Raw genomic sequence first — 57,671 nt, forward strand, 5'->3', positions numbered from 1 at the left:
TATTTGATCAAATGATCACCCATAACTTCCCATTAATGCGCCAAGTTTGGAATGATATCCACGAAGCAGAAAAACAAGAAAATAAAACCCCAGAACGGATTTCTGCGATCAGTAAAGCTCGAAAAATAGCAAGTTCGGTGCTTATTAGCGAAAAAGAGGCTAATTCACCAACATTACAAGCATTATTTATGAAAGAAGCTGATCAGCGAGAGTATTCTGATCAAGCGTTGGCTGTGTTGTATCAATGGCGTACATTAGAAGCTGAAAAGCTTGAACAAGCATTGGTTCTATTGAAAGAGACTAAATCACCCTAACCGCCTTGTGGTTCAAATATACAGCAGGAAGCGCTGTTTTTATGAAAGGTATTACGGATGAAATTATTAGTGCCTAAACAATTTGGCAAACTAGGTAGACGCCTGTATATGGCGTTTATCTTTAGTTCTTTACTCACCTTATTGATTGGTGTGGTTATCTTTTTTATGTGGGGAAAACTGGCGACACAAATTAATGCGTCAGTGGGCGAATCTCTACCGATGTTAACCACCAGCTATAATATGGAGCGTTATAGCACCAATTTACAAATGCTATTAAAAGAGCGAGAGCAGACACAGAGAAAATCAGTTTCAGAGCAACAACAGCAGGAAATTTATCGGTTATTAGATAATCTGCGCGAGTTTCCTATAGAGCAAAAACCACAACGTGATTTTTATACTCAACTTGTTGATGAGTTATCAGAGCTTATTAATCAGCAAGATGTGTTATTAGATAAACGACGCGAATTAGAAAATCGTCTTGCACAATTATTGGGGCAATTGGCGTGGATGCATGACGCTGTTGGCGAAGATATTAAGCCACTGCTTAATGAAATTGAGTGGCATGTCAGCCAAATGATTAATGAGAAAAATGTACAGGAAAACAGCTTACAACTTTTACTTGAATCTACATTATTACAAGAATTATTCACCACAGAAAATGAGCTGATTAGTTTGGTAGAAGAAATTGCACATCAGCGTTATAGCCGTGATATTGATGTCGCTTTCCACTATATCAGCGTTAAAATTGACGAAATTATCGCGTTAAATCAGAAATTAAAAAGTTATCCATCAACTATTGCTCATCGCCAAGTATTACAAGAAATTATTGCCATTACTCGCTATGACGGTGATATTTATCAAACATTAATTGATGATGTTGAAAATGAGAAAAAACTAAAAGCGTTAACCCCCGACTTAAATCAAAAATTATCTCAGTTTGATAATGCAGTCAGTGGGAATGTTTTGGCCACGAGTGAAGCACTAAACAAGCTTAATGATAATACTCGCAAGCTAATGGCGACGGGAAAAATTGTGATTGTGGTGATTATTATTGCATCACTATTGCTGAGTATTATTGTGATGAAAATATTGATTGATAGAAGACTTATCGCAAGATTGAATAAACTCAGTGATGACTTAGCGCATGTTGCCAAAGGTAATTTAACGGAGCCTGTACTGATTGAAGGGCAAGATGAAATTGGTTTATTAAGTCGACGGCTTCGCCGATTTTGGCGTCAAATGAAAGAAGTTGAAACCAGTAATGCGTTAAATCTTATCAATAATACTGATGCGAGTTTAATTACCTGTCACCACGATGGCAGAATGGAAACTGTCAATCCAAGTGCAGCAACGTTATTAGGAACAGGAAAAGAGCAAAGTAATAAACCACTTTGGTTATTGTTTAGTGGTGAGGCGAGCACAATGCTTAAAGCACAATTTAGCTCAAGCAGTCAGCTTTATCGCTTAGGGCAAAGTGAATGTACTATTCGTATGGTAAAAGCAGGTGAGCCTCATTTCTTGCAATTTAATATTCGTGAATATCCTCATAAAGATGAGCATAAATATATTGTAACTATCACAGATATTACGCGCCAAGAGTTAAGTCGCTTAGAACTTCAACGGCTTGTAGCATTAAAAACACAAGATTTGCAGGACAAAAATCAGCAATTAAATGAAGAGATGTTGCGCCGTGAACAGGCACAAAAACACTTAATTCAAACACAAGAAGAGTTAGTACAAGCGGCTAAAATGGCGGTTGTTGGGCAGGCGATGACCAGTCTTGCGCATGAACTTAATCAGCCACTTTCTGCGATTAACACCTATTTGTATAGTGCAAAGCTGACTATACAGATGCAAAAGTATGATCAATTACCTGATTCTATCGAACGTATTGAAAAACTGTGCGCACGAATGAATCGAATTATTACGGCATTACGTAATTTCTCACGTAAATCTTCGTCTGAAATTAGCTTTGTTTCGGCGCCATTAAAAGAGTTAGTAGATAGTGCGATGGTGCTGGTGGAGTCTCGTTCTAAACGAGAGCAATGTATCATTACGAATAATATTCCTGATGAGTTAACCATTTGTGCAGACCCGACACAAATTGAGCAAGTCTTGGTTAATTTGTTTGTTAATGCGATGGATGCGATTGCCGGTGTTGGTGAAAGTCAGATCACGATTGATCTTTTATCTGTTGATCCTAAACGAAAATTAGTGGGGATCGCCGACAGTGGAAAAGGGTTTAATTCAGCCGTTTTACCAAAACTATTTACCCCATTTACAACCACAAAAGATGTGGGGCTTGGGTTAGGGTTATCCATTTGCCGTTCAATTATGCAACGGTTTGGTTATGAAATTTACTTGGCCTCTACATTAAATGGTGGCGCCATGGTTGTTTTGGAGTTTACAGATGACACAATCACACATGCCTGATATCGACGTTTTATTAATTGATGACGATGAAGATATTCTTGAATCTTATCGTCATTTACTCAATCTTGCGGGGATGGTTGCCAGAGTAACCAACTCGCCAGAAAAAGCATTAAGTCTTTTAACACCAGCATGGCAGGGTGCCGTTGTTCTTGATATCTATATGCCAGCAATGAATGGCATGGAGGTTTTAGAGCGCATTAAACAAATTGACGCTCGCATTCCAGTTATCATGATCACAGGACATGGAGATATACCGTTAGCAGTAGAAGCAGTAAAAAAAGGCGCTTATGATTTTATTGAAAAACCGATTAATCCGCCTGTTTTCTTAGAGTTAGTGGCAAAAGCGCATAAAGAGCGTCAATCTATTCTTTCTCTTAGAAATGCTGTGATAAGCACGACACAAGAGCGATTAGTCGGAGACAGCGCACAAATCACCGCGATCAGAGAGCAAGTGCAACAAATTGCCGATATCGATAAAGATTTAATGATAGAAGGCGAGATGGGAACAGGGCGTCATCTTCTTGCTCAACTATTACATGAATTAAGCCCGCATAGCGATAAATCGATCCAAACTGTGGATTGTCAGAATTTATCTGATATTAAACAGGTTATTGCTCAAATTGAAGCCGATGAAGTAGGAACGCTGATTTTGCGTTCTCCTTATGATTTATCCTCAGAAGCACAACGCTGGTTGAGTTCTTACTTGTTAGATATGGAACGCCAAGGAAAGCGTCATTTTAGAACGATTGCAATTTTAGAAAATAATACACAGCAATTGGTAACAGAAGGGCGATTAATTCCTGAATTCTATTACTATTTTTCACAAATCACTTTTTCATTGCCTCCGTTAAGTGCAAGACGCCCTGATATTATTCCGTTATTTAGAGCTTTTTTACGGCAAAGCGCACAGCGACTTGGTATTGCAGTACCAAAAATTGATCGTAATTATCTTGATATTTTAAAGCGTTACGATTGGCCGGGTAATATTCGTGAGCTACGAAATGTTGCTGAATTATATGCGGTAGGCATTGTGAAAATGGTTGATAGTGAACAACATAGAGCCATTATTCCACCAGAAGGTCCTTTGGATAACTTAGTTGATGAATATGAGCGTCGGTTAATTGAAGACGCATTATATTTATTTGCAGGCAGGGTTAGTGATGTGGCGGATTACTTGGGTATTCCACGTAAGAAGCTGTATTTACGAATGAAAAAACATGATCTCGATAAAGATAGCTATAAACCGAAGGTTTGATTTACACGCTATTAAATAACAAAGAAGCGCCATACTGGCGCTCTTTCACGGTTTTTTTTAAGTCATAGCATTTGAACTATCTTGCTGCTAAAGTCACAAAGTCACCTGACCATTTACTGGTAAATTCAATACGTAATACACCTTCCCATAAACCTTCAGGTAAGGATGTTGTTGGTTGTGTGCCATTTATCACATTAAAGAGAAATGCGCTTTGAAGGCTTTTTAGCTCACTTTTTTCTGCTGCTTTATTTTCAACCACCAGCCCTTTGTTTATTCCTTTTTGATTATCAAGAATAACGGTTTCTTGATGGTTTGATAGTGTTTTACCGTTCCAGTCTGTTTTGACCGTTAACACTGAATTATCAGCAGAATTTCTAAGCTCATTACTGATTACTTTTGACGTTAATTTAAAGTCTGTCGCGCCTTCAATATCTTTAACAGTGATATCGAATGTACCGTTTTGATCATTAAAACGGTTATTTTCTGTTACTTCAAAATGTAGGGCATTTAAAGGGGTTACACCTAATTCACTTTGTGGTTTTTTTACTGCGGTTGCTTGCCAACTTGCGACTGTTTGTATTGATGAGGTATTAGCAAAGGCTGCTGTTGCTGTAAAAGCTGTCATTAATAAGCTAAGTAAGACGTGATATTTTTTCATTATGTATTCCTATAGGGTCAATCGATGTTAAGAGTAATATCGGCTAGAAAGTCTTTTTCATGAGTCTATAAGTAAAATTTCGACCATCTAAAAACGACCACTCATTAGATAAATTATAGAATAAGTTGAAAAAGTATTTTATTTAAAACATCGAAAAAAAATAGGAATAAAATGTAATAAAAATAGTTTTATCGTTAAAAATGTAAAATCATTTATTATCAGTTTATTATGTGTGTATTGATATCTTTTTATGATTAATATTCAAAAATTTAAAATGATAAATATGACAGAATATAAATTAATTTAATTAATTATGTATTTATAAAAATTATATATTTAACTAAGTTACATTTTCTTTCAAATGAGAGGAAATAACAGGAAAGGTTATAAGTTAAGTGGAATTACTTATTTTGTAATAAAAAGGTAGCTGATTAGGCTACCTTTTTATTTTTAATTAGTATTTAGATTACTTTTTCGCGCAGTTATTCTCTAATCCAATATAACGGTCAAAAGCAACAATAAATTGTTTATGCTCTTTCTTTAGCCAAGGATGTTGATAACTTTCACCGGGTAAGAGTTGTAATATTTTGGCATTTTCTTCGTCAGAATCGCACTGATCATTTAACAGTAATCGGAAGTAGGTATTGCCAGTGTTTTTGATGGTGCCTGCAATATTATTGTGATCATAAGTGAATTTCATTTCGCGAGGGCGGATCACCATGACAGTATTTAATCCAACGGTAGGAACAACCAAAGGTTGTTTGCTGTCCTCCTGATAAGGTACTAAGTTAACTGGAGTTTCTTCAATAATAATACGGTAATAGCGCTCTTTATCGTCTTTAGCACCTTTATAAAATAATTTAAAAAACTCATGCTCATTTGGTAATAACACTTTTTGCAAAGGCGTATAAAGTATTTCGCCGTCATCTATGGGAAGCTGTTTTTCATCTTTTTCTTTTCCTCCCGGTTTTTCGATTTTATAGACATGAATTTTATAAAGATTGGTTCTGTCTGTATTATTAAGATAAGTGCGAGAGAAAAAGGTTTTATCAGATTCAAGGGTAAAAACTTCAGAACCGACATAAAGAGCATGAGCTGAAAATGTCAGTGTTGAAAGTGCTAATGTACTGATGAATTTTAATATTCTTTTCATTATATCTCTTTAATTAGCTTGTTTTAATAAATGATAATAATGAAGTCTATAATATCATCAATATAAAAAGCATCATGTGTTATGAATAATAAAACGGGTATAAACACTCAAATTATATCCGTTGCTTACTTCGTCCTATTTTTAGTGAACATCTGTTCCAGACCATTCAGCAAATACATTGACATAACCGCTGGCTTCAACGACACCAATCCAGTCTTCACCTTCCATCGAGAAAAGGGAAGTGCCTTCATTCATTGGGAATGTGAGTTGTAAATAGGTACGATAGAAGTAACCCTCTAATTGATAAGGGTAAGGCCATGTGGTTTGCATCCATAAGGCTTCTTTTAATGGAAATAGGCACATTATCGCAAGCAGTACGGGTTTTTACTTTTGAGCTACTTTCGTTGGTATAAGTTAAATAGGTTGAAAAGGGCACATTAATTTTTTTATCTCTAGAACTCAATAAACAGTAAGGCTGACCTCTTAATGTAATTTGAGATCCTTCAACCGCAGCAGTAATTTTATTGGCTTGGCGAAATATCTCGGTTGTTATGAGTTTGTTTTTTTATTTATGATAAAAGTCATTTTATTCCATAATTGATTATATTATAAAGAGTGCTCATTTAAAGAGTCTCATATTTTATCTTTATTTATAATTTATTTTTAGTTCTTATTAAGAATAAATTATCGATATTTAAATATACTGTCAAAATTGGATTGTCTAATTTTTAAATAAATTAGAGAATATAATATAACTCCTCAATTGAGATGAATCCTAGGTGTTTTTGTGTATATATTGGGTTTATCGTTTTAGCAATGTATAATAATCCATATATAACTAAAAATTTATTATAAAAAACCAATTAATATGTATTATCTGGTTTTTATGTTTGATTTACTCATTAATAGTGTTAATTATAGTGATCACCTTCTTTGCTAGGTAATAATATCTAATTAATATTAAATTTTAGATTTAAATACTTAACTTGATCTTTTAAAGATTTGTTTCATTTGATAACTATCTTTGTATTTTACTAACATTATCATTTTTCGACTTTTGACTTAATTTACGCCTTTTGCGAGTATTTAATTGCAAAATAAGTAAAAGAACATAATTTAAATTTGTTTTTTTGCTTTAAATTTTTACTCTTACTTTCTTATTAAAGTTTATTACTTATTTATATGTCTAATTAAGATGTTTTTATTAATTAAGGAATTTAATTTCTAAAGTATTTAAAACTGACGTTTAAAAAAGTGAATAAGATTAATTTATTCCATAAATTAATTTGAATATGAATGCAAAAAGGATGCATTTGTAGGATATCCCCTATCTTGGTTTTATAAATAGATATCAATGGAGCTGTAAAATTTAAATTATAGAAAGGCGGTTAGGTTTTATTACCTATCGCTTGTTTAGTTCGAAGCCAAGAAATATCAATATCTTTATTTTGTATAAAGGAAATTTTATGAAATTTACTAAATTAGCTTTAGGTGTTGCGTTGTCTTTAGTTGTTGCTGCTCCTACTTTAGCTGCAGATCCAGCGGAAAGCCGTGAAGGTAAAGTGCGTTTTACTGGCTTTATCAATGATGTTCCATGTTCAATCGATGATAAAAGTTTAGATCAAACTGTTAAGTTTGGTGAAATCGCATTGCATGAACTGACCAGCAATAAATTCCGTTCAGATAGTGAAAACTTCGATATTATCCTGAAAAATTGCTCAACTGAAACTTACAAAACTGCAAAAGTATCATTTACTGGTGCAACTGTAAGTGGTTTTGATGGTTATACCGGCGAATTACTGGGCTTAGGTGGCAAAGTACAAAACGCAGGTATCGTTATCACTGACCGCGGTAATAACCCAATTACTTTTGGTCAAGGCTTTCCAGTAGCAGGCCACGCTTTAAATAATGGCGACGGCTCTACCACGACATTGCAATTCTCGGCTTACGTGAAAGGTAACGAAGCAGACGATAAGAAAGCAACAACAGGTTCTTTTGACACAGTAGCTAACTTCAAGGTTATCTACGAATAATTGTTGTTTTTTTAATAGGATGTGTGGCGCTTAAGCGCCATGCATCTCATCAATATTGTCTTCTGTTAATAATGCTGAGGATGGCATAGCAAAATGAAAAGCATGAAAATAAATAAGATCACAAAAGTAATGCTTTTATTCTTTGTTCCTTTTTCGTTGCCTATTTTTGCAGAAGAAGCAGTCGATTTTAATACCGACTTTTTAACAGATAAAGGTATTGAAAATACCGATTTTACCAAATTTTCTTACGCAAACTATATTCAGCCGGGTACTCATTTACTGGCGACCGACGTTAATAAACAAAGAGTAAGAAACGAAGAGCCTACTTTATTTTTTGCCCCAGATTACAACGCAGAATTATCCATTCCTTGTATCACTCCAGAGGTTTATCCCATTTTAGGTTTAAAGTCTGAATGGAAAAAAAAAGTCACTTGGCTAACCACTAATAATATCCAGTGCCTTGATTTTCGTTCTGTTCCTAATATGAATGCAGTGGGTGATCTCTATACCAGTATTTTAAATATCAGTATTCCTCAAGCCTTTATGGAATATCAAGATCCTAGTTGGGATCCACCTTCACGTTGGGATGATGGTATTGCAGGGTTCTTTCTTGATTACAATATGAGTAATCGCCTTATTCGATATGAAAATAATGGAAAAGGCACTGAAACGGGTACCAATATTAGTGGTGTGATGGGCATTAATATGGGTGCTTGGCGTTTTCGCTCCGATTGGCAAGCTTCTGGCGGTAATTTAAATAATAACGATAAATCATGGCGTTGGAATCAGCTTTATATCTTCCGTGCTATTCGTTCTTTGGGGGCTAAATTAACTTTAGGTGAGCAATATCTCTCGTCAGAGCTTTTTGATAGCTTCCGTTATTTAGGGGCTTCATTAGAGAGCGATAATGCGATGATCCCACCTCGCTTACAAGGTTATGCGCCTGAAATTGCCGGGGTTGCAAGAACTAACGCCACAGTTATTGTGCGTCAAGATGGTCGTATTATTTATCAAAATGAAGTAAGTCCAGGGCCATTTAGAATTCAAGACGTCAATACATTCGGTGGTGGTACCTTAGATGTTTCTATTGAAGAACAAGATGGTTCTGTTCAAACATTTAAAGTGGAAACATCGCGTTTAGGCACACTAACAAGACCGGGACAGTTTTTATATAAGTTGGTAATGGGTAAACCCACTAAAAATGAACACGATACTGAAGGCCCGGCATTTTCCTTAGGATCTTTCTCGTGGGGGGCTGCGAATAACACCACAATTTATGGTGGGTTATTAGCTTCAACTGAATATCAAAATATTGCTTTAGGTTTAGGGCAAGATTTAGCGCCATTCGGGGTTCTCTCCTTTAATATTTCAGCTTCACGGGCTGAGATGGGAAGTAACTTTGATGATAAAACCCTATCAGGAACTTCTTATAACGTTACTTATTCAAAACAATTTGATGAAATAAATAGTCAGATTACGTTCGCGGGTTATCGCTTCTCTCAACGTGACTATTTAAGTATGACCCAGTTTTTAGATGGTCGTTATCGTGGACTTCATATTGACAGTGGTAAAGAGCTTTATACCGCAATATTTGGTACGGCTTTTCCTGAATATAATATCAATACTTACTTAAACTATTCTCGCCAAACATATTGGAATCGACCTTCAACGGATAATTATAGCTTTACGGTTTCTAGTTATTTTGATTGGGCTAACTTTAAAAATTTATCTGTTAATTTATCCGCTTATAAAGTGGAATCGAGCCATAATAATGACGAAGGAGTTTATGTGTCATTAGGTGTACCACTTGAGCGTAATGACGCTAATATTAGTTATTCTGGATCGTTTAATCGCCATAATACCAGTAACAGTGTTAGCTATTATGAACGACTTAATGATCGTAGCACGTATAATTTATCGGCAGGAACGTGGGATAGCGATAAAGTTAATCTTTCAGGTTTCTATAATTATGACGGTAATTTAGCAAAACTGACTGCAAGTGGTACTTATACCCAAAATAATCAAAGCGCATTATCAATGCAATTAATGGGTGGAATAACCGTCACTCCAGAAGGGGGAGCATTCCACCGAGTCACTTCAATAGGAAATTCACGTATATTGGTTGATACCAATAATGTTCAAGATATTCCGATTAAAACAGGTTTAACGCCAATTGAAACTAACCGACATGGTAAAGCGGTTTTAATGGGTGTGCAAAACTACTCTCGTAGCAATATCACCATCGATATTAATAACCTTCCTGAAAAAGCCGATGCCGTTCAATCGTCACAATATGCCACCTTAACCGAAGGGGCGATTGGTTATCGTAAATTTAATGTGATTGAAGGTGAGAAAGTCTTAGCCGTGATCACCATGGCTGATAAGAAATATCCTCCTTTTGGAGCTAGTGTTTATAACAAAGATAAATTAGAAGTCGGCATTATTTCAGACGAAGGCTTTGTTTATTTATCAGGTGTAAAAGCAGGTGAAACTTTAGATCTTGCTTGGAGTGGTGAAACTTGCCAATTCCAATTGCCTCAAGTACTAGAAAATAATTTAAGCAACATGTTGTTGCTTCCTTGTAAGTAATTAAATTTAAGTCAACGGTGAATGAAATGAAATATATCAACACACAAACATTAGGCGCTATCGTTACACTTTGCCTCTTTTCTCAATCCGCTTATTCCGCTATCGCATTAGATAGAACACGCGTTTTATATAATGAAGGTGAGCGCTCAGTCAGTATGGTTTTAGAAAATGAAAATGAATCTAAACCTTATTTAGCACAGTCTTGGCTTGAGAATAGTAAAGATGAAAAAATTAATTCTCCTTTTGTGGTAACACCTCCAGTTCAACGTATTGAAGCTGGTAACAAGAGCCAAATTAAAATACAGGCATTACCTGCAACTAATATGTTACCCACAGACAGAGAAAGTATTTATTACCTTAATGTTCGTGAAATTCCTCCTCGTAGTGATTCTCCCAATGTTTTGCAAATTGCATTACAGACAAAAATTAAAGTGTTTTATCGACCAAAAAGCATTGTGGCACCTAGCCGCTTAGAAGCTAATCCAATGGAAAAAGACATTTTGATTGAAAAACAAGGTGCTAATTACAATGTAAAAAACCCTTCACCTTATTATTTAACTATTACCAAAGTCAGAAAGAACAATGTCGAAGTAAAAGACTTTGAAGCGGTGATGATTGAGCCTTTTGGCCAACGTTCATTAGGGGCAAAAGTGGTTGATTTAGGTGTAACGCCAGCCATTGAATATCTTAATGATTTCGGTGGATTAGTTGAATTAACATTCCAGTGTCGTGGAGATATTTGTTCAGCAAATATCAAAGATAAGAAGGCGTAATATTATGCTTATATTCCGAGGTGTAATACTTTTTCTTTGTATGAGTTTTCTCACTCCTTCTGTATGGGCTGCTTCTGGCTTTTTAAGAGTCACAGTGAGCGGGAGTGTGGAATCGCGTCCTTGCAAAATTAACGATGGTAAACCTATCGAAGTGAATTTTAATGATGTGATGACCACAAGAATAGAAAACGAAAATTATAAACAAAAAATGGATTACACCTTGGATTGTAAAACAACAGGTGATCCGAGTATGTCCCTGAAATTTACCGGTGATGGTGCAGGGTTTGATACACGTTATTTAAAAACAAGTGTGACAGATTTAGGGGTGTTATTTAAAACCGCTGATACCAATATTTATATGACAACACCGTTTAAGTTTAGCTATAAAACGAGACCTGAGCTTTATGCTGTACTTGTGAAAAAAAGTGGTGCCACATTACCAACGGGCGCTTTTACTGCAACTGCAACTATGCAGGTTTATTACAACTAACGGAGGAATAAACAATATGCATTATTATCCATTCCTCATTATGTTATTTTTATTTTCTGCATTTTCTTTACCCAGTTTGGCAAAAGATAATGAAACACAGATACTGATTAAAGGTAACTTATTAACTCCACCTCCTTGTAAAGTGAATGATGGTAATATGATTGAGGTGAATTTTGGCCCCGTGGCAATAAAAACGATTAAAGGCTATGACCAAAAACGCGAGATTAATTACCAAATTACTTGTGAAGAAAATTTAAATAACTGGAATATGTATTTATCGATAGATGGGAAAAAAAGCAGTTTCGATCCCAATGGATTGAGAACCAATATTAATGAATTAGCCGTAAAATTTATGATGGGTAATTCTATTATTGATTTAAATAAAAAGTATTCAGTTAATTTAAATAACCCTGAAAAGATTTGGGCTGTCTTGGTTAAAAAAGAAAATAGTGAACTGACTCCCGGTAATTTTACCTCAGGTGGCACTTTATTTGTGGAGTACCAATAATGAATAGATTAAGTGTGTTTCGCTCTATTATTGGTAGTTGTTTATTATTTTCCTCTTCTGTTTTTGCAGCTGAAAATCTTAATATTTTTGGTTCATTAATTATCGCACCTTGCAAAGTCTTGCCTGAACACTCTCAGGTTGATGTGACATTTGATGAAATTCGCTTGGATGATATTTATAAAAGTTATTTTGAATTTGAGAAAAAGGATTTCAAAATTACTTTATCAGAGTGCGATATCTCTATTGCCAAGCAAGTGAAAATTAAGTTTGAAGGAGCAACGCATAATGAACTTTTCGGATTATTGGCATTAGACGACAGTGCAAATAACCCTGATTTAGGAATAAAAATTACCACTAAAGAAGGTGTACCCGTAATATTAGGGGATTACACCAGTTTATATAATATTCCTAATAATGGCATTTTTGAGCTTAATTTTATAGCTTATCTGCAAGCAACAGCGGCTGCCATTGCAAATAAATCAATTAAACCGGGGCATTTTTCTGCTACTGCCGTGTTTTCTTTGAAATATGAGTAAAAGATAATGAAAAAAATACAGCAAATTTTAAAGTTATTAATTGTACTATGCAGTTTTTCACTATTTAGCGTACAAGCAGGTTATTTTACTTATATTACTAAATCAGGCGTTTCACCTGAGAAGGAGAGTGATATACGTTATAACTTTGTCATGGAATATTGGACAGAGATGGGATTTACGCCAAACCCTTGTAAAAGTTTAGGTTTTAGTGGGCGATGTTTTATTCAAATAAATCACTTCCACAGCCTACCTAATAAAGGGGGAACGGGAACAGAACGTCGAGTTCCATGGCGTTGTAATGTTGATTTACAAAAATTGGCTAGTATGTCCGAGATACGTGATGTCGCAATGAATCAATGTGGTTTATCACTTCCTTTTGTTGGTTTTAGTGATCACCTTGGTAAACCTAAGGTTGATGAATGTATTGCTTTTTTTATGACGAGTAGTCCAACGGGAGGAAGTGGAAGAATGGTGCCTGGTGGTGTATGTGGTATTGCCCCACCGCCTGAAGGTAAATGTGCATTTATTTCTAGCAATTTAAATATTTCACATGGCGTACTTGATGTGACACAAGTTAATGGTAATGAAGCCGAAGAGCAATTTGCACTTACTTGTAATGAAACTATGCCTGTAAAAATTACCAGCTCAATGGAAGATCATTTTTTAAACTTAAAACCAGATGGTAGCATTCGTTCTTTTTTAACCTTAAATGGTTCACCTGCATCGATTGGAACACAGGTTAACACAATAAAGAATGAATATACTTATGTGAGAGTGATGTCAAAGCTTCAAACCTACGGAACGCCTTCATTAGGTAACTTTAGTGGTACTACGACATTGGTATTATCAATACCTTAACAAAATTAGAAGAGTCAATAATGACCTAGATTGATAGCGTTTTTCGTTGACTTACCCGCACATAATTGTGCGGGTTTTTTTTATGTGCTTAATGTGAAAAAAGGTTTATAGCGTTATAGGTTCAATAACTAATTCACCCTTATTTGTATCTAATTTTAGCTTTTGAGATTCAGAAACTTTTAATAACGTAGGTCCTAAATTGACTAACATCGGTAAGCGCATTTCCGCCGCGATAATGGCACTGTGAGAGCAGCTATCTCCTTTTGCTAAAGCAATACCGACTAATTGGCTATCAACTAATTGAATTAATGTCGAAGGGAAAAGCTCTTTTGCGACCAAAATAGCAGGTTGTGAAGGGGTGAAACTTGGGCGTGTTTTATCTTGTAAATGATAAAGTACCTGATTACGCAGATCACGAAGATCGAGTTCACGCGCGCGTAAATAAGGATCGGAGAGGGCGCAATACAGTTGTGTTCTTTCTTGCATTTCATCCGACCAACTTTGTTGGGCGCTGATCTTCTCTTCTTTAATGCGATCAATCACACTCGTAATTAATTCATCATCATCTAACATCATGATATGGCCGTTAAAAATAGCACCAATATGCTCACCTAATGTCTGGCTCGCTTTATTGGCAGTCTGTTTTAGTACTTTTAGCGTCTCTTTTATTGCGAAATTAAGTTTTCCAATTTGGGCATGGATATCAATCGGTTCAGATAAGTTTTCTATCGGTGATAGTTCTATTTCATGCCAAATAAAAGCAGGGGCTTTAATTTGAGACACCGGGGTTAAAATACCTTTTAATGTTATGGTATTAGAATCAGAAGGTAGCTCTTCACCAAAGCCATTTTTGGCAAGTTCAAGAAAAGCGGCAATCGCCTCATCTTCTTGCTCACCAGAGGCAATTAGCGTTATCTCATCACCTTGGCGAATTTGTATTAATGAAAGCTGATTTAAGCTGAGAGGATTAATACGTCTATCCCCTTTAACTAGTTGGTAATCTGCCTGAAAAGCAGAAAGTACTTCAACTAAAGCTGCAGCCGGTCTTACATGTAATCCATGAGGATTGCGAACAACCCAACTTACCTCTTTGCCGTGAATTTTGACAGGGGCATTAATATCATTTTTAGGCTGAACGAAATTTTCACCCAATTGGATTTTCTTTGGATATAAAGAATTTGAAGCTTCTTCAATCACTTTCTCTAATGACGCTCCTGAAGATGCGGCTACAACCGCAGCAAGTGTACCTTCAACTAAGGGGGCAGAGCAGAGAGTAACTTTTTCAGCGAGATCAGGATCAAGTAATTCAATCGCAGTTTCTGCACTTAATATTGCACTGCCTAAATCCATCATCACAACAATAGATTGTGCTTGAGAAAGTGATTCTATCGCCGTCATAATTTTAACGGCATCGGTACCAATCGCATTTTCTTCATCGTTGATACCCGCGGCAACAGCAAGTTGGCAATAAGCCGGGTTAAGCATCTGACTGGCAAGCTCTGCCACACCATCAGCGAGATGTTTACTATGAGAAACAATAACAATATTTATCATGGTAGACCTTTATTGGTTGCTTGTGTTGGTTGTTTGGTCAGTTATGCATTAATACTATTTGCAAGGGCTTGTATCATCAGTACCACAGAAACACTGCCGGGATCTTTATGCCCGATACTGCGTTCACCTAAGTAGCTTGCTCGTCCTTTTCGAGCTTGCATCGGGATAGTATTTTCAGCGGCTTTTTCAGCGACAATTTGCGCTTGATTGAGGGCTTCTTTAATAGAAAGATTTTGTTCATTAGATTGTTTTAATGACTCAACTACTGGCCACCAAACATCACACATTGTTTTGTCATTTGCCTCTGCTTTTCCTCGGCTTACAATGCCTTCCACACCTTCTGTTACCATTTCAACGAGTTGATTAAGTTCTAGGTTTTGCAATGAAGCCGTGGGTTTGGCAGCACGAATAAAGAAGGTGCCAAATAGAGGGCCACTTGCTCCGCCAATATTTGAGAGCAATGTCATGCCTGTGGTCTTGAGGATAGTGCCAATATCTTGCCCTTCAAATTCAGGTAACTTTTCCTGCACTTTTCTAAAGCCACGGTTCATATTTAAACCGTGGTCAGCATCGCCAATTTCACGATCTAAATCTGTTAAATAATCACTATTTTGTTCAAACAACAGTGCGCATTGTTGTAACCAAAGAATAATTTGAGCGTGAGTTAAAGCCATTTTTTGCTCCTTTTTCTTGTTATGAAAGACTTATTTCACCATCGCAGGTGTATTTACTGGGGCATCCCATAAGGTAAGTAATTCATTATCCACTTTTAATAATGTAATGGAGATCCCTGACATATCGAGTGAAGTACAATAAGAACCAATTAAAGAACGTTCGATGGTTAAGCCAAATTTTTCACAGCATTGAGTTAAACGGTTATAAACCCCATAAAGCTCGGATTGTGGTGTGGCACCTAAGTTATTAACTAAAACAATGACGCGATCGCCAGATTTTAGGGGTTGTTTTTCCTGATTTTCATCGATCCAAGTACCGCTTTCACGATCCCAATTGCGGATCACTCGTTGATAGTGACCATTTTCAATTAAGGTATTAAACATGGCATCGACGGTATCATTTAGGGAAGTAAATTTACGACGATCAATACCTGGTTCACCGTGAATACCGACACCAAATTCCATTTCATTTTCAGGTAAAGTAAAAGAGGGTTTTCCTGCTGCTGGAACTGTACAAGCTTCCAAGGCAATGCCGATAGAAAAACCATTGTTATTAATGTGATGACCTAATTTAACTAGTTCATCAAGAGAGTCTCCTCTTTCAGCTGCTGCACCCAGTAGTTTTTCAATTAATACGGTATTGGCAACACCACGACGTCCTGCGGTATATAAGCTATCTTTCACTGCCACATCATCATCGACTAATATTGTGGCAATTTTTACACCATCGTCATGAAGCAGTTCTGTTGCTGTTTCAAAATTCAGCACATCACCGGTGTAGTTTTTTACGATCATTAAAACACCTTCACCGCTATCGATCTCTTTGGCACAGTCATACATTTTGTCCGGTGTTGGTGACGTAAATATTTCACCCGGGCATGCGCCATCAAGCATTCCTTTACCCACAAAACCCGCATGCATCGGTTCATGTCCGCTGCCACCGCCGGACAATAGAGCAACTTTACCTTTTACTGGAGCATCTTTTCGCGTGACATAAAAAGAGGAGGGATGAAGTTTGATTTCAGGATGGGCTTTTGCAAAGCCTTGTAGTTGTTCAGATAACACATCATCAACTCGATTAATAAGCTTTTTCATCTTAAATGCTCCGTTTGAAATTTGTGTTTAGTCTTCAAACCAGAAATAGGGTTTCTGGTTTGGGTGGCTGACAAATTCTTTATTGAAGGATTGGCAAACACGGCATAAATGGGCGGTGTCTATTTTATTTAAACATAAGAATTATTTTTATTTAGCTTAAAAATGAATCTACATCATTTATCTTTCTATAAGAATAGGTTAGTCAAATAACCTGTCAGAATGGGAGCAAGATCATAAAAATAAATGAAAAAAGAGTGTCTGTTAGTGATGGTTACATACCTTGCAAAAGAGTGAGTGCTTTCTCTCTTTGTTCTGGAGAAAGGTTTTTAATCACATTTAATAACAACGTATCTTTGTTTTTTGCACTTGGCATAAGGGTGTGACTAAACGTAAGGTTTAAAACAAAGGTATGCCCGCATTCAGGATCACGACAAGCACAATAGAGATCGGATAACTCTTTGTGTTTACGATTACTTTTTTTTATAAGCGCTTTTTCACCGCATTCAGGACAAAAAATAGTTAAGACACGCATAGCATTTTTCTCTTTTCTATGGGCTATCAGATAGCTTCTATATTAGCTGAAATTTGTATTATAACCAGCCTATTTATTGTTTTTTATATAAATCTTTGTTTTAAGGTTATTTAAAGAGGCTTTAAACAAGTTTATTTGTTTTGTTTTATGTGAATAGTTCGGTTATTGTCGGATAAGCATTGATAACCGACGTTAACCGAACAAACTTACTAGCCTGAAATACAAACTTTGTAGATAATAGCTTCACGTTAAATGATACGGAGATAAGCAACATATTGAATTTATTATTTATTATTTTTTGTTGATTTTCAGTGCAAGTAAAAATCAATAGATAAGGATGTCTATTACAAGTTAACAAGGAAGTTAGCAGTAATATAACTGAATCGCCTGTTGTTTATCGCAAATGGATGTTGCGCGTAGTTGAAATAAAAGGAACTTACGTTATCTCAATCGGGAATTTATTCAGTTACACAGGGTCGTGGCTTACTGCTAATTCTTTACAGATTATCTGATGAATGTTGGGAGGTGAGGGTTCTTTTTACGGTTAAAAAAAGTGTAATCAGAGATGAGGTGTATTCATGGATGAATATGACAGCACATTGATATCGTTAGTCATAGTGGGCGCTTTTATTGCATTAGGGAAGATGCTTGTTGCGAATGAAACCATTACATTAAGATTGTTTATCGGCAAAATTATTTTAGGCTCTGCGGTTTCTGTTGTTGCTGGCGTACTGCTTATTTTATGGCCTGGAATTGATTCTGTCGCAGTAATGGGAATTGGCTCAGCGCTCGGTATTGTGGGTTATCAGTTAGTCGAAATCTGGTTACGTAAACGAGGTAATCAATTTTTTTCAGGGAAAGAAAAAGATGATACCAAGTAAAAAGTGCAACACGTTTTTATCATAATAAAAGTCGATAAAGTCAGTTTTGTCTCGAATGACTAAGGAGTTACGTCATGTTCAACACTCAAGCGTTATTTGCATGGATTGCACTACTGGCGTTTAGTTTGGGTTGGATTGCTCAAGGATGGCATCGAGACAATATAGCGTTAGAACAACGGATGTTAATAACGCAAATCGAAGATCAAGCAAACATGGATGCTTGTCTTGATCTTCAACTTTTTGTTTATGTATTAGAGGAAAATTATCTCTAATATAAAAGCGGAGACGCTTATTTTACTTAGTGGATGTCAGTTCCTGACCATTCTGCAAAGACATTAACATAACCGCGAGCCTCTACTACACCAATCCAGTCTTCACCTTCCATTGAGAAAAGAGAAGCACTTTCATTCATAGGAAAGGTTAATTGTAAATCGGTACGATAGAAATTGCCTTCTAACTGATAAGGGTAAGGCCATGTGGTTTTTGTCCATAACGCTTCTTTTATGGAAATAGGCACATTATCGCAAGCAGTACGATTTTTTACTTTTGAGCCACCTTCATCGGTATACGTTAAATAGGCTGAAAAAGGCACATTGATTTTTTTATCTTTAGAGCTAAATAAGCAGTAAGACTGGCCTCGGATTGTTGTTTTAGGCCCTTCAACGGCGGCTGTAATTTTATTGGCTTGGCGAAATGCACTGGTGGTAACAATATAATCAAACGTTAATGGTGGCTCTTTATCACCCACTTTTCCTTCTCTATAAGGATTGTTGACTAATTCTTTAGAAACAATACTAATGCCATAATCGCGAGGCTTGATAATAATCGTATTTGATGGCGTAAATTCATAAAATCCTGATTGAGGTACTGCAACATTGGTAAAACTAAAGGTAAATAAATCTTGGCTTTTAGAAAGATCCACGTTGTTTTTAATTAATTTTTTAAAGAAATTTTTTGTAAAATGAACATAAACGCCACCATTACCAGGAGTGATTAAATAAGAAGCAATGGTTGGTGATGAATAATAATAGGTTCTTGATGTAGGTGTTGCTGAAAGAAGTATATCACTCGCTGTTGGTGTAAATGATAATGTCGTTGTATCGACTTTCATCGCTAGTCTCATAACATTTAAGTTTTCGCCTTTTAGTTCATAATCGACCATCTTACAGACAACATTATCGCCTACAATTTCGCAAAACTTAGATCCTAAGCCTAAAACAGCATTACCTTCGCTATCGACAAAAATCTCTTGTAATGCATTGGTTGATTTTAGCTTTATATGCCCATTTTTGGTGATCGCAAAACTTTGCTCATTTACTTTACCATTTACAGAACGACACGTTTGACCCAATGCAGGGTTGTAATCATTTTTGGTATAGCAGAAAAAATAACTAAAATTCTCAGTACTGCCAATAGGCAAGTTTTGCATATATTGATAAAAAGAATCAGAGAATATCGCCCTAGGAATACCCGCTTCACCGCCATGAGTATTCATGTAAGCACGATACATTCCATCACTTAAGACTTGCTCAGGTCTTTGTATTCCATCAGATGGGCAATCTCTATATGTTCGCCAGCAACGGTTACCAATAAATGGCATTTTAATTGGAGAGTTTTCTAACCAAATATCAAAGTAATTATTGATAGGTACTACACCCGTATATCCCATGTAACCTAAACTAAGTTGATTATCACTGTATTTAGTAAAAACGTTAGCACCACTAAAACGGGGGTCCGTTTTTTGAGGTGTAATAAAATATTCGTTATCAATATTGTTCTCAATAAAAACAATATCATTGGTGTAGGTTGCTGCACTGGCAGTAAATGTAGCAAAAAGGGTAAGTATTAATAATAAATAATGTTTAAACATTATATGCTTTCCTTTAATTCCGGTTTACCAATGTAGTTTGCGGATCACAAATCACATCACCTACCCATAACACACCGCGTGCAGATGAAAGGTCTAATTCAGCTTCACAAATTTGTTTATCATCTTGTTGTAATGAAATCACTGGATAACGTTTATCAACATCCATAGCAAACTGACCTTGATGGTCGGTTTGAGTGCGCCCGATATGGTTACGTACTTGTGCACTGGCTAACAGTGTGCCATCAGGCGATTTCATTCGACCAAACACGGTAACCATCTGTTTTAACTCAGGCTGATGCACCGCAACGTTACCCGGATAAAGCACCACGTTTTTCACACGACCTGAGGCAATATCAAAGCTATCTTCACTGTTTTTATCATTCAGTAATTCGACTTTATATTCGGCATAAGGGGAAAGTGGAATAAAGTTATTCCCACCCGATAACACAAAACGTTGACCATTGACGTTGGCGGCAATTTGGCCTTCACCATCAATCCCAGTTTTGACAATTACCCCTGATGTTTCTTGTTTACCACTGGCAGAGAAATTCATATCACTATAAGCCAATGAACCTCGTGCTGTTAAGGTGGTATTTAAACGGTCATTATTAGGGCGACTCATGGTTAACGTACCAGTGCTGTATTTGGTATCGAATGAGCCGTAACCACTGACAGAGAAATCACTGTCAGTACCGTCTTTATCATGTAATAGGGTGGATACGGATAAGCCTGCGTTACGAATAGCAGAATCTTCAAAGCTTTTTGATGCAGATAACTCACCACGCATATTTCCATTACTGGAAGAAACGCCCGCACTGAGCCATGTGGCTAATGGCAGTGAGAAATCTAAGGTAATGTATTTTTCGTTGGTGCTGTTTTGGTTATCGTAGTGATAGCGTTGAACACCAGTACGCAAACTCATACTGCCGTAACGACCTGTATAAAGCGTAGTTGCATATTCAAAACTGTTAGACTTATTTTTGTCTCTTAAATCTTTAGTGTGAGAATAAGTAAATGAGCCTGCATATTCCCAAAATTGAGAGAAATTCAGGGTAGTACCAAAAGAGTAGCTATCAGAGTCATACATCGGAAAATCATCTTTGATATTTCCTTTTTCTCGATTGACCCATAATGCGCCAATTCCTTTAGGCAAGGAGTAATTAGCAGTAAAAATATTACGGTTACTACCATCTTTAGCAATTAGTGCCTGCCAACTGGTTGAGAGTGTATCCGTTAATTGTAAATTACTATTGGTTTCTAATACGACAAGATTATCAAAGGCATAAGCAGAACCCTGTAAGTTCAAGCCTGAAAATACACCTAATGTAATCGCACCAGCGCCACCGACTAAGACCGTATTATCGCCACTGGTTGTACGATATTCGTTATTATTATTTTTAATACGTTTTTTGTAATCTACATATCCTGAATATAATTCCCAACGGAATTGGTTTAAAGTGGCGCCTTTCATATTGTAAGATTTATTGACGGTTTGACGCTGTTGAGAACGGACTTTCCCATCAATCACTACTTCGATATCGACTTCATAAATACCGAAAGGGAGGGGTGCGGTATCCACTTCAAAACTCCCCATTGGGAAATTTTGAATACTTAATAATTTGCCATCACGATAAAGGCGGACTTCACCGGCACTCGGCAAAAAGACTGTAATGGGGGTTAGAGAAAGTTGAGAATGGCTTACTTTAGACGATGAATTATTACCGTAAGTAACACCATAAACTTTACTGCTGTTAAGTGCTGACATCGAAGCAATAGATTGTAAGTTCCACGTATTTAATAGACCAAAAGCAAAACGGCGACCATTAAAGTCACGTTCAAACATGGCACGATAAAAGTCAAAAGACTGCTCTGCAGTACCTAGACCATACGCTGTGGCGCTCAAATTCAAATGGTTTTCAGCAAAACTCCAAATACTGTCGATTGAAAAATAACTATTAGTATTATCTTTTTGCTGTTTCATTTGATTGTTATAGACACCTAAATCATAGGTGGTAACGGAGGAAATATTATCAACGGTTGATTTTCCTAACATTTCCGAACGTGCTTTGATTTGAGTGGCAAGGCCTGCTTCATTAACATCTAACGACATAATAAAGGTACTTAAATCAAAATTAAGCGTAGCATCTGAGGAAAGCACTATCTTATTATTTTGATCAAAGGGCTTATCTTTAAGTTCGTTTAATGATTGGAGGAGTTGTTTATTGATAGAGGCAACTTGTGCGTCACCTTCATCTAGTGTTGGAGTCACTGAGTTAATGGTGATTTTATTGTCTTTAAGTACCACTAGTGCATCGGCAATTTTATTACGACTTTGTTCTTCTAATACAGACTGATTAGAGAGGTTATAACGCAGATAAACAGGGATCGTCATGCCTTCTTCTAACGCAGTTGCGAAGACACTAGGAATGATGTAGTTACCCATCTTTAAACTAGACGATTGGCTAAATGCACTTCCAGATAAAAGGCACAAAGCGATACCTAGAGCTATCCCTGATTTACGCACAATGAATCCTTATTAAATTAATTTATAATAATAAAATCATCGTTATGCCAAATACCGACAGTTGCTCTTTTGCTTTGAACATCGACTTGTTTTAACTTAACACCAAGGCCTGGCATGACATAATAACGTTCACTACAACGATTATTTTCATTTTTTGTCACGGCATCAGGCATACAATCGCCTGTGGCGACAGTACGGAATGAGCTATTCCCCGTGTTGTAAACAATACGAGTGCTTTTATCGAAACGGTAACTGAAGTTTTCTTGACGTGGAGCGACGACTAAAATGGTACTTATCATTGCTGATGTGGTCGCAGTTGCTGCTTTTGAGCTCTGTGTTGATCCGGTTTCAGTCACGGGATCATCACGCCAAACTAAGCGATAATAGCGTTCTTGATTATCACTAGGACCTTTATAGAAAATCTTGAAATTTTCTTTGGTTTTTCCGGGTAAAATTAAGTTTGCTGGTGAGATCAAAATCTCATTATTAACTAAAGGGATCACTTTTCCATCTTCTAAAGGCGATGAAATACGTTCAATAGACAATCCAACTAACCGTGCTTGCTCGACGTTATTTTCAATTTCTTTAGCAAGAATAGTTTGGTCAGACTGCATTGTTTCAGTAATGGCGCCGACATGGATGGCTACTGCAAATTGGCTATAAAAAACCAAAGGACTCAAACACGCTAATATTATTTTTTTCATCGTGGATCCTTGAGGGTGAGCGAAAATTCGCTCATCCCGTATTTATTAAAATACTTACTTTGTAACTTATGGTGTTTTAGTGAAGTCGCCTTCCCAAGTTGCAGTAAACTGAACTTTAACGTCACCATCCCAGTAACCATCAGCTAAATCAGAGAATTGAGTATCAGTACCAGCGATTTTTGCGGAAGCAATATTGAACGTGAATTGGCTTTGACCGCTTACACGCTCTTTACCGTTGTAAGCACCGTCTTGAGCTAAGAAATCAAGACCAGCCGTTGTACCTGCAGCAACGTCAACCATGGTAGTTTCTGTTGAGCTAGTTAAGTCAGTACCATTCCATTTAACACCAACAGTTAATTCACTGTTATCAGAAGCACGTACTAATTTATCGGTGATGATTTTTGAAGTCAGTTTAAAATCAGTCGCTTTTTCTTGACCTTGGATAGTGATATCGAACGCACCATCTTGAGAATTAAATGCTTTAATACCTTCCGCATAATTGAAAGTTAAAGATTTTAATGGTGTAACAACTAACATACTTTTAGTATCTTTGTATGCTTTCGCATCCCATGAAGCAACAGCACTTGCTGTACGAGTATCAGCTTGAGCAAGAGTTGTTGTACCCATAATAGCAACTGCAAGAACGGCTAATGTCAGCTTTTTCATAAAATATCCTTCGTAGATTAATTCTTATTACATAATGTTTTTAAATAACAGATATTATTTAAAAATAATCAGTTATTCAGTTATTTAGGTTTTAGTAAAAATACTTATTTAAAATGAACTTTTAAATAGATTCATTTTAAATAAAATATATTTTTGAAATAGAAAACTGATTTTTTGAATTTGTGAGTGTCGATTCTCTTTATGATTTAAGTCAATATATTCAAATGCGCAAAAAAAGTAATAAAGCTAAAATAAGTGCATTTATTCTTTTTTGGATTATTGGTTTTATTTACTAATTTATCATGAGGTCAATTCTACAATTTAAATTTTTTATGTGGATAGGATTAATCCCATAGGATTTTATGCTGGAAAGTAAAAATATTAGTGTTTTTAAACTTTGTATTGATTTTCATACGCGTAAATCGAGTTTTTATCGTTATTAAATAAAGATAACTTAAGTATTTATGATTAGTTATCACTATATAAAAATTTTTATTTACTCTCTTTTTGTTTTTTTTTATTTTGTAAGGTAATTTTTAGAAATATAAGTTCAATAACTTGGTCTTTTTTGGACTTACCTTGGTGTTTTATTTGTTTTGTGATGGATTTAGAATTAACAGATAAACTTTATTATTGGGAGTATCTAAAAATGATTAGTGAGTATTGATCTAAATTAATATATGGCTATTACTACAAATAATTCTTAATTAAATAGAGCTAAAACTAATAGAAATTCTATTTTTATTTTTAGTTGGATAATAATTTTACAATGTAAATAAAAAGTAAATTAATAATGAAATATTTGTTTTTTTACTCAGGGTGAATATGATTGAAAATAACTATCATAAAATAACTATGTAACTAAACGACTCCCTTACCTGCTTTATCGTTCAACGCCGATGTTTATGATTGCAGCCAGTAAGCCTTGGGTAAAAGAGGCTTATTAATTGCGATAAAAATAAAGTCCTATCAACGTTATTAAGAGCGGACAGGACTTTTATGATCTTTATAATTTCTAGTATTAAGGGGTTGAAATAACAGCTTTAGGTGTGGTTTTTCTTTGGTGAAAATAAGCGGTAATAAGCAACATAGCATAAAGTATTGCCCCCATCAGCCATAACAGACCATCCCAATAAGCGACGCTATAACTATAAATAAAGGCAAATAAAAGAGGACCAATGATCCCGGTAATATTGGTTAGGCTCACCAGAGTACCTTGTAATTTCCCTTGCGCATTATCATCGACAGATTTTGATAAATAACCTTGTAATGCGGGTTGCCCCATACCTCCTGCCGCTAAGCAAATTAATGCTGGCAAGATGACCCAAACATGGCCTATCCACGCTAATAATAAACAGCCCATCATATCAATAGACATACTGATCATAATGGTGGTTTTTTCGCCCCATTTTTGTGCCAATTTCCCAGCGACAATCGCCTGAAAGAAAATATGTAATACACCCAGAACCGCCAAAGACATACCGATAGAAGTTGTGTTCCAATCAAAACGATATTGTGTAAACAGCACCCAGATGGTGGCAGGAATTTGCCCGATAAGCTGGATAATAAAATAGGTTGCTAACCAAAAGTAGAGGCTTTTCTTAAAAAAAACAGTGACTGTATTTGAGGCAGTTTGGTTTTCAGGTGTCCTATTGGCAACAAGCGCTTCTCTTTTTTGTGTTTCTCGGAAAAAGAGCAAAGAGAGTATTAATAATATCGAGTGTGAAATAGCGGCAAAAATAAATGGCATATGAGCACTGATATCACCTAATAATCCCCCTAGCATTGGGCCGATAATAAGGCCAACACCAAAAGCACCACCTAAGAAACCAAAATAGCGAGTTCGATTTTTAGCGGGAGTCACATCACTCATCGCTGATGCACATACGGCACCTGTTGCGCCTGTGATCCCCGCAATGATGCGCCCAATATAGAGCATCCAAAGTGTGGTTGAGAATGCCATTAAAAGATAGTCGAGTGCCGCGCCTAAAAGGGAAAACAGCAAGATGGGTTTTCTGCCGTATTTATCAGACAGTCGTCCTAGAATAGGAGCAAAAATAACCTGCATGGTAGCATAGAGCGCCAATAGCACACCGTAATGGGTTGCTAGTGAATTTTCACTGATAAATTCATTTAATAGCGTAGGGAGTACTGGCATGATAAGCCCGATGCCAATGGCATCTAATACGGTGATCAGCAGTATAATAATAATTGATTTATTCATTGAGATCCTAAAAATCTATCAGTGATAGAGTGGGTGTAAAATATCTCTATCAGTGATAGATTGTCAAGGCTATTTTATTTTGAGGTAGGTAATGGCAAAGCTAGATAAAGAACAAGTTATTGATAATGCGTTGATTTTACTTAATGAAGTTGGTATTGAAGGATTAACAACGCGTAAGCTGGCGCAAAAAATAGGTGTGGAACAACCCACATTGTATTGGCATGTAAAAAATAAACGCGCTTTGTTAGATGCATTAGCAGAAACTATTTTGCAAAAGCACCATCATCATGTTTTGCCATTGCCGAATGAAACATGGCAGGACTTTTTGCGAAATAACGCGAAAAGCTTCCGCCAAGCCTTATTAATGTATCGTGATGGTGGCAAAATTCATGCGGGAACACGCCCCTCTGAAAGTCAATTTGAGACATCAGAACAGCAACTACAGTTTTTGTGTGATGCTGGGTTTAGTCTATCTCAAGCCGTGTATGCATTAAGCTCTATTGCGCATTTTACATTAGGCTCCGTACTGGAAACTCAAGAGCATCAAGAAAGCCAAAAAGAGCGTGAAAAAGTAGAGACGGATACTGTTGCCTATCCGCCATTATTAACCCAAGCCGTTGCAATTATGGATAGTGATAATGGTGATGCTGCATTTTTGTTTGTCCTTGATGTGATGATCTCTGGACTTGAAACAGTATTAAAGAGCGCTAAATAAATCTAAATTCGCTGACGCCCTTTTTGGCTAATTAGTTGCCCTTGTATGTCAGCGATACCAATGTGAGCAATACAACCTGCATTAAATTGTAAATAGTCATCTTCGATGCCATCAGAGAAAATTACGCCATTCTCTGGCATCAAAGATCCTAATTGCAGTGGTGAGTCAGGCTCAATAGTGCCAAAAGTCAGTGCAACACCTGTTGTTCTACTTGGAAATGGCTCTCTTACACTAAATTGTAGCTTTCGATCACTCCAGCTAAAGCCTTGTAATAGAGGGTGCGAAGCTTCTCCTGTAATTGCCATCGCACCAGCAAGAATAGATTGAAACCACCCCGTTGATCCCAATCCTGTTGATACAATAATGCCTGATGAAGATTGCACTTCTTCAGCGCCATTCCATTGCAAAATATACTGTGCGGAAGTGTGGCTTTTAGGGCCAATAAATAAGTCATTAACCGCTAATAAGGATTGACCATCATTGGTTGTTGCTTGTGCAAAAGTGACCGTTTTAAATGGCATTTTTTTATTAATGGTGTTAATAACTGTCTCTTTTAATTGCCCTATTTCAAAGGGTAATAATTTACCATCCCACCTTGATGGATCAGGATTTATGGCAATGATAGGCTGTCCATTAAGGTATTTCAGCGTATTGGCAACAAGCCCATCTTGACCAATCACCACCACAATATCGTGAGGTGAGAATTGATAGCTGGGTAATAAGCCTCTTTCTAAAAGTTGAAATCGTCCTAATGATTTTAAAATTAGCTCAGCTTCTGTGAGTTGCTTTTGATATAAATTGTGTTCATTGAGATAATCCTTTACTTCAACATTGTTGTGTTCTAAATAGAATTTGGCTTGTGACCAGGTATTAAAGCGCTCAATTAATTCCTGTAAGCGGCTTTTTCTCATCACCAGCACAAAGCGAAAATCTTCGTTACGTTGCATTATTTACTGCCTTTTTTCATAAATTGGCTAAATAAATCAGGTGTGATATTCAACTCGCCGATTTTTCCTGAATTCAGTGCTAAGGTTTCAAATGCCATTGCCATTAATTGTTGTGAGTCCATTTTTGCTAATGCCATTGCTTTTAGGTTCTCAACGGGTAATTCACGATAAGCACGCATGGTAGCTTCAATAGCATAAGCATCCGCTTCTGATTGTGTTCGCTGATTTTCAGCACTTAATGCGACTAGTTCTTTGCGTTTTGCTTCCGCATTAACTTTGGCTTCAAGGCGTTCTTTTTCAATCTCAGCTTGTTCGCGTAGTAATGTACGTTCGTTTTCTAAACGTGCTTCTTCAATCTCTTGGCGTTTACGTTGAACAGATAAATCGGTTTCTAATTCAGCCTCTTTAATGGTGCGCTCTTGTTCTACTGAGAATTTACGACGAGCATAAATGGCATCGTCGGCTTCTTTCAGTAAGGATTCTCTCGCTTCAGCTTCTAGTGCTTTTAAGGTTTCTGGTGATGGTGTGATTGCCGCTATAGAGACATCTAAAATCGCAATACCTAATGCCTCTAATGATGGATGTTCAATTAATTGTTCCATCACTAAAGCCACTAATGATTGGCTAAGTAATAACGCTTCTCTAAGTGGTGTACTTTGGATCTTTGCTTGAATTAAGGTTTGTGCAATACGTACAACACGATCACTGAGTTTGAGCGGATCTTCAGAAGCATACGATTTGCCGTTTTTGCTCAAGTTAAAGTTGAGTACTTCTGCGGCTTTTTCGGGCGCTTTAACCTGAAATGAGATTTGCCCTTGAATACGTAAACCCTGAAAGTCCGAGGTTTGGAAATTAAAAATAAAAGGTGCTTCTTGAGCGTTTAAAGGCAATGCCGCAATAGAGGTTGTGGCGGAGTTATACCAAAAACTCAAGCCTTTACCTTGTTGGCGAACGCGACCATTGACGGATTTGATAATGAATGTTGATGAATCAGCTTTAAAGTAATTTAAATTAAACATAGTGTCTCTCCAGTTAGTGTCCTTGTGACATTAACTGGATTGTGTCCTATCGACACTATCTTTGTCAACTGATTTAGTGTCTTTATGACAAAATTTGATTTTTTGCTGTTTAGGCTTAAAATAGTTTCATCGTTTTTTAATAAAGCTTACGCCATGAATGAACAAGATTTTTTAGCCAGTTATAACCGTCGTGATTTCCTATCTCCACTGATCACCATTGATGCCGTACTGTTTACTTATCATGAAGAGCAGTTAAAAGTGTTGTTGGTGAAAAGAGGGGAGCATCCTGAAAAAGGAAAATGGGGCTTACCAGGTGGATTTATCGATGAAGTGCAAGACAAATGCCTTGAAGATACGGTGCTAAGAAAATTAAAAGAGAAAACGGGCGTGATCCCCCCTTATATAGAGCAACTCTGTTCAGTGGGAAATAGCCAGCGTGATGTAAGAGGTTGGTCGGTGACGGTTTGTTATACCGCGTTAATTGCACATCAAGCCTGTGAAGCGCATATAGATACCGTAGATTCGGTGATGTGGTGTCCTATTGATGAGATTGCACAACAAAGCTTAGCGTTTGATCACCATAAATTAATTGTCCAAGCGAGAGAGCGATTAAAGCAAAAATCACTTTATTCGATTGTTCCCGGATTTGCATTACCAGAAGTATTTACCTTGCCAGAATTGCAACATGTTCATGAAATTCTGATTGGTAAAGAGATCCAGAAAAAATCATTTAGGCGACGCATCGAACAAGCCGATTTATTAATTGATACTGGAGAAAAGCGTGCAGAAAGAGGACGCCCCGCAAGTCTGTATCGACTTAAAGAGGCGTCCGCGGATTATCGTTTTATTCGAAATCTTGAGTTTTAATAGGCTGACATTTTACAAAGTGAGTTGTTTGACAAAGTAGTGAGCACCATCTCGAATGGCGTCATCAGCCACTTTCATCATACGTGAGTAGTGTAAAAAGGCATGTAATGTGCCTGGATACATTTTATATTCACAAGCTAATTGATGGGCTTCTAAGGTTTTAAATAGCGTCACACTATCATCAATAAGTGGGTCATATTGTGCGCTGGCGATAAAGCAAGGCGGAATATCTTGCGTTAAATCATTATTAAATAAGCAATAATAAGGAGCATCGCGACTGCCAAGTGCGGTTAGATATGCATTATCATATTCTTCTAGATCTTGCTGGCGCAATCCATCCCATTCCCCTCCATAAAGGCGACGGCTGGTGGAATCGCGTAATCCATATAATCCATACCAAAGCAAAACTGCACTGATATTGCCGCAGTGAATTTGTTTGTCGCGTAGCCACAATACGGTAGCAAGAGACAGCATTGCACCCGCAGAATCACCCGCAAAACCGATATGTTGCGTATTAATATCATAGTATTTTGCATTTTGATGATAATACTGACAAACCTGCGCTGATTCATCGATGGCTTGGGGATAGCGAGCTTCGGGAGATAATGAATAGTCAATACCAATAACTGCACAACCGGTATAGCAGGCAAGTAGTCGCATAATGCGATCGTGAGTATCTAAGTTCCCTAAAATAAAACCACCGCCATGCAGATAATAGAGTGTTGCGGGTGTTTTTTGTTTGGGTTTATAAAGACGCGTTAATACATTTCCATAAGAAGTACTTACTGAAATATCTTGTATGCTAAACATCTCTGGCGCATCCGCATTCCAATAACGCCTATCTTGATTATAAGCAAGACGCATTGATGGATAACCATCATTTTCTGGCGTAGGTTGAGGATTATCTGCATAAAATTGCATAACTTGCTTCATTTCTGGCGAAATAAGTTCTAGCACATTGATTTTATTTTTAGTTTTCATTCATGCCTCCAATTATCACTGTAGGGTATTGTAAATAATGAGGCTTAATAAACTGGGATCTTGATATCCAATATTGAACGTTAGCGCTAAATGGGAAGTGGGAGTGGTAAATATGTGATCTGACTTTGATTTAAATAAAATGGCAAAAATAGGATTAATTGCACAGTTTTTCTTAACTAAATATAGAGGTGAGAATAGAAATGATTATGATATGTGCTATTGTGTTTTTTATACTTAATCTTATTTTAGAAAAGAAAAATGAAAATAAAATTAGCTATTTTAAGTTTATTTTGCGGCACTATTTTACTAAATGGATGTGCTATTCAATCAATACAGCCGGATGCTCAATCTAATTTGTTATTGAAACCAAAATTAGCCGATGAACCAGAGAAAATGACTCAAAGTGAAATAAAAGAGTTAAATCTTACGGTTAAAGGTTATCCTAAGAATTTATTACGAGTATTACCTAATTATCCTGTAAAAGCGGCTTTTAATAGGATGGAAGGAGAATTAAAGGTTAAATTTGATGTTGACGAAAATGGGTATGTACAAAATATTAGGGTGTTAGATTCCCCTTTAGTGGATGTTTTTGGTTTGTCACTTATTCACGCTATGGAACAATGGCGCTATGAAACAGGAAAACCAGCAAAAGATTTAAATTTTGTTATGGAATTTAAGCTTGGAGCTCAAGATTAAATTTAATATCATGAAAAAAGAGAATAACCCGCGATAAATTAAACGGATTATTCTTTTACTTTATTAATTAGACACTAATTGCACCACAACAAGTCGCCCGCCTTCTTCTGTCGATAATACAAATTGCAACCCATCAGTTAGGGCAATTTTATCGCCAATCGCTATCTGCTTTTTCTCTGGCAATACCATTAATCCATCAATACGCTCATTAACAAGCCACCATATTGAATTGTGATAAACAAAATAACCTACACGCTTTTTCTGTTCATCGGTGGTGCGTTCATTAGGCGCAATAAGGCGATTAACATGCCAAGGAAACAGTGATTGATTACTCCAAACCATTAAGCGGTGATCGTCGGGTCTGAAGCTACCGGCTTTACGTGATGAGTAGAGATTTAAAATCGGCAATTGCCCTTTATATGGGGTGTGACAATAAGGACAAACGGGCTGTGTTTTTCCTGAGAAAACATACCATTGCTGTTCACAGTCTTTATTTTGACAAGGCTGAACTAAATCTACCGTTTTGACTAAAGCGGTTTCCCATTCATCTGCGGTAGGGCGTTGCGAAGGATTGTGTAACCCTGTAATAAAAGCTCTTTCAAAAAGAGGCGTTAGGTATGGCCCCATAATCGTGTATGGGATTTTTTCAGGATCCGCCCAAGGAAGAGATGACGGTTTTACCTGATTCAATTTGACCGCATTGCTACGATCGGTTGGGTGCTCAATAAACAGTGCTTTTTCACCCATAGACAGTGTTTCATCACGCATTTCATCGTCAAGATCGTGAATTTTACCGCCACGTAATGGATGACGATAAAATAGATACATATAGATTAATACCGCAAGTGCGTGTCTATCGGTCGTAATGCTTGGCAAAATACGATTAGGATCTTCTTTCGGTAAATGACTAGTTTTTACCACTTCTGGCGCAATAAAGTCAGGAGTTCCCACAACATCAGGTGGGTATTTGCCGGGAACCACTAAACCGTCAATATCAATAACACAGGCATGACCTTGCTCAGGATCGATAAGGACGTTTTTATAGCTTAAATCACTATGGCATAAGCCTGCTGCATGCATTCGGCGCACGGCACGAGAGAGCAGTAAACAGGCTTTCAGATAATTTAATAGATTACCTCTTTCGCGAGGATCGAGAAATTTATTTTGGTTGTTGGCACTTGCAAACCATTTACCTTCTTTTTCTCGGCCTTTTATTGCCAGAAAGTCGTTGTTTTTAGAACCATATTTAAAGAAAAAGTGGGATTGATAAGTCGGAACAACAATACCAATTTTGCCTTGATGTTCGACAACATCTGTTGGCCAGCAAAAGAGGTTTTTCCAATATTCTCCGCCACTTTGCTCAAAGATATTATGTCGATAAGAGCCTGTTATCATATCGATCCTATCTTTAGCTTGTGCATTCTGTTCTGTTTTATAGAAGGCAACAACATAGGTTCGGTCAGGGGAAAAATAGACATCTTTCATTGAGCCAGAGCCAATAATTTCATTGACGTACTGAACTGTTTTTCCACTTTTCGTTGTACAGGTAATGATCTCTGCCATGAAACTCACCCATTCTCTCTTTTATGATTACCAAGCCACAACCAGAGTGCGGTCATCGTGATTGCCTGCTGAAAAGAAATTCAGCCATTCAGCCAATGCTTTATCTGCATTTTCAGGAGAGGCTAAACAAGGCGATATTTCATCAATGAGTGCAGCCCATTTATTGGGATCTTGTAAGCCATTATCTGTTTCAAATACCGGATCAGATACCCCGTCAGTCATTAAAATAAGATGTGAAATTTCTTTCCACTTACCAATAATAATGCGTCGATTAAACTCAGCATCGTTGAGTGCACTGTCATCAAGAAAACGGGTTTGTCCTGCATATTCACCACTATCAGGAGTACCTAAAATGCGCACTTTTCCTGCTGGGCCATAAGCCGCAATAGCACCATCTCCCATCCAAAATGAGGCAGCAAATAACTCATCATTGATACGCAAAGAAACCGTGGCTAATAACGTAGTCGAAAAAGATTTTACCGGTTCATTAATATGAATGGCTTCATTTTTGAGGTTATTAATCGCTAATTGCGCTGCATTACGAAAGAGTTGAGCAAAGAAACTTCCTACTTGATTAATGGCATTATTGTCATTCCATTGATGGATGGCTTCAAGATGAGGTTTAAACGTTTCATTTCCCTTGCTTAACTGTGATTTTAAATAGTGGCTTACGGTATTGATAGCAATGCGTGAGCCTTCACGAGAATAGCGTGCACTACCCGCACCGTCTGCGACAATTAAAATATTCCACTGGCTTTGCTCATCGTGGTGAATATAAAAATCATCATCACGGAATGTACCTGCATGTTCATGAGAGCGACCGCGACGGCTGGCGCCTGCAATACGAATATCTTCTTCAAGAATAAGTTTGCTATCTATATGCGCTTTAGGATAAGGGCTGTCTGCGGGAGGCTCGTTGATTTGCCATAAGCTACGAGGATCAGGATTGATTATTAATAAGACGTCATTGTGATAGCGAGTGTTATTAACAGACCAATGGACAACCAATGTGAAATTGCCACTTTTTGTTGGCATACCTACTAAGCAACGACTTTCAGGATCAAAACTTATTCCAAGTGCTTCAGGAAAATTAACCGCTTCAATTTCAGCAACTTCGAGAGTATCTAGCTCGATATTGAGCATAGAGTTAAACGCGGTACCTACTTTGGCATTAGAAAGAGTAATTTTTGCTGTAGGGCGTTGAATAATCGGTTTTTCTATTGGCATTGGCGATGAGTGTGTTGGAATTTGTCCCGGTTTTAATAGGCTCTCTTCTGGTAATGATATTTCTTCAGAGGCTAAATCGCGGGCTGGTGGCAATAACAGAAGAATAGGTTGTGCTTTGTCTTGCGTTGTTATTTTTTCTGCTGTTTTTGCTTTGATTCTATCAATAATAAAATCAATATGTTGAGCGATTTTCGTATCTTCATACAGCGCAATAACCAACTCTTCATGTACCGGAATACGCTGTTGTGTCAGTGTGTCATCAATAATCAGTTTTGTGAGTAGGGCTTTTTTATCCATTAGCCTTTACCTCGTGTAACATCAAAGTCAGATTGATTGCTGTTATCCCCAAAGGTGATGTTGTTATCACACCAAGGGCAAATAACGGTTTCAGGGCCATTTACACAGAGCAATTTGCCACATTGGCAAACGGCAAAAGCAGTCGCATTACCACAATAAGGGCAACCTGGAGTGCCATGAAGTTCACTGGTATTAACTTGATATGCGGTGGCGCTGAGATCACTCCATGCAAAGTAATCTTCATTTAAGGTGTAGCAACCCGTTAAGTTAAAGCCATTAAGGTTAAGATTAAAATCCAGCCCTGAAGCTTTCATGGGAGGGCGTTCATATTTCATTAAATAAGGTGAGCGTGTGTGGCTACAACGGCCGACAAAAGTGACACAAGATTCATCATAAGCACGCGCGACATCATCTTTTGCAAGGCGAACAATATGCTCTGTTTGACTTAAAAGTGGTGATGGCTCTTCGCCCACACTTCGGCTATGAGAAACCACTGACATCGTTATCCATTTAATAAAACGAGTAAAATCGCCTTCTTGTGTTTCGGTAAATAACAGTACATTTTCAGTTAATTGCGACAGCACATGTAAGTCTGCACTTAAGCCTAATCCAATCGCAATTAAGTTAACTTTGTTGGCGTAGTGATCTTTCCAGCGCTTGATCTCTTGTGCGTAATCATCGGTAGGCCTGCCATCTGTTAAAAGGTAAACGACAGGCTTCCAATCGCCTTTTTGCTCAAGCGTGGTTTTTCTTACTTGAGTGTCGATTTGGTGAGAAAGTTCTCGTAATGCACTGCCTAATGAAGTGCCTCCTCCTAATGGAAGTTGAGGTGGGTAAAAAGAGACGACTTCAGTGAGTGGAACAATCGTTTTTGCAACGCCAGCAAAGGCGATAATAGAAACATAAGCAGTTTCAAGGGCGTGTGGATCACGCCTTAGATCGCTAATAATAGTTGTCAGACCGTCATTCATCTTTTTTAGGTTTTCACCAATCATCGATTCTGAACAATCTAAAACAAAGAAAATGGGTAGCCTTCTCATTGTTGTACCTTATCACTTTATTGTGGCTGTTATGTATTGTGATGAATAAACCAAAGCCTGAATAAAATAAAAGCAAAGCCTTTTGAAGCGCTTTGCTTTTGCAGATCACAGTACCAGTTGGATTTCAGGAGGTGGTGGCGGTAGGGTATCTTTATCCGTATTCACGCCTGCACTTGAGCTGCCGGATGCAACACTGGCAGAAACCCATTTAAAGAAGCCAGAGAAGGCATTGGAGTCTAGCGTTTCTAAAGCCACTACTTGAGATGTGAGTTCTTTAAGGTGATCGTGTTTGGCTTTCGGGCCAACAGCACAAGCGATGATCGAACCAAATGAACGTTTTTTCACTTCTTTAATCGCTTCACCATAGGCGTAAGCATCAGAAGGTGTGCCATCGGTCATTAAAAAAACGAGAGGGCGCCAGTCACCTTTTTGGTCACCATCAGAGCGTTTAATATCACGATCGACACACTTGATTAGACACTCCAGTGCTGCCCCCGTAAAAGTACCGCCAGAGCTAGGTACAGTGATATCAGAGAATTGGAAATCCTCTAATGCGGTTAATGGGATAAATTCACGAGCTTCATTATCATAGGTAATGATGGAGATATGCACACTTTCTAATGCGTAAGGATCTTGTCTCAATGCATTAAGCATTGTTTGTATGCCAACGTTAACCGCATGAATAGATTCACCCCTCATTGATCCAGAAGTATCGATTAATAGGTAAACAGGGAGTCTTCTCATTAGGTGAAGTCCTTTAAGTAAGAAATGAAGCTATCTGAACTTGAAGGCTCGCCAATGGCGATAAGTTTCCAGCCATTTTCTTCTCTGACTAATTCAGCAAACAGCATTGAACGTTGGTTGTTGAAGGCTTCGCCTCCAGATAAATCAAAACGAGCCATTTCTACATTTTTGGCATCAACAGCGCGGATAAAGGCGTTTTGTACTTTACCGAAGTGTTGTTGTAGCTCTCGACCATTGTAAATCTGAACAATAAAGACAATTTTGGTAAATTTAGGATCAAGTGTGTTTAATTTCACGATGATCTGCTCATCGTCTCCATCGCCAGCACCAGTTCGGTTATCACCCGTTAACCAAATCTGTCCAGATTTGTGTTGTAAGCTATTAAAGAAAATAATATCGCCATTGACGAGAGAAGGTTGCCCGCCTTCAATTTGTCCCAAATCGTTAACTTTACCATTTTCGCCACATAAGAAGGCGATAACATCTAAATCGTATTCTTCGCTTTTTTTACCAAAAAGCCCACCAAGAAATCCGCGTTTTTCTTCGTTGATATCCCAGCCTAAACCGATAGTGACAGAGGAAAGGTCATATTCATTTTTCTTTAAACTAACACCTTGTCCTTTTTTTAAACTAACAGACATATTCATTCCTTTTTTATTTAAAGTACAACGTTAACCTCAGGAGGTGGCGGTGGTAAGTCATCAAGATCATTAATATCTTTCTTAGTTAAATCGACCTTTTGACTACCGACAGAAATACTGGCTGAAACCCACTTAAAGAATGACTTAATGGTGTTGGAGTCCGCAGTATCTAGCTGTAAGACAATTTCGGTGATATTTTTTAGCACATCAGTTTGTGCTGCTCGTCCTGCCGCACACGCAATAACAACACCCGTGCGTGCCGCTTTAAATTTCTCAACGCCTTTTTTCCAATCGTCTGTTGGGGCTCCATCTGTCATCACAAAAACTAATGGGCGCCAATCGCCTTTTGTTTCAGCCGTGGTTTTTTGTACTTCTTTTTCAATACGACTGGAAACTAAAGTAAGTGCTGAACCTAATGCAGTTGTTCCACTTGCGACTAAATCAGGTACTTTAAAATTAATTAAATCAGTGAGCGGTACAATCTGTTGTGCGGTTGAATCAAAGGTGATGATAGAAATATAAGCGGTTTCTAATGCGTAAGGATCCTGGCGTAGTGTTGATAAGAGCATTTCAACGCCATTTTTTACTGCTGCAATAGGTTCTCCATACATAGAACCTGATGTATCAAGTAAAAGGTAAACTGGCAATCTTCTCATGCATTTATCCTGTGAGTGAGATAGAAATAAGCGATTAATATACTAACCGACTCATGAAGGTGTTCAATTGAGATAATGCTTAGTTTAATTAAATTAGGGAAAAAACGCAGTGATGATTGTCCAATATTATTAATCTGAATAAAGATAGCATGAAAAGTAAAATAAAATAGTAATTAAGCTATTTTTCACACTTAAATTGAGTGGTTGAGTGATTTAATTTTATTAAAGAGAATGTTTTTTATTGTGCTATCACAATAAGAACGGCTCTAAATGATTGACTTATAATGACTAAGTATAAGTACCTTTTTAATTAAAAATAATGAAAATTATGAAAAATTAACTAATTCAATCTGTTGGTATATTGGTAATTTCTATTTTTAACGTGTTCTAAAATAGAAGAAGAGTAAGAATTAATATATAAACTAAATTTGTTAAATAAGTTTTATATATATTTTTTTATTTTTATCATTTTATAAAAAATAACTTGATACCGAAGTATCAAGTTACTTTTTATTATCTATTTTTAATTCTTTTTTTCTTTTTCTTTCTCTGCTATTTCAGCAAGTGTTGATTGAATTAAATTTTCAATATAGTGATCAACTAATAATTCAACAGCTTCACTACGCGTGGAATTATTTAAATAAGATAATCTATCAATCTTACGTAATGCCGACATTTTTAATGAAAGTGAAACTGATTTTTTCTTATCTTTATCGAGATAAACTCGACTTGTCATTCCATTATGACGAAGATCTTCACTGGCAGATAATGCCTCACGCATACGGCGTAATGCTTTGCTATCGAGTTGACCTCGTTCAGTCATTTGATATGCGCGAGAAGCTTTGCTGTACTTTATTTCAGCGCCATAAGAATCTCTTATCTCTTTTAAAACGCGCGTTAACGTAGGCTCTGAGCATTCAAGAGCAGAAATAATCTTAATGGTTGGAACCTTTTTTCCAGAGCTTAAAAGGGTTGCCAGTGTAAAGACTCTGACCTGACGAGTGCTTAATTGCATGCTTAGTTACCACTTATTCTGTCATTCGTGTGTTAAAATATTTAGCAATAATTTCTATTATTCTTGTTCTGTATTTACAAGGATAAATAAAATAAGCTTCCTATTAAATGTAGTATAAATTAATAATTGAAATAAAAAAAATACACTTTTTTAAATAAAAAATTCGCGTTATTTTTATAAGTTCTAGTTAAAGATAACATGCTTTAACTAGAAACTTATAAATCGAAATCAATATAAGATAATTATTTTATCTCATAGAGATTGCCGTCGGTTATAGAGTATTTTATGTTGCGTTAAAACGTTGAGCATTATTTTGTTGGTTAGGAATAATGCCATAAATTTTAGCTCGAGTTAAAATACTCAATGCCCAACGACGATGTGTTGCAGGTTCACACATTGCACCTTGTGATTTAAAGACGGCTTGTGTTGAATTTAAAATACGCAACGCATCTGAATGATCAGATTGAGACACCATGAGCGCTTGTTCAATTTTATGAATTTGCTTTGGATGGATTGCCGTTTTACCAACAAGGCCATTGGCAATATCAAGCGCCAGTTCTTTATCCATAATGTGGTGATCATCAATATGCTCACAAACAGGCGCAGTAAGGGCGAACTGGCGAGCACCAAAGACAGCAACCAACATTTTTATCACGTAACCCATTGGGCCATCATAAAGTGTTAATTGACGATTACGTCTAAGAGAAATGACATTCATTAAGTCATTACCACCAATACGTAATGCAATAATTCTGTTATGGCAAGGGTGAGTTAATAGGTAGTTTGCAAGCTCTGTCATTTGAATAACATCAAACACTTCTTCTGTTTCAAGTGTTGGCATCATGCATAAATGCGTATTTTCAATAATATTCCACCAAACTGGTAGAGAAGCTTGCGTGAACTTAGGCAAAACAAGACCATCGATGGCACTGACATCAAGGTTTTCAGTGATCCATTGACCCATTTCAGTGTGGCGAGGGCGAATAAACAGTAGTGGCCAATGGCTACAATCACTGTTTTTTTTGTGTTCTGCTAAGGTATTTAATAACGCAGCCAAATTTTCTAACGCAACAGGAATATCGGCATCACTCACGGCATCTTCTAAACAAATAATTAAAGAGCGTAACCCTTCGATTTTCTGGTTGATAATCGTTGTTGCGATATCTGTTCGTGTTGCAGGCATATAAAGCGTTGCCCCTAAATTCCACGGGGATAATCGTTCAATCATTATTTCACCTTTTTAATGATAGTCACTGCACGATATTGACCAAGCGCTTGCCCCGCTTCAATAACAGCAATATTTTTTTCCTGCGCAAGATAAACCAGTAACGCAACATCAGGATCGGTTATTTCTCTTACAAGAACATGGTCAGGTACACGGCGTAAAACAGCGCGTGTGGCTTCAGCAATACCGGGTTTTATACGATTGATATTTGAAATATCATATTTGTTTGCAAGTGAACTAACGACGTTTTCGCTCAGCTTTTTTAAGTCTGATTGTTGTTCTTTAAATGTGGCGAGTGGGATATCGTTGTCAATTAATGTATCAACGACTTTTCCAACAGTATCAACAAGGTAACGACTGCATTCATACTGTTTTAAATGTTGGCAATCCACAAAACCGTGAAAGCCTTTTTCAGTCCAAATTGAACGTGAAATTAATCCTGAAACAGGGGCTCCCATGATCCCAAAGGGGATAAGCCAATCTTCATCGCTGGCACTTAACCATGCACAGCCACAAGGATCAGCAAGGACGACAAGGCGAGGTTGAGCTGGATAATCTTTTCGTCCTGATAATGAACGAATAAGTTCACCTGTAATAGCGCCTTTTCCTGTCCATCCATCAACAAAAACAATACCTTCTGTACCGTGGAGTTGTTCTATCCATGAAAGTGCTTCGCTATCAATGCCTCTATCTCGAATAATACTAATACCGTAGTGATAAGAGGTTTTTCCCATTTTACGCAATGTTTGTTGCAACATGACGCCTAAAGGAACACCTGCACGAACCAGGCTTGTTAGGATTATTGGGGTATCACCAAAGCGTTCAATCAGTGATTTAGCCAACATTATGACTTCAGTTGCTAAGCGTGTAGCACCTGTTTCTAGCGCTTTTTCAAAGAGGTCTAAATGCCATGTTGTTGGCTCAGGCTCTTGACTTAGCATGTCAGAATAGTGGCGTTTACCCGACTGTATCAGCTCTTCTTTTAACTCAACGGGCGTCATTTCGATATTCACCGGTTGAAGTAGGAAATCGACATCTCCTGATACATAAGAGCCAGAAAATGGCTTATGATCCATCATGTTTATTCTCCAAAAATTTTTGTGTTAATCGCATCTGCAAATTGGCTTTGACGAGGAAGCCCATACCAACTGCATAATTTCATAAAGCGATGATCACTAAGGCTGTCGCCAAGTCCAATCACTGGGAAAACACCTCGCTCAGCTTTTAATTTATTGAGCAAATAGGTGACAGCTTTACCTTTTTCGATAGGCTCTGGTAACCAAGCAATATTGTTACTGTTGCGATGAATATAAAAACCGTCGGTTGAAAATGTTTTTTCTATTTCATCACCTATGGCGTATAGCTCGTCTAAGCGAGTGCTATCGTTATGCTTCATGACTAAATAAATAGGCAAATCATTATATTCATAGTTAATACGTGCCCAACCATCAATATTTCGCTGCGCCATTAATTGCGTGATTGATTGTTGTAGCGTCAACAAACGCTGTGTATAGGGCGCTAAGCTTTGAGTGATATGATTTTGCCATTGTGCATCTGCATTACCTTCAGGCGTTAAGATCACCGCACCATGTGTGGTGATCGCCCAAGAATGAAACGCAATGGTGACTCGGCTAATTTCTTCCGTTCCGCGCGCAGTAACTGGGATTAAATCTGCGTGCTCTAACATCCAATCGACAAGCATGGCTTGCTCTTGAGTCATAAAGCTACGAGGTTCTAAGCTTCTGTCGAGTGCACCAGTTTTATAGGGTTCTAGCGCTAACTCATCGATCATTTTACGACGTGTTTGAAATAAGGTGTCGTCGAGATCAGTTAAAATAACAGGCTTAGTCATAACTGATTACCTCAACAATAGGGGCAACTTTATTGAGAGCTTCAATCAGTTGCTGATCAATACTTTCGGCTGGTGTTTCACAACAAAGCAAAATACGATCAAATTGTTGATGAGCCACGTTATAGACGAAGTTAGGAATACCTAAACCATAATTATCAGTAAATGTAATCGCTGATTGAATGGCAAAATTGGTTGAAATAGGTGAACGGGTTGTCGAGCTATATTTTACGATAGCACCTTGTTTTTCAAGACGTTCAGCGAGTAAGAACGGTTCCCAGACAAATTCTCCTGATCCTAAAACAAGGATCTTTTCACCCAAAGAAGAATTGATGGATAAGCCTAGATCACTTGCCGGCGTTGTCATTCCTAATCGACCCCAGCTCTGTTTACCGGTGATCGCAACTTGCCCTGATGCAGTAATATTAACATTAGGCATAACAGGTAAAGGCGCGTTTGGATCAGCATCCCATTGCCATTTCCCTTGAACTAAAGAGAGAGTCTTAATCGGTAATGGGGAGCGCTCAGCAATAGAATCACCACTCCAATCAGTTAAGGTTACAGCGATAACCTGCTCAATATGGGTTAATCCACCTTCTTCACGCAGTGCTGAAAGCAGGTTAATAAAGGTATTACCCGTAGTGGCTTCATCATCAATTAATACAACAGTTTTTGCTTGTTGTACCCACTGGCGTTGCTCTGCTGTTTTAGGCAAATAGAGTAAGTGATCTGTCGCGTGGCTGTGATTTTCTTTAAACTCACACAGTAATTCACCCTGAGCAACAGGATGGCGTGTTGATGTTAAATAAATAGCTTGTTGATAGCGATTTCTCACTTCATCAAAAACGCCAGCACCTAAACCGACTGCGGTTTCTGCCATACCAATAAACAGGACGGGGCCTTCAAGTGAGTCAGGAAATTGGCAGGCAAGTTTTTGATAGATTTCACGCATTTTTTTCGGTGAAACAGGAATATGACGCCCCAATACTTTACTGACAAATAAAAATGCACGCTTAGGATTGCGTCTTTCTGCAATATCAAATAATTCATCAAGTAACTCAATAGGGCAATTTGGCGTCACACTTAATGTGCCACAAGAAAGAGGCCGACGATAAACGGATGAGTCACTCATACTATTTTTCATTATTAATTATTATCCGTACTGATTAAGTTTGTTAACGTTGAATTGAAAACAATAGAATCGGTGATTGAGCGTATTTTTGTTGGTGTAAAATGGTTATTTTGGGCTTGAGCCTCTTCAATACTCATTAATCCTAATTGGCGTAAAGCAAAAATACCTGCAAGGTTAATTCCACAATGTTGGGTATAACCAATACCACCAGAAGGGCGCATATTAATTTCAAGTAAGAGCGGGCGACCTTGATGATTATTTCGAGTCTGTACATTCACAAGTCCATCGGCTTTCATCGCTGTTGCGCATGCTTTACCTAATTCATAAGCCTCGCCTGAAATTTCTAAATGCTGTATTGCACCCTCTTTGCGTCGAGCAACAGCGGCAATAACATTACCTTGCTCAACCACCATATCCACAGAGTATTCTGGACCCGGTAAATAAGGCATTAAGACTAAAGGTTCAAAACACTCAACCGCTTTTAATGCATCAAGATATTGTTGAGGATTGACTTGGCGATTTTCTGGGTGATTAAACAGTGTCATCGGCGAAACTTGATTCTCAAAACGCCAAAAACCCATGCCATAAATCCCTTTTACGGGTTTGATGCATAAAGGAGTTTCACCAAAAGGAGGCTCTTTGATATGCGCTTCTAATTCATTGATCGATTCAATATAAATAGAAGGTACTGCGGGAAGTCCACATTGTTCCATTGCTTGTGCAAAGGCGACTTTATTATCAGCTAACTGAAGCTGTTCAAGTTGTGTGGCTCCGGTTGTTAATTTTACCCCTAACGACTCAATTTCTTGGCGGTGTAATTCAAACCATGCGCTATTGCGACCCGTGTGAATGACACTGACTTGGTACTGTTTTACAACATCAGCGATAAATTTTAAGCGTAATGTCTCTTCAAGAGGTTCATAAAAAGCCCCATCAGCAAGCGATAAAATCTCATTTCGAGTATGACGATGAGACGCAAGCACAAAGATCTCTTGGCGTTGCTGTTTTGCAAAGTCTTTAACACTTTGAATTATATCGCGTTGTGATGATAAACCTTCCATGAACCAAATTGTGTTATTCATTACTCTGTATACCGTGAAATAAAAGTGTAGGGTTCGATGCCTATAATCATGAAGATTTCGAAGAACTGTGTCAATCATAATATGATTTATTTGAGTTAATTTTAAAATCGAGTGATTGATTACGTTATTATTATGATTTTCTTGTGTTTTTAACATTTAATTACAATAAAAATATCATTAATATCAATAAATTGACAAAACTTTAAGTTTGAATAAGAAAAATAGTCTTGCTCATGTACTTCATCATGATATGATGATTTTCATGATATGGATTTAATCACAAATGGCGTTATTGTTTCACTCTACCTCTGAAGGAATTTAATTATGGTTTCATTAAGCAAGAATCAAACAGTTTCTCTCAGTAAACAAGCACCTACACTGAGCCATTTAATGTTTGGTTTGGGCTGGGATCCGATTAAGAAAAAAGGATTATTAGGCGGTCTTTTTGGTGGTGGTGGTTCTATTGATTTAGATGCAAGTTGCGTATTGCTTGACGCAAGTGGCAATCAAATCGATACCATTTGGTTTAGAAAATTAAAATCAAGTTGTCAGTCAGTTATTCACTCTGGTGATAACTTAACAGGTGATGGTGATGGCGATGATGAAACAATTTTCGTTGATTTAGATCGTTTACCGACAAATGTTGAATATTTGGTATTCACAGTAAACAGTTTCCGTGGGCAAACATTTAATGAAGTTGAAAACGCATTCTGCCGTGTTGTTGATAAAACAACTAACAAAGAGTTGGTGCGTTATACCTTAACAGAGCAAGGTTCTCATACAGGTATCGTGATTGCTTCTTTGCAACGTAATCATGGTCAATGGGATTTCACTGCGTTTGGTGCGCCTTGTAAAGGCCGTGTTATCAACGACATGATGCCTGATATTGTGGCTACGGTGGTGCGATAAATGAATATGACTCCAGGTGGGAACTTACCTGTTCCTAATCAAACATTAATCGTTAGAATTCAATCAGGTGCGCCTGTTGATGTTTCTGCTTTTAGACTTTATGCGTCAGGTAAAGTGAATGGCGACACCGATATGGTGTTTTATGGGCAAACTGCGAGTGATGATCGTACTGTTATTTATGCCATGGTAGGTAACAGCACATCATTTACCGTAGATTTAACCCGTTTACGTCCAGATGTTGAAAGAATTGCGTTTACGGCAACCTGTGATGGTCAGCAAACAATTGCAAATTTACAACGATTGTCGATTCAAGTTGACGCTAATAACGAAGTTGTAGCGAACGGTAATGTTGATATTAACGGTCGTCCAGAAGCGGCATTAATTTTAGGTGAATTGTATCGTCGTAATGGTAGTTGGAAGTTCCGTTTTATTGCTCAAGGATTTAACGGCGGCTTAAAACCACTCGCTGAACATTTTGGTGTTGATATTGCAGATCCTGCGCCAACGCCAACGCCAACGCCAACGCCAACGCCAGCACCGAAACCAGCTCCAGCGCCAAGTTCGGTGAACTTAAGTAAGGTCTCTTTAACCAAAGAGAAACCGGCAATCAGCCTCACGAAGAAAGATGACTTCGGTAAAATTCGAATCAACCTTGATTGGCATCGTGAAAGCAAAAGTGGGGGTTCTGGGTTATTAGGTGGATTGTTTGGTGGTAATAAAGGTATCGACTTAGATATCGGTGCATTCGTTGAACTTCAACAAGGGCATAAGTCTGTTATTCAGGCATTAGGAAACGGATTTGGCGATTTTAATCGTATTCCTTATGTTGAATTACAAGGCGATGATCGCACAGGCGATGTTGCTGGTGGTGAATGGATCTTTGTGAATGGACGTGAATGGAAAAATATCAAGCAAGTGCTGATTTTCGCGTTTATTTATGAAGGTGTGCCGAATTGGAGCAAGACGGATGGCGTGGTTACTATTCATGTGCCAGATCAACCACCTATCGAAACACGCTTAACTGATGGTAATAATGGTCGCGGCATGTGTGCTATTGCCCGACTTGTTAATGAGAACGGATCAATAAAAGTTGAACGTCTCAATGAGTTTTTTAAAGGCCACCGTGATATGGATAATGCGTACGGGTGGGGATTTCGCTGGACAGCGGGCTCTAAGTGATCAAGTTGATATAAGGAAAAATAACATGAGTTTTTTTAACAAATTAAAAGAAGGTTTTAATACAGGCCGTTCTGAGTTAGCCAAGCAAGTTGGTCGCTTTAAAAATAAAAAATTTATGCAAGGTACTGTTGCGATTTGTGCACGTATCGCCATTGCTAGTGACGGTGTAAGTTCTGAAGAAAAACAGAAGATGCTTGGTTTTTTAAAAGCATCGGATGAACTTAAAGTATTTGATACTTCTGAAGTTATCGAATTCTTTAATAAGCTAATCTTGAGTTTCGAGTTTGATACCGAAGTCGGTAAAGGCGAAACCATGAAGTATATTCTGGCAATGAAAGATCAGCCAGAAGCTGCGCAATTAGCTATTCGTGTCGGTATCGCTGTTGCGAAAAGTGATGGTGATTTTGACAATGATGAAAAAGAAGCGGTGCGTGCTATTGCCATTGCATTAGGCTTTGAGCCCGCAGAATTTGGTTTGTAATTAATTTAATATAGGGAACCGTTCAGGAATTATTATGGTATCCACACATATTGGTTTTCCGACAGAAACTGTCATTGTCTTTGTTGTACTTGCGATTGGCGCTATTTTTATCGACTTATTTATGCATCGTGCAGATAAGCCGATAACGTTAAAGAATGCCATATTTTGGTCTATATTCTGGGTTGCCATTGCAATGGTATTCGCAGGATTCCTTTATATTCACCATGGTGCAGAAGTTGCGAGCTTATTCGTAACAGGTTATGCATTAGAGAAGGTGCTTTCCGTTGATAACTTGTTTGTCATGATGGCGATTTTCTCTTGGTTTGCTGTCCCTGATCGCTTCCGTCACCGCGTTCTTTATTGGGGTATTATTGGTGCTATCGTTTTCCGTGGGATCTTTGTTGCCATCGGTACAGGACTGTTAAGTTTAGGACCATATGTTGAGGTAGTATTTGCCTTAATCGTTGCTTGGACGGCAGTTATGATGCTGAAAAGTGGTGATGATAGTGAAGAGATTGAAGACTATTCACAACATCTTGCTTATCGCTTAGTTAAACGATTTTTCCCTATATGGCCAAAAATCACAGGGCACGCTTTCGTATTAACACAAAAAGAAGTCGATGCTGAACTAGCAAAACCAGAAAACAAAGAAATTACTATCGGTCGTGGTACAAAAGCGGCGTTATATGCAACACCACTTATGCTGTGTGTGGCGGTTGTAGAGCTTTCCGATGTGATGTTTGCTTTCGACTCGGTTCCCGCTATTATCGCAGTAAGCCGTGAACCCCTTATTGTTTATAGTGCAATGATGTTCGCAATCTTAGGCTTACGTACGCTTTACTTCGTGTTAGAAGCGTTAAAACAGTATCTGGTTTACCTTGAAAAAGCGGTTATTGTGTTGTTGTTCTTTATTGCTGCAAAACTGGGTTTAAATGCAACAGATCATATCTGGCAACATGGATACAGCATCTCCGCGACAACTAGCCTATTTGTTGTGCTAGGTGTTCTTGCTCTGGGCATTATTGCAAGTTTTGTATTCCCAGAGAAAAAAGATGATGAAGGTAAGACAAATTAATAAATATTCTTGAGAAATCAGAATATTAAAAACAAAACTAAAGAGGTTATAAAATGAGCGTTTCTCTTTCTAAAGGTGGTAATGTCTCTCTGAGCAAAGCAGCCCCAACGATGAAAAACGTCCTTGTCGGACTTGGTTGGGATGCCCGTTCTACAGATGGTCAAGATTTTGACTTAGATGCGTCTGTATTTCTGTTAGCTGCAAATGGAAAAGTGCGTAGCGATGCCGATTTCATTTTTTATAATAACTTAAGATCTGCTGATGGTTCTGTTGTTCACACTGGTGACAACCGTACCGGTGAAGGCGATGGTGATGATGAAGCGCTGAAAATCAAATTAGACATGATCCCGAATGATGTCGATAAGGTTATCTTCGTTGTGACTATCCATGATGCGCAAGCTCGTCGCCAAAGCTTTGGCCAAGTATCAGGTGCATTTATTCGTTTAGTTAATGATGACAACCAAATTGAAGTTGCTCGTTATGACTTAACTGAAGATGCATCAACAGAAACCGCAATGTTATTTGGTGAACTATATCGCCATAACGCGGAGTGGAAATTCCGTGCTGTTGGTCAAGGTTATGCAGGTGGTTTGGGTTCAGTTTGTGCTCAATACGGTATTAATGCCTCTTGATAGCCGATTTGTAAGACACTAAACGCTGGCAGTCATAAGATGTGATTGCCAGTTTATTCAATAAAGTAGGAGCTTTGATATGGCAGTTTCCCTCGTTAAAGGTGGTAATGTTTCTCTGACTAAAGAAGCACCAACAATGTCGGTTGCTATGGTTGGTCTAGGATGGGATGCCCGCGTGACTGATGGCGCAGAGTTCGATTTAGATGCGTCAGTGTTCATGGTAGGTGAAGATGGAAAAGTACTTTCAGACGCAAGTTTTATCTTCTTTAATAACAAATTGAGTCAATGCGGAAGCGTTGAACACCAAGGAGATAACCGTACTGGGGAAGGCGATGGTGATGATGAGCAAGTAAAAATCACCCTATCAAAAGTCCCTGCTGAAGTGAAAAAACTGGTATTCGCAGTTACTATTTATGATGCAGAAAACCGTAAACAAAACTTTGGTATGGTCAGCAACAGTTTTATGCGCGTTTATAACAACGACAATAATACTGAAATTGCACGTTTTGATCTTTCTGAAGATGCATCAACAGAAACCGCAATGATCTTTGGTGAGTTATATCGCCACGGTGCAGAGTGGAAATTCAAAGCAGTTGGTCAAGGTTTTGCGGGTGGTTTAGGTGCGTTAGCAGCACAACACGGCGTAAATATCTAATGCTTTATTTAGCCCTCGCTTTAGCGGGGGCTATTTGTTTGTATCGATAAACAAAGAGTCAGCGATTAAGACTCTTTTTTTACGGTCACTTTAATCGGTGAATTTTTAGATTTACGACGACCAGTATGAAAGTGACGCCAATGAGGATCTTGCGCTGCAAAAAGCAATTCATGATCACCACGAGAATCTCCCCACGCCCTTAAATGGTATTGTGTTAAGTCCCCATATACTGCTTCTAATCGTTTTATTTTTTCACCACAACGACAGTTATTACCAATAATTTTACCAGTCAACTTTCCATCAACAACTTCAAGTGTTGTTCCTATTAGTTTAATGCCTAAGCGCTTGGCAAAAGGTTGTAATACCATAGCAGGTGATGCAGAACAAATGGTCACTTCAGCATTGCTATTCACTTCTTCTGCAACAGCGAATAAGCCAGCAGGGCGCATCAATTTAGTCCAGTAAAGTTTGCAAAATTCTTCTGCTTTTTCTTTTAACCATTGTTCATCAATATTGGTTAGAAAGGTTTTGATAAGCACTTCTTTTAGTTCATCACGCGTGAGCTTGCGTCTAAAGCAACGTAATGTCGGTAATACCATTTTAATTAAACGGCGTGAGAATTTACGTTTACCAAAGGCGAATTTTAGAAAAGGAATAAAACTGTCGTGATAGGTTAATGTGCCATCAAAATCAAACACTGATAACGTTTTTACGGTGTTTTTCGCGTTTTCAAATTGGGGTTGCATACAGGGTAAGGCTCCGTAAATCATCAGAGTTTGAAAAATATATTTTACTTATTATATCATTGTTCTAAAAATGAGATAGAGGTAGCCTTATTTATTGATAAATAATGATTTTTCTCATTTATAATGAGAAGTAGAGTAATGAGCCATAAAAAATACCTCTTAGTGATTTAGGCTAAGAGGTGTGATTTTAGGCTGTTGGCAAACAGAATAAGGGATTAATAATATTCAATCATAAAGGTTGCAGCACCATTGGCGGAACCTGCGGATAAGCGGTCATCAACACGAATATAACGTGCGCGCATTGGGATACTAACTGTTCCTGCTTTTTCAGTAACAGGTTGTGCAAAGGTAGCTGGCGTATTAAATTTAACAAAATCTTCACCAGTTGCTCCAAAAGCAAGTTGGATCCCTACACCTTTTGCTGCACCTGGAACATCATTTACTTTAAAAGTACCCGGATATTCAGGAATAGTTGGATTCACAGGTTTTATGGTGACTTTGATCTCGTTTGGATCGCGTTCAGGGAATGTTTGGCCCACTTCACTTGTGTATACATTTCCCTTACCTCCTGAATAATAACCCCTAAATGCAGGACAATTGGTTAATATAATATCGGAGTTTATCCATTTGGTTGTACTACCTTTATTGGGTAATGTAGATGTTTCGTGTTTACCCAACTCCACCGTATAATCTTGGGTTTTACAACTTGATGATGTCACAGTTATGGAGCCTGAGATCTCTATATATGAAGCTACAATGGGAAATCCTGGCGCATCAACTTGATTTTTATCGGGATAATTAACATCAAGTTGCATCCGTGCAATGTTAGTTAGATCAAAAGTACCCGGTTGAATTGGACCAATTTTAATTATTGAATAATGTAATATTGGTGCAGCAAAATACCGAAGTGACTTCCGATTTTCATTAAGTTCTCGTTGTCCTTCCCAAGATAACTTAGGAATGCCAAGTGGTAATGTATTTTCTTTATTCCGGTTTGCATAAAATACAATACCTAGCCCTGGATTATTTGTTCGAAAAACATTAGATGGAATACCCGGACGTGTTACAGGTGTTCCTGCTGTGCTTAGTATTTTCAACTCCTGTCTTTCCGCAAACCAGATTACTCTATTTGGATCTTCTGAAAAATCACCAGTACACTCATAATTTAGTGCTCTGTTGTTATAATCTATTTGTCCCTGATAAACAACGGAACCTATTGGCATATCAGGCCCAACAAAAATATTACCGGTTACTATCATCGAGCGAGTAAATAAAGGGGCATCCATTGTACATTTGACATCCGGTTTTGCCATTACTTCCGCAACAGGAAAAAGTAGAAGCATTAAGGCTAATGAATTTTTAATAATCGGCTTCATACTTTATTCTCCACATACACTAGTAAGTTGAACAAAACTACTTTGATTATCTTTATCTGGTGCTGGGGCACTATAATTAATAGTACATTGCTGTATTTCACCTGGTCCCCATTTCACGGTTAAGCGACCTGACGTTTTTTCAACTCGGGCGTAGAGAAGTCCTCCCTGACCTATACTACCCACTTCATTGTTCTGTTCATCGTAAGCGACACTACCAAATGGAATAGCACCATTATTACGTTGGATTGTAATTAATAGAGGGATACCTGCATTAGTTTTAAACTCCACTTTAGTGATCGCACCTTCAAACGGTGCAACGCGCGCTTGCGTATTTTGTAGCTCGATATTATTTGACATTCCTTTCGGGTTAATCGTGATGTCATTCATTTGATATGGGGTTAAATAAGGCACAGCTGCATGACCAAATCCATCGATTTCAATGCCTGGATAGCCACTGACTTTGGCACCTTTAGCGCCATCTGCTTCAACCACGGCAAAAGTATTGCCTTGATAAGGGGTTGCAACCACGCCACCAGACCAACCAATTAATGAACCACTAGCACCGATCGAACCATTTTGATAATGCTCACCTAAACCATAGTTAGCTGTTAAGTTGGTATAATTAGTTTTTGCACTACCATTCAAGGTCATGCTAGATCCAACACCATGGTTTGTATTCATTGCTGTTATACCGTAGTTATAACGATTATTTTCACCAGCAGATCCAGAGATCCCGATACGCTCACCTACATCTCCTCGACCATTACGTGTTAAGGCAGCGGTTAAGGTCGGCATATGATCAACACTTAAATCATAGAGTGGTAAAATAAAGTTCAATTCAAACGATGTCTCCTTTTTACCATCGGCATTACGTGCTTGACCGACATTTAAGCCATAAGAGAGACGTTTCCAGCGGTTGTTGTAACCCATTTGGTATTGCAAGTCGGTTGTGTCATTATTCCAGTAGTTTTGTGTAAATCCACTGACATAGAATGTTCCCCAACCTTCGGGTAAACCTTGATCAATCGTGACATTAAAGCGGCTTTTGGGACGCCAAATATTGTTGATACTGCGCCCATAGCGTTCTTCATTAATAGCTTGAACGGCAGAGCTATAATCATAGAATTTTTCGGTATTAAATTTATAGGCAGCAATCGTCAGGTTACTATTAGTATCTTGAATAAATTTGCTATAACTGATTTGATAACTTTGTCCGCTATTCACTTTTGACGATGTTGTATTTAAGTGTAAACGTGCTTGAGTGATGTCAGCAGAAAATGCGCCTAATGGCGTGCTTAATGCAAAACCAGCTTGAAGTGCGTAATAATCTGCACCGGTACTCTGTATACCCGCATAACCCGTTATCAGATTAGTTAATCCGCGACGATAAGTGGCTTGATATAACGTTGGGTCATAGTCAACAGACGATGAGTTTAAATGGCCAGCGGCTACCGTATAGTTATGTTGCCCAGGACGTAATAACTGCACAACAGAAGCGTAATAGACTTTAAAGTTTTGTTGTGACCCATCCGATTCTTGAATGGTGACATCTAAGTTACCACCATATCCTGATGGATAAAGGTCATCAATTTCAAATGGACCTGGCGGTACGGCAATTTCATGGATCACTCGCCCATCTTGGCGAATAATGACTCGGGCATTGGATTTTGCGACACCACGAATAGTCGGCGCAAAGCCACGCTGTGAGTCAGGTAACATTTTCTCATCACTAAAGAGTTGGATACCTCTTAATGGTTGAGAATCAAAAAGTTGTCCTGTTGTAAGAACATCACCAACTTGAACGACACCTTTTATTGTAGTGATAATACGTTGTAGATAATTATAAGTTGATGTGTAGTCATGGCCATTTTGTTCATTCCATGAATAATTACCAGTGTGATGGAAACTCCATGTACCTAAATTTAGGTTACTATTAACACCAACGAATGCTGATTTGTAATTTGTTCCGTTGCTACGAGACATAAAATAGTTTGCGTTATAGCTTACTAACAACGCATTTATACCTCGTTCCCAGAGTGAAGGACTTACATACCCACGGGGCTTATAACCAACAAGAGCTTGTGGTGTGTTGATCGTTAAACGTTGAACTGAGTGGTCATAGCTTACGTCAGTTGAGGGCACAAAATCGGTTAGTGCAATGCATTCATGTAGCTCTAACGCACTTTTTAATAGCGGTGTTATTTTGTCACTTTTAAACCCTATTAATCCAATGATATCTTTAGTTAAACAAGGCGATACTTGGTCATTTGCCATATCTTTAAAGGTGACTGGTGTTCTTGTCATAAATTGGCTGTTGACATAGATTTCAACATTCCATGTACCCGGCAAGAAAGTATTTTCTTTATCAAAGCGACTGATATCAATCTCACCTTGAGATGTATTCATAAAAATAGGATTAAATGAGAGTGAGTTATTTCCATTTGTATGAGAAGACTCACTATTCTCTGTTGATGAGGCAGTATTATTTTGTAATAAAGGTGACGTATTGGTCGATAATACAGGAGTGCCATTAGGTAACCATTTATTATTTTCGATCTCTGTTATATTTTCTGCATAGGTATAGGGTGCGATTAGAAAAAAAGTCGCACCAGCAGATATTATAATAGTTTTTAAAATATAACTGCTCATTTGAGTATTCCCGTATATTTTATGAAGTCACTGGAGAATTAAATTTTTGATTCAACTATCTTCATTGCGCCCCAATCGTTTACATATCGATAAACGATTTTATTTCCCGTATTTGCAGATATCCCATTGGGTATAGCAAAGTCATGGCTACCTAATGGAGGAACTAATTCACCATCAATAGGTTGTTTATCATTTCCATTAAGAGAAATAGAAACTAAAGAAACATAATAAGGGGCATTATTGATGACTTTTAAAGTATTACCTGAAACTGAAAATTGAAGACCTTCCGCAGCATTAATTGCCCCTATTTTATCTTTTAGTACATCAGGGCGATAAAATAGTTTTATTCTTGAACGATAAGCAATTTGTAATTTATTATCTATTTCCGTATTTGCGTTAGGTGGTATTTCTAATACATTTAACCAATAAATAGATTCTTTATCTTTAGGTAATGTTGTAGCGCCCGTAAAACTAATTCTTAATGATTGTGATTTTTCTGGCTCAATGCGAAATATAGGGGGAGTTAATACAAAAGGGACTTGAATATTTTCAGGTTTTGCATCAACGTCACCAGTATCAATCCAGTTTTGAATTAAAACAGGAACTTTCCCTTCATTACTAATTTTGACTGTGACTTCTTTTTCATTTTCATTATAAATAACACGAGTTCCGCTAATAACAACACCAGCGTTTACCCATGTGGAAATGATTAATAATAAACTAAAAAAAAAGCTTTTAATTAATTTAGGGGCTATCATATTTATCTTTATTCCATTAATAAAAAGCAAACAGAGAGGAGAAACTCCCCTCTGTTTATTTCGATTATTTATATTGCAGAGTATAAACAACGCTACTTGTTACTTTACCAGCCTCTGTTTTACCAATTGCGTAGTATTCTACAGCGTATGGTAAGGTGGCTTTATCATTAGTAATTGTATAATAAGTAGTATCATTTACTTGAGATGTGTTACCTACTTTAATTGCGTTAAAGTTAGCTCCATCTAACAGTTGTAACTGGACTAATTTTGCACCAGTTGCAGCAACATCCATATTTTTCAAACGACCAGTCGCTTGGTCCACTGTTGCACCAGTTTCAAAGAATGCAGAAACAGTGTTATGACCTGCCACACCTATTTTACAATCAGAAAGGTTCATATTAAATGCAGTACGGCCAGTCACTTCACCTGCATTTTGTAAAACGTTAGTACTAACTGTTGGTAGAGTAATGGTTGCATCAGGGCCTTGACCTTCAATGTCAACTTTACAAGTAGTATCAGTTAATTCACCATTAAAAGTAATCGTACCAGTATTATCAGCAGCAATTGCATTACCAGCCATTAGGCCAAATGCCATTGCTAAAGATGCACCAATGATAGATTTTTTCATTCTAAATTCCTTCGTTTTATATTAGATGACTACGTTTTAATAAATAGCTAAACATTATAAATAATATTTAGTAATTTATTTTTTTGACTAGCTATTAGTGTAAAAATAAATAAAAGCCATCCATGGCGAATAAAAACGCTTAATAAGCGCTTTTTATTTTCCTAATAATTATCTATTAATGCGAAATAATAGTTTTGTCGGTTGTTAACATCCCTAACTTCATAAAGCTAATAGCTCATGAAAATAAAACATAATTAAATATTTTATTTTCATGGTTAATTGCTTATAGTGATGTTACATAATTTTGTTAAATGTTTGTTTTTAATTTAGCTGGCTAATAGTAGTGTCACTAAATTTATAGTCTCTTTTTTTTGATTGTGTATTTGGCACCTTTTCGTTATAGGTACTTATTACTTCACGATTCAAATCATCCCATGATTTATCAAAAATAATAAGTAGCTTATTTATTAAACTAAGTGACATACTATTTTTGCCATTTTCATAACGAAATATTTGTTGTTGGCTAACAGAAATTATTTTTGCCAGCTCACGACCTGATAATTTCTTCTCTTTTCTAGCTTTCTTAAAAAAAAGCCTACTTTTGTGTCTAGATCGTTCATAAATTAATTCCAATAACATGAGGTCTAATATTTAGAAGTTATCACATATTAAAATTAGCCATTTCGGTTTGAATAACTATATTACACATAAATAAGTGCGTAAAAATGGTTTACCCTATGCGATATCATTATGTAATAGGCAATACCTATCAAGAGAGTAATTGTTGTAAGGTTATACTTAAGTTTTAGCAAGTGATAGATATATCAATATGTTAAGATATTTAATGTAAGTGCAAACTAATTTTGATATTCGTTTTGTGAGTTTTTATTGGGTGGAAAATCTGGTTTGAGAAGTTAGATATTAATTTATGTTTCATTTTTCATCTTTATAAGATGAATTGTATGAAAAGGTTAGATATTGTAAGGAAATATATTTTACGCGTATTATGGGTATTTGTGAAAATTGTAGAGCGTAAGAATTCTCTGAATAAAATCAAAAATTGGGGTGTATGATGAAAATGAGTTATGTGTTTAAATATAAAATTGTGAAAATAACTTTTTTATTTAAAAGAATGAAAAGTAAGAATTGATCTAACTCAATAATTATTGTGGGATATATTCATATAAAGAAGGATTTATTGTTTGGTGCTAAGTAGATGGCTTTTTTTGAAAATATTAATTGCAATGATGTTTGATTTATTTTCTCGAATGTCTTATTTATCTCTCTATATGAGGTTACAAACAATTTGTGTGTTTATCTCTCTCTTTTTTCGTTTAAAGTGACGATAATTTTTTATTAACAACATCCTAAGTGTATATACGCTATTTGAGGGGTATTCAGAAGCTACTTATCTCAAATGTATGAGCGATATCGTAAAAACACTTAAGGTTAGTTAATCTATAAGTAATGACTCCTATTTTTGTGAAATTAAAATTTTTTATCTATTTTTAGTTTTCATTAAAATTAATCCCAAATTGCTAACCAATTAATAACACTAAAATATTATTTCATTGCGGTATATGATCTTTGTTAATGATATGAAAGTAGAATAAAAGACTGATTGGCATCATTGATTGAGAACTATATTAAGTGTTTATATCGAGAATTCTGATTAATAAGTAAATAAAATCTATTTCGTGCCGATAAATGAATACATTTGTATCATTTTATTATCGGGGAAGATTATTTCATGAGTATTGAAAGATCAGCGAAAGTAGGTTCCATTATACTATTAACTATTTTCTTATTATCATCAGTTTTGTCGTCATTTTTTATTTATAGAATGCAAGAAAACTTTGCGTCATTGGATTCCTTGAATACCAGATTGAATAATGTTCAAGAAGCAAGATATGAGTTAGCGACCATTCGTTCTCACGTCAACTATCTAATGTTGTTGAAAACGATGACGGATGAGAATAAGCAAGAAACTATTAAATCACTTGTTGCTGAAGCGAAAGAGCTGGCGACAAAATCAAAAGCAACTATTACTCATTGGGTAGGAGTGAAGAAAATAAGCCCTGATGCTCAACGTAATTCAGAGCAGCTCTCAGTGTTATTCTATTATCTTCTAGATGAACTTATTGCACCTATTGATACGCTAGATTACACAGAATCAAATCTCTCTAACGACTTTACTCGCCTATCTGAACTTTTCGATGAATACCTTATGATCACGAAAGGTGTGAATGATGATATTAAAGCACAGCAAGCTTGGATGGTGCAGTTGTCACTTTATACAACCATTATTGCCCTCGGGATCATTCTTGTTCTTCTTTATATCGTTATTCGTTGGGTAAATAAAACATTTATCTTTAACTTGAATACGCTATCAGCCATTTTGCAAAAAGTGGGAGAGGGTGATTTAAGTTTCACTCTACCTAAGAAACGAAATGATGAGTTTGGAACCTTGTTCTCTAATGTGGGAGAGATGCAAACTTCGCTAACATCGACTATTCAATTAGTTAAAGAAGAAGCACTAGAGATCAAAAAAGGCTCAGCAGAA

At 37.2% G+C, this 57,671-nt stretch carries 55 protein-coding genes (2 of these 55 running past the window's edge); 22 read left to right on the forward strand and 33 right to left on the reverse strand.

Annotated features, from left to right (window positions below; all coding sequences use genetic code 11):
* The 3 genes in view from GWJ01_RS08860 to GWJ01_RS08870 are tightly spaced (at most 57 nt apart) and all read left to right on the forward strand, a layout consistent with a single transcriptional unit that may run on beyond the window.
* Positions 1–314 carry the 3' portion of an ABC transporter substrate-binding protein gene (locus tag GWJ01_RS08860; RefSeq protein WP_075672687.1) on the forward strand. 976 nt of this gene lie to the left of the window's left edge, so 314 of the gene's 1,290 nt are visible here — the last part of the coding sequence; its start codon lies beyond the left edge, outside the window; it ends in the stop codon at positions 312–314.
* A 57-nt stretch (positions 315–371) separates the two neighbouring features.
* On the forward strand, positions 372–2,747 hold the full coding sequence (locus tag GWJ01_RS08865) for an ATP-binding protein (RefSeq protein ID WP_075672686.1): 2,376 nt from the start codon (positions 372–374) through the stop codon (positions 2,745–2,747).
* Complete coding sequence (locus GWJ01_RS08870; protein ID WP_075672685.1) at positions 2,725–4,002, forward strand: sigma-54-dependent transcriptional regulator; 1,278 nt, start codon at positions 2,725–2,727, stop codon at positions 4,000–4,002. Before GWJ01_RS08865 ends, GWJ01_RS08870 begins: the two co-directional genes overlap by 23 nt.
* A gap of 76 nt (positions 4,003–4,078) precedes the next feature.
* Here the strand turns inward: GWJ01_RS08870 and GWJ01_RS08875 are convergent, their stop codons facing one another.
* From GWJ01_RS08875 to GWJ01_RS08885, 3 genes are all read right to left on the reverse strand, one after another.
* Positions 4,079–4,660 carry a common pilus major fimbrillin subunit EcpA gene (locus GWJ01_RS08875; RefSeq protein ID WP_109402074.1) on the reverse strand — a complete coding sequence of 194 codons (582 nt, stop codon included), beginning with the start codon at positions 4,658–4,660 and terminating at the stop codon, positions 4,079–4,081.
* A gap of 466 nt (positions 4,661–5,126) precedes the next feature.
* Positions 5,127–5,813, reverse strand: a complete 687-nt coding sequence (locus tag GWJ01_RS08880) for a fimbrial protein (protein WP_202611167.1) — start codon at positions 5,811–5,813, stop codon at positions 5,127–5,129.
* A gap of 141 nt (positions 5,814–5,954) precedes the next feature.
* Positions 5,955–6,143, reverse strand: coding sequence for a hypothetical protein (locus GWJ01_RS08885; RefSeq protein WP_109402073.1), 189 nt, complete (start codon positions 6,141–6,143; stop codon positions 5,955–5,957).
* Positions 6,144–7,279: 1,136 nt separating this feature from the next.
* Here GWJ01_RS08885 and GWJ01_RS08890 point away from each other — a divergent pair.
* From GWJ01_RS08890 to GWJ01_RS08920, 7 genes are all read left to right on the forward strand, one after another.
* Positions 7,280–7,846, forward strand: a complete 567-nt coding sequence (locus tag GWJ01_RS08890) for a fimbrial protein (RefSeq protein ID WP_075672684.1) — start codon at positions 7,280–7,282, stop codon at positions 7,844–7,846.
* A gap of 93 nt (positions 7,847–7,939) precedes the next feature.
* On the forward strand, positions 7,940–10,435 hold the full coding sequence (locus GWJ01_RS08895) for a fimbria/pilus outer membrane usher protein (protein ID WP_109394161.1): 2,496 nt from the start codon (positions 7,940–7,942) through the stop codon (positions 10,433–10,435).
* A gap of 26 nt (positions 10,436–10,461) precedes the next feature.
* Positions 10,462–11,208: a fimbrial biogenesis chaperone gene (locus GWJ01_RS08900; RefSeq protein ID WP_109394160.1), complete on the forward strand. Its 747-nt coding sequence runs from the start codon at positions 10,462–10,464 to the stop codon at positions 11,206–11,208.
* Positions 11,209–11,212: 4 nt separating this feature from the next.
* Positions 11,213–11,698 (forward strand): fimbrial protein, encoded by a 486-nt coding sequence (locus GWJ01_RS08905; RefSeq protein WP_109394159.1) that lies wholly within the window; start codon positions 11,213–11,215, stop codon positions 11,696–11,698.
* Between the two features lie 16 nt (positions 11,699–11,714).
* Complete coding sequence (locus tag GWJ01_RS08910; protein WP_161710984.1) at positions 11,715–12,206, forward strand: fimbrial protein; 492 nt, start codon at positions 11,715–11,717, stop codon at positions 12,204–12,206.
* Positions 12,206–12,742, forward strand: coding sequence for a fimbrial protein (locus tag GWJ01_RS08915; RefSeq protein ID WP_109394157.1), 537 nt, complete (start codon positions 12,206–12,208; stop codon positions 12,740–12,742). The genes GWJ01_RS08910 and GWJ01_RS08915 overlap by 1 nt, the downstream gene beginning before the upstream one ends.
* A gap of 6 nt (positions 12,743–12,748) precedes the next feature.
* Positions 12,749–13,600: an MrpH family fimbial adhesin gene (locus GWJ01_RS08920; protein ID WP_109394156.1), complete on the forward strand. Its 852-nt coding sequence runs from the start codon at positions 12,749–12,751 to the stop codon at positions 13,598–13,600.
* Between the two features lie 105 nt (positions 13,601–13,705).
* Here the strand turns inward: GWJ01_RS08920 and dhaM are convergent, their stop codons facing one another.
* The 4 genes from dhaM to GWJ01_RS08940 all read right to left on the reverse strand — a co-directional run bounded on the left by dhaM (position 13,706) and on the right by GWJ01_RS08940 (position 17,455).
* Positions 13,706–15,154, reverse strand: a complete 1,449-nt coding sequence (gene dhaM / locus GWJ01_RS08925; protein ID WP_161710985.1) for a dihydroxyacetone kinase phosphoryl donor subunit DhaM — start codon at positions 15,152–15,154, stop codon at positions 13,706–13,708.
* Between the two features lie 41 nt (positions 15,155–15,195).
* Complete coding sequence (gene dhaL, locus GWJ01_RS08930; RefSeq protein WP_161710986.1) at positions 15,196–15,828, reverse strand: dihydroxyacetone kinase subunit DhaL; 633 nt, start codon at positions 15,826–15,828, stop codon at positions 15,196–15,198.
* Between the two features lie 30 nt (positions 15,829–15,858).
* Positions 15,859–16,923, reverse strand: coding sequence for a dihydroxyacetone kinase subunit DhaK (gene dhaK, locus GWJ01_RS08935; protein WP_109402069.1), 1,065 nt, complete (start codon positions 16,921–16,923; stop codon positions 15,859–15,861).
* Between the two features lie 271 nt (positions 16,924–17,194).
* Positions 17,195–17,455, reverse strand: a complete 261-nt coding sequence (locus tag GWJ01_RS08940) for an ogr/Delta-like zinc finger family protein (protein WP_109394152.1) — start codon at positions 17,453–17,455, stop codon at positions 17,195–17,197.
* 578 nt (positions 17,456–18,033) lie between these two features.
* On the opposite strand from GWJ01_RS08940, the gene GWJ01_RS08945 reads away from it, so the two are divergent.
* On the forward strand, positions 18,034–18,336 hold the full coding sequence (locus GWJ01_RS08945; RefSeq protein ID WP_161710987.1) for a phage holin family protein: 303 nt from the start codon (positions 18,034–18,036) through the stop codon (positions 18,334–18,336).
* Positions 18,337–18,410: 74 nt separating this feature from the next.
* Positions 18,411–18,608 carry a hypothetical protein gene (locus GWJ01_RS08950; protein ID WP_109402068.1) on the forward strand — a complete coding sequence of 66 codons (198 nt, stop codon included), beginning with the start codon at positions 18,411–18,413 and terminating at the stop codon, positions 18,606–18,608.
* Positions 18,609–18,634: 26 nt separating this feature from the next.
* On the opposite strand, the gene GWJ01_RS08955 is transcribed toward GWJ01_RS08950, so the two are convergent.
* The 5 genes from GWJ01_RS08955 to tet(H) form a co-directional block, all read right to left on the reverse strand.
* Positions 18,635–20,206 (reverse strand): fimbrial protein, encoded by a 1,572-nt coding sequence (locus GWJ01_RS08955; protein WP_109402067.1) that lies wholly within the window; start codon positions 20,204–20,206, stop codon positions 18,635–18,637.
* Between the two features lie 13 nt (positions 20,207–20,219).
* Entirely contained in the window at positions 20,220–22,730 is a 2,511-nt protein-coding gene (locus GWJ01_RS08960; protein ID WP_109394148.1) for a CS1-pili formation C-terminal domain-containing protein, read from the reverse strand.
* 17 nt (positions 22,731–22,747) lie between these two features.
* Complete coding sequence (locus GWJ01_RS08965) at positions 22,748–23,434, reverse strand: hypothetical protein (protein WP_161710988.1); 687 nt, start codon at positions 23,432–23,434, stop codon at positions 22,748–22,750.
* A gap of 66 nt (positions 23,435–23,500) precedes the next feature.
* Positions 23,501–24,100, reverse strand: a complete 600-nt coding sequence (gene ecpA, locus GWJ01_RS08970) for a common pilus major fimbrillin subunit EcpA (protein ID WP_109394146.1) — start codon at positions 24,098–24,100, stop codon at positions 23,501–23,503.
* A gap of 1,021 nt (positions 24,101–25,121) precedes the next feature.
* The gene (gene tet(H) / locus GWJ01_RS08975; RefSeq protein ID WP_161710989.1) at positions 25,122–26,324 is read right to left on the reverse strand and encodes a tetracycline efflux MFS transporter Tet(H); all 1,203 of its coding nucleotides are present in this window, start codon (positions 26,322–26,324) and stop codon (positions 25,122–25,124) included.
* Between the two features lie 91 nt (positions 26,325–26,415).
* Here tet(H) and tetR(H) point away from each other — a divergent pair, with 91 nt between their 5' ends.
* Entirely contained in the window at positions 26,416–27,039 is a 624-nt protein-coding gene (gene tetR(H) / locus GWJ01_RS08980) for a tetracycline resistance transcriptional repressor TetR(H) (RefSeq protein WP_006248868.1), read from the forward strand.
* 2 nt (positions 27,040–27,041) lie between these two features.
* Here tetR(H) and GWJ01_RS08985 read toward each other — a convergent pair whose 3' ends face one another.
* Both GWJ01_RS08985 and GWJ01_RS08990 read right to left on the reverse strand, forming a co-directional pair.
* Positions 27,042–27,986 carry a hypothetical protein gene (locus GWJ01_RS08985; protein WP_015060270.1) on the reverse strand — a complete coding sequence of 315 codons (945 nt, stop codon included), beginning with the start codon at positions 27,984–27,986 and terminating at the stop codon, positions 27,042–27,044.
* Entirely contained in the window at positions 27,986–29,005 is a 1,020-nt protein-coding gene (locus GWJ01_RS08990) for an SPFH domain-containing protein (protein ID WP_161710990.1), read from the reverse strand. Before GWJ01_RS08990 ends, GWJ01_RS08985 begins: the two co-directional genes overlap by 1 nt.
* A gap of 153 nt (positions 29,006–29,158) precedes the next feature.
* Here GWJ01_RS08990 and GWJ01_RS08995 point away from each other — a divergent pair, with 153 nt between their 5' ends.
* Complete coding sequence (locus GWJ01_RS08995) at positions 29,159–29,872, forward strand: NUDIX hydrolase (RefSeq protein WP_100271053.1); 714 nt, start codon at positions 29,159–29,161, stop codon at positions 29,870–29,872.
* Positions 29,873–29,884: 12 nt separating this feature from the next.
* Here GWJ01_RS08995 and aes read toward each other — a convergent pair whose 3' ends face one another.
* Complete coding sequence (aes, locus tag GWJ01_RS09000) at positions 29,885–30,853, reverse strand: acetyl esterase (RefSeq protein WP_032056455.1); 969 nt, start codon at positions 30,851–30,853, stop codon at positions 29,885–29,887.
* Positions 30,854–31,111: 258 nt separating this feature from the next.
* Between aes and GWJ01_RS09005 the strand changes: the two genes are divergently transcribed.
* Positions 31,112–31,549, forward strand: coding sequence for a TonB family protein (locus GWJ01_RS09005; protein WP_100271052.1), 438 nt, complete (start codon positions 31,112–31,114; stop codon positions 31,547–31,549).
* 63 nt (positions 31,550–31,612) lie between these two features.
* Here GWJ01_RS09005 and GWJ01_RS09010 read toward each other — a convergent pair whose 3' ends face one another.
* The 12 genes from GWJ01_RS09010 to GWJ01_RS09065 form a co-directional block, all read right to left on the reverse strand.
* Complete coding sequence (locus GWJ01_RS09010; RefSeq protein ID WP_161710991.1) at positions 31,613–33,112, reverse strand: helix-hairpin-helix domain-containing protein; 1,500 nt, start codon at positions 33,110–33,112, stop codon at positions 31,613–31,615.
* A gap of 27 nt (positions 33,113–33,139) precedes the next feature.
* Entirely contained in the window at positions 33,140–34,636 is a 1,497-nt protein-coding gene (locus tag GWJ01_RS09015) for a PP2C family serine/threonine-protein phosphatase (RefSeq protein ID WP_100271050.1), read from the reverse strand.
* Entirely contained in the window at positions 34,636–35,676 is a 1,041-nt protein-coding gene (locus GWJ01_RS09020) for a TerY-C metal binding domain-containing protein (protein ID WP_161710992.1), read from the reverse strand. Before GWJ01_RS09020 ends, GWJ01_RS09015 begins: the two co-directional genes overlap by 1 nt.
* A gap of 105 nt (positions 35,677–35,781) precedes the next feature.
* Positions 35,782–36,420 carry a vWA domain-containing protein gene (locus GWJ01_RS09025; protein ID WP_075672662.1) on the reverse strand — a complete coding sequence of 213 codons (639 nt, stop codon included), beginning with the start codon at positions 36,418–36,420 and terminating at the stop codon, positions 35,782–35,784.
* The gene (locus GWJ01_RS09030; protein WP_100271048.1) at positions 36,420–37,061 is read right to left on the reverse strand and encodes a TerD family protein; all 642 of its coding nucleotides are present in this window, start codon (positions 37,059–37,061) and stop codon (positions 36,420–36,422) included. Before GWJ01_RS09030 ends, GWJ01_RS09025 begins: the two co-directional genes overlap by 1 nt.
* 17 nt (positions 37,062–37,078) lie before the next feature.
* Positions 37,079–37,717: a vWA domain-containing protein gene (locus GWJ01_RS09035; RefSeq protein WP_100271047.1), complete on the reverse strand. Its 639-nt coding sequence runs from the start codon at positions 37,715–37,717 to the stop codon at positions 37,079–37,081.
* Between the two features lie 523 nt (positions 37,718–38,240).
* Entirely contained in the window at positions 38,241–38,732 is a 492-nt protein-coding gene (locus GWJ01_RS09040) for a hypothetical protein (protein WP_023582799.1), read from the reverse strand.
* A gap of 283 nt (positions 38,733–39,015) precedes the next feature.
* Positions 39,016–39,960: an HpcH/HpaI aldolase/citrate lyase family protein gene (locus GWJ01_RS09045; RefSeq protein WP_109402062.1), complete on the reverse strand. Its 945-nt coding sequence runs from the start codon at positions 39,958–39,960 to the stop codon at positions 39,016–39,018.
* Entirely contained in the window at positions 39,960–41,036 is a 1,077-nt protein-coding gene (locus GWJ01_RS09050; protein WP_161710993.1) for a cysteine protease StiP family protein, read from the reverse strand. The genes GWJ01_RS09045 and GWJ01_RS09050 overlap by 1 nt, the downstream gene beginning before the upstream one ends.
* Positions 41,037–41,038: 2 nt before the next feature.
* Complete coding sequence (locus GWJ01_RS09055; protein WP_109402060.1) at positions 41,039–41,809, reverse strand: hypothetical protein; 771 nt, start codon at positions 41,807–41,809, stop codon at positions 41,039–41,041.
* Positions 41,802–42,938 (reverse strand): phosphoribosyltransferase domain-containing protein, encoded by a 1,137-nt coding sequence (locus tag GWJ01_RS09060; RefSeq protein ID WP_196715211.1) that lies wholly within the window; start codon positions 42,936–42,938, stop codon positions 41,802–41,804. Before GWJ01_RS09060 ends, GWJ01_RS09055 begins: the two co-directional genes overlap by 8 nt.
* Positions 42,939–42,952: 14 nt before the next feature.
* The gene (locus GWJ01_RS09065; RefSeq protein ID WP_161710995.1) at positions 42,953–44,020 is read right to left on the reverse strand and encodes an ATP-grasp domain-containing protein; all 1,068 of its coding nucleotides are present in this window, start codon (positions 44,018–44,020) and stop codon (positions 42,953–42,955) included.
* A 324-nt stretch (positions 44,021–44,344) separates the two neighbouring features.
* Between GWJ01_RS09065 and GWJ01_RS09070 the strand changes: the two genes are divergently transcribed.
* The 6 genes from GWJ01_RS09070 to GWJ01_RS09095 all read left to right on the forward strand — a co-directional run bounded on the left by GWJ01_RS09070 (position 44,345) and on the right by GWJ01_RS09095 (position 48,951).
* Complete coding sequence (locus GWJ01_RS09070) at positions 44,345–44,929, forward strand: TerD family protein (RefSeq protein WP_072064329.1); 585 nt, start codon at positions 44,345–44,347, stop codon at positions 44,927–44,929.
* A complete protein-coding gene (locus GWJ01_RS09075; protein WP_161710996.1) occupies positions 44,930–46,108 on the forward strand; it encodes a TerD family protein in 1,179 nt (392 codons plus the stop codon).
* Positions 46,109–46,133: 25 nt separating this feature from the next.
* On the forward strand, positions 46,134–46,589 hold the full coding sequence (locus GWJ01_RS09080; RefSeq protein WP_075672880.1) for a tellurite resistance TerB family protein: 456 nt from the start codon (positions 46,134–46,136) through the stop codon (positions 46,587–46,589).
* A gap of 34 nt (positions 46,590–46,623) precedes the next feature.
* Positions 46,624–47,664: a TerC/Alx family metal homeostasis membrane protein gene (locus GWJ01_RS09085; protein WP_161710997.1), complete on the forward strand. Its 1,041-nt coding sequence runs from the start codon at positions 46,624–46,626 to the stop codon at positions 47,662–47,664.
* Between the two features lie 53 nt (positions 47,665–47,717).
* Positions 47,718–48,296, forward strand: coding sequence for a TerD family protein (locus tag GWJ01_RS09090; protein WP_072070083.1), 579 nt, complete (start codon positions 47,718–47,720; stop codon positions 48,294–48,296).
* A gap of 79 nt (positions 48,297–48,375) precedes the next feature.
* Positions 48,376–48,951 carry a TerD family protein gene (locus GWJ01_RS09095; RefSeq protein WP_109394128.1) on the forward strand — a complete coding sequence of 192 codons (576 nt, stop codon included), beginning with the start codon at positions 48,376–48,378 and terminating at the stop codon, positions 48,949–48,951.
* A gap of 65 nt (positions 48,952–49,016) precedes the next feature.
* On the opposite strand, the gene GWJ01_RS09100 is transcribed toward GWJ01_RS09095, so the two are convergent.
* From GWJ01_RS09100 to GWJ01_RS09125, 6 genes are all read right to left on the reverse strand, one after another.
* Positions 49,017–49,697 carry an HAD family hydrolase gene (locus tag GWJ01_RS09100; protein ID WP_109394127.1) on the reverse strand — a complete coding sequence of 227 codons (681 nt, stop codon included), beginning with the start codon at positions 49,695–49,697 and terminating at the stop codon, positions 49,017–49,019.
* Between the two features lie 215 nt (positions 49,698–49,912).
* Positions 49,913–51,040, reverse strand: coding sequence for a fimbrial protein (locus GWJ01_RS09105; protein ID WP_161710998.1), 1,128 nt, complete (start codon positions 51,038–51,040; stop codon positions 49,913–49,915).
* A 36-nt stretch (positions 51,041–51,076) separates the two neighbouring features.
* Positions 51,077–53,722, reverse strand: coding sequence for a fimbria/pilus outer membrane usher protein (locus tag GWJ01_RS09110; RefSeq protein ID WP_161710999.1), 2,646 nt, complete (start codon positions 53,720–53,722; stop codon positions 51,077–51,079).
* A 38-nt stretch (positions 53,723–53,760) separates the two neighbouring features.
* Positions 53,761–54,480, reverse strand: a complete 720-nt coding sequence (locus tag GWJ01_RS09115; RefSeq protein ID WP_109402054.1) for a fimbrial biogenesis chaperone — start codon at positions 54,478–54,480, stop codon at positions 53,761–53,763.
* A gap of 64 nt (positions 54,481–54,544) precedes the next feature.
* The gene (locus GWJ01_RS09120; RefSeq protein ID WP_109394124.1) at positions 54,545–55,108 is read right to left on the reverse strand and encodes a fimbrial protein; all 564 of its coding nucleotides are present in this window, start codon (positions 55,106–55,108) and stop codon (positions 54,545–54,547) included.
* A gap of 321 nt (positions 55,109–55,429) precedes the next feature.
* Complete coding sequence (locus GWJ01_RS09125; RefSeq protein WP_161711000.1) at positions 55,430–55,747, reverse strand: helix-turn-helix transcriptional regulator; 318 nt, start codon at positions 55,745–55,747, stop codon at positions 55,430–55,432.
* A 1,111-nt stretch (positions 55,748–56,858) separates the two neighbouring features.
* Between GWJ01_RS09125 and GWJ01_RS09130 the strand changes: the two genes are divergently transcribed.
* Positions 56,859–57,671, forward strand: the 5' portion of a protein-coding gene (locus GWJ01_RS09130; RefSeq protein WP_109394122.1) for a methyl-accepting chemotaxis protein. Its footprint extends 717 nt past the window's final position; 813 of the gene's 1,530 nt are visible here — the first part of the coding sequence; the start codon lies at positions 56,859–56,861; the stop codon falls past the right edge of the window.

This window comes from Proteus sp. G2618, from assembly GCF_009915995.1.
GTDB classification, from domain to species: domain Bacteria; phylum Pseudomonadota; class Gammaproteobacteria; order Enterobacterales; family Enterobacteriaceae; genus Proteus; species Proteus terrae.

Bases quoted from the DNA above. Each gene is read 5' to 3' on its own strand.
- GWJ01_RS09065 (WP_161710995.1), bottom strand. From the start codon at position 44,020: ATGAATAACACAATTTGGTTCATGGAAGGTTTATCATCACAACGCGAT.
- GWJ01_RS09095 (WP_109394128.1), top strand. From the start codon at position 48,376: ATGGCAGTTTCCCTCGTTAAAGGTGGTAATGTTTCTCTGACTAAAGAA.
- GWJ01_RS09045 (WP_109402062.1), bottom strand. From the start codon at position 39,960: ATGATTGAACGATTATCCCCGTGGAATTTAGGGGCAACGCTTTATATG.
- GWJ01_RS09005 (WP_100271052.1), top strand. From the start codon at position 31,112: ATGAAAATAAAATTAGCTATTTTAAGTTTATTTTGCGGCACTATTTTA.
- GWJ01_RS09060 (WP_196715211.1), bottom strand. From the start codon at position 42,938: ATGAGTGACTCATCCGTTTATCGTCGGCCTCTTTCTTGTGGCACATTA.
- GWJ01_RS09105 (WP_161710998.1), bottom strand. From the start codon at position 51,040: ATGCTTCTACTTTTTCCTGTTGCGGAAGTAATGGCAAAACCGGATGTC.
- GWJ01_RS09075 (WP_161710996.1), top strand. From the start codon at position 44,930: ATGAATATGACTCCAGGTGGGAACTTACCTGTTCCTAATCAAACATTA.
- GWJ01_RS08895 (WP_109394161.1), top strand. From the start codon at position 7,940: ATGAAAAGCATGAAAATAAATAAGATCACAAAAGTAATGCTTTTATTC.
- GWJ01_RS09085 (WP_161710997.1), top strand. From the start codon at position 46,624: ATGGTATCCACACATATTGGTTTTCCGACAGAAACTGTCATTGTCTTT.
- GWJ01_RS08990 (WP_161710990.1), bottom strand. From the start codon at position 29,005: ATGTTTAATTTAAATTACTTTAAAGCTGATTCATCAACATTCATTATC.
- GWJ01_RS08955 (WP_109402067.1), bottom strand. From the start codon at position 20,206: ATGTTTAAACATTATTTATTATTAATACTTACCCTTTTTGCTACATTT.
- GWJ01_RS09015 (WP_100271050.1), bottom strand. From the start codon at position 34,636: ATGGATAAAAAAGCCCTACTCACAAAACTGATTATTGATGACACACTG.
- GWJ01_RS09035 (WP_100271047.1), bottom strand. From the start codon at position 37,717: ATGAGAAGATTGCCAGTTTACCTTTTACTTGATACATCAGGTTCTATG.
- GWJ01_RS08995 (WP_100271053.1), top strand. From the start codon at position 29,159: ATGAATGAACAAGATTTTTTAGCCAGTTATAACCGTCGTGATTTCCTA.
- GWJ01_RS08915 (WP_109394157.1), top strand. From the start codon at position 12,206: ATGAATAGATTAAGTGTGTTTCGCTCTATTATTGGTAGTTGTTTATTA.
- GWJ01_RS08920 (WP_109394156.1), top strand. From the start codon at position 12,749: ATGAAAAAAATACAGCAAATTTTAAAGTTATTAATTGTACTATGCAGT.
- GWJ01_RS09030 (WP_100271048.1), bottom strand. From the start codon at position 37,061: ATGTCTGTTAGTTTAAAAAAAGGACAAGGTGTTAGTTTAAAGAAAAAT.
- GWJ01_RS08965 (WP_161710988.1), bottom strand. From the start codon at position 23,434: ATGAAAAAAATAATATTAGCGTGTTTGAGTCCTTTGGTTTTTTATAGC.
- dhaK (WP_109402069.1), bottom strand. From the start codon at position 16,923: ATGAAAAAGCTTATTAATCGAGTTGATGATGTGTTATCTGAACAACTA.
- GWJ01_RS08950 (WP_109402068.1), top strand. From the start codon at position 18,411: ATGTTCAACACTCAAGCGTTATTTGCATGGATTGCACTACTGGCGTTT.
- GWJ01_RS08880 (WP_202611167.1), bottom strand. From the start codon at position 5,813: ATGAAAAGAATATTAAAATTCATCAGTACATTAGCACTTTCAACACTG.
- GWJ01_RS08940 (WP_109394152.1), bottom strand. From the start codon at position 17,455: ATGCGTGTCTTAACTATTTTTTGTCCTGAATGCGGTGAAAAAGCGCTT.
- GWJ01_RS09125 (WP_161711000.1), bottom strand. From the start codon at position 55,747: ATGTTATTGGAATTAATTTATGAACGATCTAGACACAAAAGTAGGCTT.
- GWJ01_RS09040 (WP_023582799.1), bottom strand. From the start codon at position 38,732: ATGCAATTAAGCACTCGTCAGGTCAGAGTCTTTACACTGGCAACCCTT.
- aes (WP_032056455.1), bottom strand. From the start codon at position 30,853: ATGAAAACTAAAAATAAAATCAATGTGCTAGAACTTATTTCGCCAGAA.
- GWJ01_RS08905 (WP_109394159.1), top strand. From the start codon at position 11,213: ATGCTTATATTCCGAGGTGTAATACTTTTTCTTTGTATGAGTTTTCTC.
- GWJ01_RS09100 (WP_109394127.1), bottom strand. From the start codon at position 49,697: ATGCAACCCCAATTTGAAAACGCGAAAAACACCGTAAAAACGTTATCA.
- GWJ01_RS09120 (WP_109394124.1), bottom strand. From the start codon at position 55,108: ATGAAAAAATCTATCATTGGTGCATCTTTAGCAATGGCATTTGGCCTA.
- dhaL (WP_161710986.1), bottom strand. From the start codon at position 15,828: ATGGCTTTAACTCACGCTCAAATTATTCTTTGGTTACAACAATGCGCA.
- GWJ01_RS08890 (WP_075672684.1), top strand. From the start codon at position 7,280: ATGAAATTTACTAAATTAGCTTTAGGTGTTGCGTTGTCTTTAGTTGTT.
- GWJ01_RS09080 (WP_075672880.1), top strand. From the start codon at position 46,134: ATGAGTTTTTTTAACAAATTAAAAGAAGGTTTTAATACAGGCCGTTCT.
- ecpA (WP_109394146.1), bottom strand. From the start codon at position 24,100: ATGAAAAAGCTGACATTAGCCGTTCTTGCAGTTGCTATTATGGGTACA.
- GWJ01_RS08945 (WP_161710987.1), top strand. From the start codon at position 18,034: ATGGATGAATATGACAGCACATTGATATCGTTAGTCATAGTGGGCGCT.
- GWJ01_RS09020 (WP_161710992.1), bottom strand. From the start codon at position 35,676: ATGAGAAGGCTACCCATTTTCTTTGTTTTAGATTGTTCAGAATCGATG.
- GWJ01_RS08885 (WP_109402073.1), bottom strand. From the start codon at position 6,143: ATGCAAACCACATGGCCTTACCCTTATCAATTAGAGGGTTACTTCTAT.
- GWJ01_RS09110 (WP_161710999.1), bottom strand. From the start codon at position 53,722: ATGAGCAGTTATATTTTAAAAACTATTATAATATCTGCTGGTGCGACT.
- GWJ01_RS09090 (WP_072070083.1), top strand. From the start codon at position 47,718: ATGAGCGTTTCTCTTTCTAAAGGTGGTAATGTCTCTCTGAGCAAAGCA.
- GWJ01_RS09055 (WP_109402060.1), bottom strand. From the start codon at position 41,809: ATGACTAAGCCTGTTATTTTAACTGATCTCGACGACACCTTATTTCAA.
- GWJ01_RS08875 (WP_109402074.1), bottom strand. From the start codon at position 4,660: ATGAAAAAATATCACGTCTTACTTAGCTTATTAATGACAGCTTTTACA.
- GWJ01_RS08900 (WP_109394160.1), top strand. From the start codon at position 10,462: ATGAAATATATCAACACACAAACATTAGGCGCTATCGTTACACTTTGC.
- GWJ01_RS08910 (WP_161710984.1), top strand. From the start codon at position 11,715: ATGCATTATTATCCATTCCTCATTATGTTATTTTTATTTTCTGCATTT.
- GWJ01_RS08985 (WP_015060270.1), bottom strand. From the start codon at position 27,986: ATGCAACGTAACGAAGATTTTCGCTTTGTGCTGGTGATGAGAAAAAGC.
- GWJ01_RS09010 (WP_161710991.1), bottom strand. From the start codon at position 33,112: ATGGCAGAGATCATTACCTGTACAACGAAAAGTGGAAAAACAGTTCAG.
- GWJ01_RS08870 (WP_075672685.1), top strand. From the start codon at position 2,725: ATGACACAATCACACATGCCTGATATCGACGTTTTATTAATTGATGAC.
- GWJ01_RS09025 (WP_075672662.1), bottom strand. From the start codon at position 36,420: ATGAGAAGACTCCCTGTTTACCTATTAATCGATACTTCTGGATCAATG.
- GWJ01_RS09115 (WP_109402054.1), bottom strand. From the start codon at position 54,480: ATGATAGCCCCTAAATTAATTAAAAGCTTTTTTTTTAGTTTATTATTA.
- GWJ01_RS09050 (WP_161710993.1), bottom strand. From the start codon at position 41,036: ATGATGGATCATAAGCCATTTTCTGGCTCTTATGTATCAGGAGATGTC.
- GWJ01_RS09070 (WP_072064329.1), top strand. From the start codon at position 44,345: ATGGTTTCATTAAGCAAGAATCAAACAGTTTCTCTCAGTAAACAAGCA.
- dhaM (WP_161710985.1), bottom strand. From the start codon at position 15,154: ATGATAAATATTGTTATTGTTTCTCATAGTAAACATCTCGCTGATGGT.
- GWJ01_RS08865 (WP_075672686.1), top strand. From the start codon at position 372: ATGAAATTATTAGTGCCTAAACAATTTGGCAAACTAGGTAGACGCCTG.